Source organism: Paenibacillus castaneae, assembly GCF_002884445.1.
Lineage (GTDB): Bacteria > Bacillota > Bacilli > Paenibacillales > Paenibacillaceae > Pristimantibacillus > Pristimantibacillus castaneae.
The window spans coordinates 4,479,194-4,536,864 of record NZ_KZ614144.1 but is presented as its reverse complement, the minus strand read 5'-3'; the positions used below and the strand labels follow the sequence as shown (position 1 = coordinate 4,536,864).

Genomic DNA, 57,671 nt, shown 5'->3' with positions numbered 1-57,671 from the left:
TCTTGAAGAGGGACATGCTCAAGGAAAAGTCATAATAACTTGTTAACATAAGTTCAAAGTCTAACCATATTTTCGTAAAAAGACACTCAATCTTCAATACATTTCTTTCAGAGCGCATCACTGGTAGCGATGAGGCCATGTTTGTTTTTTACATCGGGTTGTGTCCACAACGACAAAAAATTTGATAATACAGGCGAGGATCTCGAGGACTTAATTAGTATTGGGACAATCGGCCTGATCAAGGCGATTGAGAGCTTTCAAACTGGTAAAGGCACGAAGCTCGCGACATTTGCAGCACGTTGTATTGAGAACGAAATACTTATGCACCTGCGGTCTTTGAAGAAGACGCGCAAGGACGTTTCGCTGCATGATCCGATCGGCACGGACAAGGAAGGCAATGAAATTACGTTGATCGATATCCTCGGAACTGAAGCGGATGATATTGTAGATCGGGTACAGCTTAAGATTGAAAAGAGCAAGATTTATAAAAATCTTGATATATTGGATGACCGCGAGAAGGAAGTCGTGATCGGCCGCTTCGGGCTGGAGCATGGCGGGGATGAGCGGACACAGCGGGAGATTGCGAAGGAGCTTGGGATTAGTCGGAGCTATGTGTCGAGGATAGAGAAGCGGGCTTTGATGAAGCTTTATCATGAGTTTTATAAAGTGAAGCGTTGAAGGGTAATTATTAGTATTGTTAGAATAAGTCCATTCGAAGACTCAATGGCCACGTTTTCGTTATGTGGCTTTTCTTTATGTGATTTTTACAAATCTGTTGGTTGAAAGAAATAGCAAATCATAACAAAGGTTTGATATGTTTATATGGCTCATAGGCAACGATGATTTGAAATGATCGGAGCTGGAAAAGCTCGAAAACGATGTGTTTATCAAAATCATCGTCGGTGAGCAGCCAGTGGAAGCATTAAATAACAAGGGAAGTTGCTGCGATCGTAGCGGGAAGATAGCTAGGTTATGATTCCAAAATAACAATCGCTAACCGTAGCAACCGGGTATGTCATTTCAAGAAAAGACAGAAGGAGCAGTAGCAATAAGCAGTTGTCTACCAAAACTTCAGCCTCACTATAGAGGGGCTGAAGTTTTTTGTTATTTAACTAGCCAGCAGAGAATATTGAAACTTGAATACAGAGAAAATTATAAGTATTTCTGCCTCCGAATCTGTTATTCTAAAATGATGAAGCGTCGCAGCTAATCTTCATGGGCAAAGGGGAGTTATCCGTGCAAAGGAAAAATCATGCCATTTTTTTTATTATCACGCTTGGAATGATGCTTTTAACGGGTTGTTTGAAGGATGAAGGGAGCTCTTCAAACCGAAACGGACAGCCAGATAAAGCTGTAAACCAAAAAATGGTAACGCTTAATTTTTGGAGAAATTCTGGAAACAAAGCAGAAAATGCCGCTTATGACCAACTGCTGGAAGCCTTCATGTCCAAGCATCCATCGATCAAAATCGTCATGATGCCGTTCCCGTACAGCGATTATGATACGAAGCTTAGGACAGCGGTTGCGGCTGGTAATCCGCCTGATGTTATGGCTATCGATGCTCCGAATCTCGCTTCCTACGCGGAGGCAGGTGCGCTCAGCCCCTTGACCGATGCCTTTCAGAAAGAAGGGCATATCGAGGATATCCCGCAAACGACGATCGACGGCTATACGTATCGGCAGCATATCTATTTGGCGCCTATGACGGAATCATCCATCGCGATGTTTTATAATAAAAAAATGTTCGAATCTGCCGGAATTCCGCTACCCTCACGCGATCCCAATCAGGCGTGGACGTGGGAGCAGGTGCTTGATGCTGCGAAGAAAATTAACGATCCTGCGCACGGCATCTACGGGATCGATCCTGCCCAAGGGTTCCAAAATGCAGGAGCAACTGCTTATTTCAAGTATCCGGTTATATGGCAATTCGGCGGTGATGTTATGAATCCGGAAGGCACCTCGGCGAAGGGCTATTTGGATTCTCCAGAAACGAAGCGGGCTTTGACGTTCTATACGGAGCTGTTCACGAAACACAAGGTAGCGTCCTTTGAGTACCCGGTAGATGCCTTTCCGAACCGCAAGCTTGGCATTACCATCGACGGAACCTGGTCTCTCTCCCACATAGCGGAAAATTTCCCTGACTTTAAGCTGGGCGTTGATTTCGACGTTGCCCCGCTGCCTAAAGAGGCAAGACAAGCCGTTGCCAATGGCAGCTGGGGACTAGGTATCTCGGTGAAGAGCAAGTACCAAGAAGAAGCATGGCTGTTTGTGAACTGGATGACAAGCTATGAGGGCTTGAAGCTGTACACGAGCATTACTAGGGATATTCCGGCGAGATATTCGGTTGCGAAGGAGTTTACGGAGCTGAATGAATACCCGAAAAACATATTCGTCATACAAAATCAGAAATACGGTAGGCCTCGCCCGATTACACCTGTTTTTCCTCAGGTTTCGGAGGCCATTAAAAATTTGTTCGAGGAAGTTGCGCTCGAGAAGCGTAATTTGGATGAGGCCATCCAAGCTGCGATCAACACGATAGACAAGGCATACACCGATTCCGTGGCCATATCAAAATAACCAAGCTTGTAGACAAAGTGGGGGCTGCCCGATGTTTTTCTCACTAAGAAGCCGACTGATGGCGGCTTTCTCTTTATTGCTCATTGTACCCTTTATCACGCTTGTGTTCGTTCTTAGCGAAGAGTCGGCCAAGCTGATTAGACAATCCATAGAAACCTCGACATCGCAGACCATTGAGCAATTCGGGTCTCATGTCAACACCTCGATGACGCAAGTCGAGGAAATCGGCAATCAAGTTATGAGCAACCGCGTAACGCAGCAGTGGATTACGGCTCAAATGAGTCCGGACAGCACGGCAGAGGAGCGTCTTCTTGCCAAGCAGGAGCTTATGGGTTATGTATCCTCCTATTCGATCAACAACTCGAGCGGTATATCGATAGGGGTTTTTTCTGATTTCACGGGCGGGGTATGGACACAGGACCGGACGTATTTGGAACGGGATTGGTACAATCGGTTTCTAGATGGGGATAAACGGTGGACGGAGGCGCATTCCGACCCCGATCAGGCTGACACGATTATGAAAGCCAGATTGGTGAACAGCTTTTTGCTTCCTTTGGTTCAGCTTCAATCGTTTACAAAGTCGGGTTTCGTTAAAATCAATTATCCAACCTCGGTGCTTCGGGATGCGATAGAGAAAATACGCTTCGGCAAGACGGGCCAAGCTTTTTTGCTGACTTCGGATGGAAGCAGCGTGCTCGACCAGAAGCTGCCGGAGAATAGCCTCATGATACTATCAACGGGACTAACAGAAATTAAGGCAGCAAAAACGTATGAAACAAGCGGAGTATTTCCCATTCAAAGAGATGCGGAGACGTATCTACTGTTCTACCGCTATTTCGAGGAGCAGGACTGGTACGTGATCGGGGAGGTGCCAGAGAAGGAGCTGTTCGTCAAAATCGAGCAAATACGGCGTACTATGCTATTTATTAGCTTGATTCTGCTGTTGCTTATTATTCTTATCGCCTATTGGCTCTCATCCGGCATTACAAAGCCGCTTACATCGATGGCCAGGGCAATGAAGCATGTGGAGCGCGGGGAGTTTGCCCAAGCGTTTAGCATCATGCCAAAGGTACGGACCGGACATAGCGAGGTGGGCTATGTGACGAGAGTGTTCGAGAATATGACGACTCGCTTGCGATTTTTAATCGAGACGGAGTTCGAAACGAACCTCAGGCGCAAAAATGCGGAATATAAGGCGCTGCTGCTTCAGATCAATCCTCATTTTTTCAACAATACGTTGGAAATTATTGGAGGTCTCGCTGCCGTGAAAAAAAATGACGTGTTAATGGATGCGACGGAAGCGCTTGGCCAAATGATGCGCTACTCGCTTAATTTAAACAGCGATCTGGTAAAAGTGAAGGAGGAAATGAACTATATCCGCGATTATTTATTCATTCTGCAGCTGAGATACGAGGATCGGCTCCAAGTGGATATAGAAGAGGATTTGGCGGTGAGCTCGCTATTGATTGCCAAATTTATATTACAGCCGATTGTGGAGAATGCTGTTAAATACAGCTTTGAGGAAAGCGGCGTCGCTAGAATCTCGCTTCGTGTCAAACGCGAGCAGGACAGGCTCTGCATGTCCGTGGCCGATAATGGTATCGGCATGGACGCGGATCTCGTTGAGCACCTAATGAAGGAACTGAGCGCTGCCGATTCCATCGATATTTTGAACAGTGGAGGCGACAGCATCGGACTAAGAAACGTACTTTCACGCTGCCGTCTGTACTACGGGGAACAGCTGGAGGTCAGCATAGATTCAACTCGCGGAGAAGGTACGGAAATCCGAATCAGCATTCCCGCAGTTAAGGGGTGAGAGAAGTGTACAGCATAATGATCGTCGATGATGAAGCGGGAGTAAGAAACAGCATAAAAGCAAAAATAGACTGGCAGGCATTCGGATTTCAAATAGTGGCGGAAGCATCGAACGGCGAGGAGGCGCTGGCCTTCCTGAAGCAAAATAGGCTTCCCGAAGTTCTCCTCACGGATATTCGGATGCCGCAGATGGACGGCATCGAACTCATAAATGCGTGCAAGCAATTGTATCCGTTACTCAAGATCGTCGTATTATCCGGATATTCGGATTATACCTATATGCAAGCAGCGATACAGGCCGGAGTAAGGGATTATTTGCTTAAACCGGTTGGACGGCGAGAGCTGGCTGCTCTGCTTGAGAAGCTCGCGGCAGAAGTTGCGGCTCAGCGGACGGATAAGCAGCTACAGCATGCCGAGATGCGGCAAAGAAAGGAGCAACTGCTTGCCTTGCAGGAGCAGATGCTGCTTCGGATGGTGAAAGAGGATTTCTACAGCCTGCTGGTCATAAAGGAACGGTTAGAGCAACTGCAGCTGTCAGCTTTAGTCGATGAGCAGCTTCTGGTCCGTTTCATAACGGTGGAAATGCGCGTGCCTACTGGAAGGCTTGGTGACGAAAGAGGCCATCTGGACTTGCTGCATATGGCATTCCAGATGTTATGCCGGGAAACGGCGAGCACCTTTCCCGGGATATTTCCGTTCTATGATGCTAGCCACCCGTCCATGATGCACTTTCTGGTGCAAGTCCATTCAAATGGAGTGGAAGGCATCGATGCAATGGAGCGTCTGGTTCGCCAAATGAAAACGAACATATACAAGTATTTGAAGCTCGACTCTGTTATCGGTGTAGGAGAAGCGGTTAACGGTATCCGTCAATATAAAAATGGCTATTCTTCGAGCATGCTCTCCTGGAGCCGAAGCACCATCCATGGGACGAACGGAGAGGGCAGCCTGCAGGTGCAGAATTTGATTGCGGCCTTCTCGCCGGAGCTCGAGAGGCAGCTGGTCATATCCGTTGAGAATGGTGATCATAAAGCCTATTCGTCTCTAATCGAGCGGATTATTCCGAGCAGCGTTGAGTTCCCCATGTACTCGTTTACCTTTATCGCATCACGCATCCTGCTTCTTTTTCATTCCATTGCCAAAAAATATGAAGCAGGCGAAGCCGTCCTGCAGAAACGGCTATGGGATTGCCAGATGACAATTGGGGATTTCCATTCCAGGGAACAAATCTTGGATCAGCTGGAGGAGCTTGCGCGCCTCGTGATGATCGAAGCCCTCAAGACACGTACCTCCAGCGGCCAGTCTATCGTCAAAGCCATTCAGAAATACGTAGACGATAACTTCTCCTACGAACTTGCGCTGGCTTCGCTTGCGTCAATGTTTCACCTGAATGAAACGTACCTTTCAGGGCTTTTCAAGCAGCATGTAGGCGTGACGTTCAGTGAATATTTGACGGGGCTCCGGATGAAGAAAGCGGGTGAGCTGCTCGCGCAAAGCGACCTCAAGCTGACGGATATTGCGATGCTTGTCGGGATATCGAGCTCAAGCTACTTTAGCACTTCCTTTAAAAAGTATTACGGCCTCAGCCCTAAGGAATATCGGGAGCAGAACCACTCTAAAGCATAAATAACGGCAACGGTTTGAGGATTCGTAATCTCGGAAAGAATAGCACGTTCTTTTGCCGTTATAGTGTTTTTTGTCTGGCTGCCCCCATGCTGGCGCATCAAGGCTTATTTGCCGATTACGAGCTGAAGATTTTTTTTTGGATTCGGATCGACAGCCTGGATTTGAGTAAAAGGATGTAATACTGAGGATTTAGCTCATTTGATGGCTAAGCTGTTTGAATAACATGAGGAATTCCATTTAATGATAAAGTTCGACAGAGGAATGGCGATGTACAGGGAGAAATTCCAGCTATATCGATACAGACCCGCATTTCGTTTTGCGACACTGGATGCCAATTTTAGAAAGATGACCCGAAATGCCATGGAGGGCACTGAAAAAGTCCATATTTCTTAGTAACAGAATACCTTTCCTCGATTTTTACGAGGAAAGGTATTCTGTTTTGCTGTATAACGGCTGTAATAATTCTAGGTGCTGTCTTGGATGATTTCAAACCAACAAACTCTTAACCTCAGCCCGTATATGGGAATTTACGATATAGTCGTACTAAAGATAATATGCTCCGTCAAATTTATGTGGCATCTTCCTCGGGTCTAATTGGTATGCAATTACAAGGTGCTATGGCGATATTTTCTGTTAATCTCAAACGAATCATTACCCTCATGAAAGAATCAAAGTAAAAGAACACAGAAAAAGGCGACATTCCGTTCTAATTTGAACGAAATGTCGCCTTTTTGATTTGAAACATGTCTTCAACTAATTAACAACGCTAGTTCTTCAGTGGCCTCAATGCTATGCCGGGTCATCTTTTTTTTGTGTCGTTTGCCCGGAGGCCCCCCACGTACGGATTGATGAGGAGGGGCTGAAATAAAAGCTCAGCCCTTACACTAGCGTTGCCATTCTGTAGGTACCGCGCCATCCGGCACAACCAAAAACTTTGAAAGTATGATCCTGAGCATTGTGAAATAAGTGCGGATTTGTTTTTGATATATTGTTCATACAGCAGTAATTCAAATTGCATTCACCCTCGCTACAGGCAATGCGGGAGCGGGAAATACGAATTCGGGGGTTGGCCGTGAGAAAAGATTGGATCTTTTATACCGTGATGTTTTCGCTTCTTATAGCAGCAATAGGCGCGGCAGCAGTGTTCTCTTATTCCGAGGAAGAAACTGCTGATGCGGTCGTATACAAGCTTGCAGATGCAGAACCGCCGTCAGGCGGGGTTCTTCTTGGCGCAGGAAGTATGAATACCGGAAGTGCGCTTGCGACCATTCTTCCTGAATGGAAGGGGCGGGAGCAAATCGCCGATTGGCAGGAAGGCAAGACGCTGGAATGGACCGTAGAGGTCGCGGAGGAGGCGGATTACGAGTTGTCGCTCGGCTATTATCCGCACAAAGGAAACGGGCAGCCGATTGAATTTATGCTTTATGTTGATGGTGAAGCGTTATCCGATCCTTATGCACCGTTCGAGCTAAACCGATTGTTCTATGATGAGCCGGGTGCACTGAAGCGGAGCGGCGGCAATGAGCTGCGTCCAAAACAGCTTGAAGGCGAGGTTTGGCTGCATACAAAGGTGGCGGTTGCGGGCGAGCTAGAGGATGGTCCTCTGAAGCTCTTTCTAACGAGCGGCAAGCATGTCATCAAGCTAGAAAATGTGAGAGAAAGCGCAGCAGTCGATTACATCAGGCTGGAGAAAGCGGCCCATGTGAAAGGCTATACGGACTATAAAGCCTCGCAAGCCGCGATTGAAACGAAAGGAAACGGTGAAGCCTTCATCACGTTTCAAGCGGAGCACGCTTATGCGAAATCCGCATCGGGCTTGTTCCCGACGACGGATCGGACCTCGCCGTTTACGACGCCCTACAGTCCGACTTTGCTTCGGATTAATACGATCGGTGGCAGCAATTGGGATGTGCCAGGGCAGTGGATCAGCTATAAATTCGAGGTGCCGGAGGATGGATGGTACAAAATCGGAGCAAGGTACCATCAGAATGAGGTCAAAGGCTCCTTCGTCTCAAGAAAGCTTGAGCTGGATGGAGAGGTGCCGTTTAAGGAAATGAACGCGGTTCGATTCCCATATGCCTTGAAATGGGATATTACGGAGCTTGGAGAAGAGACGGGCAAACCATATCTTTTCTACCTCACGAAAGGCGAGCATGAGCTGAAGCTTGAGGTTACACTAGGCGACATTGCGCCGTCGGTGCAAAGCGTACAGCAGATGGTTTACGATCTCAATCAAATTTACCGGAAAATCGTCATGATCACCGGCGTTAATCCTGACATCTACCGTGATTATGAAATTGAGAAAAGCGTACCGGGCTTGCTGGAGCAATTTCAAAAGTTGTCCGGGCAAATGAAGGACGAAGCGAGTCGATTGGATCAGCTGTCGGGACAAGCGAACGCAGGCTCCCGCACCTTGAAGCTGCTTGCGCTTCAGCTTAACGGGTTTATCGACCGTCCTGACCAAATTCCGAAGCGCCTGGAAAATTATAAAACAAACATTACGGCGGTGGCTGATTGGATGCTCAGCGCCATGAAGCAGCCGCTAGAGCTCGATTATTTGTATGTAGCTTCGGACGGTTATGAACGGCCGAAGGCGGAAGCTGGCGTTATTGCGCAAATCGTGCATGAAATCCGCGCCTTTGCCGGTTCGTTTCTGCAAAATTACGATTCGATGGAGGGCAGCGAGGAAGCGAAGCGTTCCATCGACGTATGGACTGGCCTTGGTCGTGACCAGGCCTACGTGCTCAAGCGCCTGATCGACGAATCATTTATTCCCGAAAGCGGGATTAGCGTGAATCTGAATTTAGTAGGAACCTCCCTTGTGACAGCCGTTATGGCGGGGGAAGGTCCGGACGTCAACCTGTTTACGAGCCGCGGTGATACGATGAACCTAGCGGTACGCGGTGCGCTTACTCCGCTCAATCAGTATGCGGAGTTCGAAGGGATGAAGAGTGAGTACATGGATACGGCGTTCATTCCTTACCAGTACAAAGGCAACACCTTCGCAGTTCCCGATGATCAGGAATTCTTCATGCTCTTCTACCGGAAGGATGTCCTGCAGGAACTTGGCATAGAACCGCCGCAAACATGGGAAGAGCTTCTCAAGGTGGCTCCTGTGCTGCAAAACAATAATATGCAAATCGGCTTGCCTTACGAGAATCTCGATGCTTTCCAGCTGCTGACGAAAGGCATCGGGGCGCTTAATTTGTTCCCGACGCTGCTGATGCAAAACGGAATAGGCATCTACAATGCGAAGGAAGACGGCACACGCTTCGGCGAGCCGCAGGCGTACACTGCCTTCAAGCAATGGACGGATTTCTACAACTTATATGATTACCCGCTGTACAAGGATGATTTCAACCGTTTCCGAACGGGCGAGATGCCAATCGTCATTTCCACCTATAAGCTGTATACCCGCTTGGCGGCGGCAGCGCCGGAAATTACAGGTACGTGGGAGATGATCCCAATTCCCGGCATGAAGCGTCAGGATGGCACGATCGATCGCTCCACAGGTGCAACGGGAACAGCGTCGATTATTCTAAAGGACGCGGTTAACAAAGAAGATGCCTGGACATTCATCAAGTGGTTCAACCGTCCAGAAATTCAAAGCCAGTTCGTCAGCGAGCTGGAGAATGAAATGGGCGTGCTGGGCAGAAGGGTGCCAGCCAATCTAATCTCGTTCGAGTCGACGAATTGGAGCAGGGCGGAACAAGAAATGCTGACGGAGCAGTGGAAGCAGGTTCAAGAAATTCCAGAGCTGCCAGGCGGCTATTACACGTCAAGAAACGTGGATAACGCTTTCCGCGAGGTTGTATTCCAAATGGGCAACGCAAGAGAGAGTCTCTTCTATTGGAACAAGGACATCAATGAAGAAATTAAACGAAAAAGGTATGAATTCGGGGTGGAGCAATGAAAAAATCAATAGCCCAAACGATCGGCGTGCATAAGGAAAGCTATCTGCTGATGACGCCGTACATGATTTTCTTTCTGCTCTTTACGATTCTTCCCGTCGTGCTGTCCATCGTGCTTGGTTTTACTTACTACAATATGATCGAGCCGCCGCGCTTCGTCGGTTGGTACAACTACATTCGATTGTTCCTTGACGATGACATCTTTATTATAGCGGTCAAAAATACGTTGTTCTTCGCGTTCGTTACGGGGCCTGTGAGTTACTTGCTCAGCTTCCTCGTCGCTTGGATGATCAACGATTTATCCAAGACATTGCGCTCAATCGCGACTACGGTGTTCTATATCCCGACGATCATCGGCGTATCCGTATTCCCGATGTGGAGACTCATATTCAGCCCAGATGCTTACGGGTATTTGAACGGCATGCTGATGGGCCTCGGAATCATCAGCGAGCCAGTCGCCTGGCTGCTCGATAAAGAGTATATTCTGCTCATTCTGATCGTCGTTCAGCTGTGGATGAGCCTTGGCATTAGTTTTCTGGCTTTTGTTGCCGGACTGCAGACCGTCGATCGCAGCCTTTATGAAGCGGGCGTAATGGACGGCATTAAAAACAGATTTCAAGAGCTGTGGTACATTACGCTGCCATCGATGATCCCGCAGTTGATCTTCGGGGCGGTGATGCAGATTGTCATTTCATTCAGCGTCGCGGATGTTTCCATTCAGCTTGCCGGGTTTCCGAGTACGGAGTACGCGGGCGAAACGATGGTTACCCACATCATGGACTACGGCAGCATCCGATATGAGATGGGCTATGCCTCCGCTATGGCGGTTGTACTGTTCTTCATGATGGTGTTCACGAATCGACTCGTGACGAAAATATTGCAGAAGGTCGGAATTTGATCGGAGGAGGACATCCATGTTCACGATAGCCCAAAAAAAATCCGGCGCGAAAGCGAGACGCTCGCTTGCCGGAAACATCGCGATATTCGGATTCGTGGCGATTCTCGGCCTATTCTCCGCTTTTCCGTTTATCTTCGCGATCATTACGTCGCTGAAGCCGCTTGATGAGCTGCTTCAGTTCCCGCCTCGCTTGATCGTCATGAGGCCGACGCTTAACAATTTTACGGATTTGTTCCAGCTCGCCTCGAATATGTGGGTGCCGCTGTCCCGGTATATTTTCAACACAGCGTTTATCTCGGTTGTAGGCACGGTGCTGCACGTACTGTTCGCGGCAATGGCTGCTTATCCGCTTGCGAAGCATAAGTTTCCAGGCAAAAATCTGATTTTCTCAGTCATCGTTATGGCGCTTATGTTCGTGCCTCAGGTCACCTTCATTCCGCAGTTCGTGCTCATGTCCCAAATGAACATCGTGAATACCTACGGGGCGTTGATCCTGCCATGGATCGGCGCCTCACTCGGATTATTCTTAATGAAGCAATTCATCGAGCAATTGCCCGATGCGATTCTGGAAGCGGCGCGTATCGATGGGGCGAGCGAATTCAAAACGTTCTTCTCCATCATATGGCCGAATTCGACGCCAGCCATTATGACGGTTGTCATCTTCCAATTTATTAACCTTTGGAACTACGCGCCGAAGGAACTCATATTCGGCGAATCGCTCAAAGTATTTCGAATGGCGCTCGAGCAGATCGTAGCGGGGGACCCGATTGCAAGAATGGGGGCCGGATCGGCGGCAGCGGTTATTCTCATGATCCCGCCAATTATCGTTTTTGTACTGCTGCAGCGCAAGGTTGTCGAAACGATGACCTTTGCGGGGATTAAATGATGGAGGCTAGAGGTGGAATCATGATGATGAAAAGGATGCTAGCTGCGGTGCTGCTTCTCCCCTTATTAATAGCTGCGCCGTCAACGGTCATGGCGGAGGCGCCTTACCAGTCCTACGTATACAACGAATGGGATCAATCAAAGGCGGCACCAGCCAGCTATTTGCCGGAGCGTACCTATTCCGGCATAGAGCTTGGAGCTGGGACATTCAGTGAACCGCAGGATATGTTCGTGGACAACCATAATGCCATTTATATTGCGGATACAGGCAATAAACGAATCGTCAAGCTGAATGAACGGTTCGAAGCGGAAGCGATCATCGACAAGCTCGACGATAATGGCAAAGAAATGACGCTTGCGTCACCAATAGGTATATTCGTCACGGACGATGGCGCGATCTATATCGCAGATAAGGATAGCGGCCGGATTATTCGGGCAAGCGCAGACGGCAAGGTGGAACTTGTCATTGAGAAGCCGACCGATCCGCTTATTCCAAGCAGCTTTCAGTTCAAGCCGACAAAGGTAGCGGTTGATAACGCTGGACGTATTTATGTGTTGTCGGAGGGACAATTCTACGGACTGATGCAGTTCAACAGCAAAGGTGAATTTACCGGCTACTTCGGAAGCAACCGGGTGGAGGTGACGCCTGCGGTTGTGGTGGAGACGTTCTGGAAGAACCTGCTGTCGAAGGAGCAGCGCTCTGCGATGATGAAGCTGCTTCCGATCGAATATTCGAACCTGGATATCGGAGCGGACAATTTCGTATATACGACGACGATTATTTCCAAAAACTCACGCGAGGAAATTAAAAAGCTGAACCCGCTCGGCAACAATGTACTGATGGGCCAGCAGGGAAGGGCGGACTTTGGCGATAAGGAGTTTACCTTCAAGCAGGGCGTAAAGCAGGATACCTCCTTCGTTGATCTGAGCACTGACGCGGACGGTTTTATCGCAGGGCTTGATCGAACAAGAGGTCGGGTATTCGAATACGATTCGGAGGGCAATCCAATAGCGGTATTCGGGTCGCTCGGCAATCAGAAGGGAACCTTTCTCCAGCCAGCGGCAATCGCATATTGGAAGGGCGAGCTGCTCGTACTGGATGCGGCGAAACGGAATGTGACTAGGTTTGCGCTATCGGAATACGGCGACCTCGTTCGGCAAGCAACTGTACTTTACAACCAAGGCCTATACGAGGAGGCTGCGGTCATCTGGCAATCGGTTGCCAAGCGGAATGCGAATAACAGCATCGCTTATGTCGGCATTGCAAAGGCGCTGGAAAAGGAAGGGAGCTTCGACGAGGCGCTTGTCTATTACCGGCAAGGGACGGATCGATCCGGCTATTCCGACACCTTTGGTCAAATCCGCATGCAGACCGTACGGAACAACCTGCCTATTATAATGACCGTGTTTATTCTCGCTTTAGCCGGATATTACGGCTATAAAGCTATTCGGGCAACGAGGAACAAGAGACGAAGGGAGGTTTCCAGGTGAGCGCATCCTCTGTACCAAACACCTCGAAGCGGCTAAATCCTTTTAGCTCCCTGCTGCATCCGTTTGACAGCTTTTATGCTGTTAAGGAGGAAGGCAAAGGCTCGCTTCTTGCATCGGCGCTTATTGTTCTTGTGTTTTTTTTCGCAACGATCTTCAAGCGTCAAAGCACAGGCTACACCTTTAATCTGGCTGATCTCAGCGCTCTCAACATCTGGCTGATTGCGGCGAAGACGATCGTGCTATATGCGCTTTGGGTCGCCGGGAACTGGGCGGTAGCTACATGGATGGATGGCGAGGGAAAGGCGAAGCAGATTGCCATTGTTAGCGCATATGCAAGCATACCCTATGTGGCTGCGGTAATCCTTACGACGCTGTTCAGCAGAGTGCTTGTGCAGGAGGAAGGCATGTTTCTTGGCTATATCACAACGATTGCAATGGTTTGGAGTGCGCTGCTTATGTTTATCGGCTTGCAAACCATTCATGACTACGGTGCAGTCAAGACACTTCAGTCTGCGCTGCTAACATTTGCGGCAATGGCCATTGTTGTTTTCTTGGTGATGCTGTTCTACACACTGTTCCAACAGATGTACGTGTTTGTTTATACCATTTATAACGAAATGCTTTTCCGCTTATGAGGCAAAGCATGGATCGGAAAGGGGAGGGCAGCTTGAAATTACGAATAATGATAGCCTTCATGATGGCAATGCTGCTCATTATCGCCTCATCGAGAGGGCTAGTGACGAGCTTCGCAGCAGGCACGGCGGCAGCTCCAAGCGGCGGCTTCCAGCGTATGGCGGACAGCGGCAGACTAACGCTTGACTATAATCCGGCTACCGCCGAGCTGATCGTAACGGATACGACATCAGGAGCCATATGGCGAAGCAACCCCGTCGACCTGGTAGACGACAAGCTTGCCAAGGGCGCCAAAAAGATGGATTTGTCATCACAGCTTTTGCTGGATTATGTGGATGACCAGAACAAGCCGTTCCAGCTTAACAGCTTCACGGGAAGCGTGAAGGAGAAACAGCCGGAATGGAGCAAGGTTGATGGCGGAGTAGAGGTTACCTATGTGTTCCCGAAGGCCGGCTTTACCGTACCTGTCCGCTATACGATCAGCGGGGATGCTTTGTCGGCGGTGATTGTGTCCGATGGCATCAAGCAGCAGGATAAATTCAAGCTGGTCAATATCAGCCTGCTGCCTTTCTTCGGAGCGGCAGGCAGCGCAGACGAAGGGTATTTGTTCGTCCCGGACGGCAGCGGTGCATTGATTAACTTCAACAATATGAAAAGCAGCTATAAGAGCTTTAACGAGCGGGTATACGGAGGCGACGAGGCGCTCGATTATTCCAGCAAAGTCGACCAGAAGGAAACGGTTCGGCTCCCGGTGTATGGCATGAAGCAAAATGCATCGGCATTTGTCGCCGTCATCCATAAAGGCGCTTATCAGGCAGGCATCACGGCCGAAGTAAGCGGCAAAAATAATTCGTACAACAATATATTCAGCTACTTGAATCTGGTTGAGTTTGAAACCAACGTCCTTCTGGAAGGCACGTTAAACGAGAAGCAGGTGACGCGAGGATCGACATCTATGACAGGCGGCATGGATTACGAAGTGAAATATTTTTTCCTTCATGAAGCGGACGCCGATTACAACGGAATGGCACAGAGGTACCGCACTTACCTGCAAGAGGAGCTGGGCATGAGGCCTGGAACCGACAACTCTGCGGAGGAAGGTAAGCCGATTCCGCTGCTCGTTGACTTTGTTGGAGGCGTGAATAAAAAAGCTACCTTCTTCGGCATTCCTTACAATACGGTAGAGGTGCTTACTTCCTTCAAGGATGCGGAGCAAGCTGCAAGCCGAATGCAGGAAGACAACATGACGAACTTGTCGCTGCGGCTTGAGGGGTGGGCATCGGGCGGAGCGAAGGGAGAAGTGCCTGTATCGCTTGACGCGGAAGGAAGGCTTGGCGGCGACAAAGGCTTTAAGAAGCTGGCGAAGGAGCTGGCAGCGAAGGGCGTAGCCTTCTACCCCGTCGTTGATCCCGTGAAATTGTACGAGGGCGGGAACGGCTTCAGCAAGTTTGCGGATACAGCCAAAGGCATCAGCCGCGCGCCGGTATTAAAGTATGACTACAGATTAAGCGATCAAATGAAAAATAAGGCTTTAAAGCGTTGGTATTTGCTGAAGCCAAGCTCGGTAAATGAAGCAATCAACCGTTTCACTGCAGCCGCGGCAAAGGGCGGTCTTGAGCATGTCTCCTTGCAAACGGTAGGTACCATGCTTTATTCAGACTTTAAGCGCGGCAGCCAGCCGAAAAACGTGACGGGCACGACTTGGGAGAGCGGATTGAAGCAAGGGCAAAGCAATCTAGGCGGTCTTATGTTCGATAAGCCGAACGCATATACGTTTCCTTATGCGGACAGCCTGTCGGACGTTCCATTGTTCGCAAGCGGCTTCGATGTGGAGGATGAGGAAGTGCCGTTCTACAGCATCGCGCTTAGCGGGCTGCTGCCTGCATACAGCGAGCCGATTAATCTCTCGAGCATGCCGAAGCGATACTTGCTGAAATTGATTGAAACCGGGACGTTCCCGGCGTACAAGTTCATTGCAAGAGATTCCGCACTACTTAGCCATACCGAATACGACTTTCTATACAGCGCAGATTTCGATCTGCTCTACGATGATATGAAAGAGCAATACGAGTATCTGAACGAAGCGTTGGGTGAGGTTGCAGGCGTTGCGATTACGAATCACATGAAACTGCAGGACGGCGTATACCGCACAACGTTCGAGAACGGCAAGTCAGCCGTCGTCAATTACAACAATGAGATGGCTGCTGTTGGCGCTGAGAGCATTCCGGCGCTGGGCTACCTCATCCGTTAGGGGGTGAACGCATGATTAGAAAATTAAGGGCTTTTCCTTACACGAAGAAAAAAGAGCTTTACGGATTCTTGTTCGTACTGCCATGGATACTCGGGTTTATCTTGTTTTTCGGGAAGCCGCTGCTCACTTCGCTCGTTTTCTCGTTTCAGAACATGGAGATGACGCCCGAAGGGCTGCGCGGCGTATTTATCGGCTGGGACAATTTTGAATACGCATTGTTCAAAGATCCAGCCTTCATTAGGGAAGCAACCAATTCCTTCGTGAACATGCTCTACGGCGTTCCGCTTATTCTGGTGTACAGTCTGTTCGTGGCCGTGCTCCTCAAAAACAAGTTCCGTGGCAGAGGCTTCATGCGCGCAGTGTCGTTCCTCCCAGTCATTATCGCTTCGGGTGTGCTGATGCAGATTCTGAAGGAGGATGTATTCTCGCAAGGGATGCGCGGAGGAGCGGAGAGCGTCTACCTGTTCACTGGGGCCGGCATCAACGGCATCCTGCAGGAGCTTGGCCTAGGCGCGCAGCTTATTGAAATATTCAATAATGTGATCTCGCGCATTTTCGATTTAACATGGCGTTCGGGCGTGCAGGTGCTGCTGTTCTTGGCGGGCCTTCATTCGATACCCAGTTATTTGTATGAGGCATCCTCGATCGAAGGGGCGAGGCCTTGGGAGCAGTTTTGGAAAATAACGCTGCCGATGCTCACGCCGATGATGATGCTTAATATCGTCTACACGATTATCGATACGTTCACGGATTACGGCAACAGCGTTATTCTGATGATTTACAATACGGCATTCTCGCAGGTCAGATTCGGGTACAGCAGCGCGCTGGCGTGGTTATATTGCATATTGATTGCCGTGTTCCTCGGCGCTGTCTACATGCTGCTGAAGAAACGCATCGTCTACATGCAGGATTAAACAGAAAGCGGGGAACCCCATTTGAATGCAATCCTTCCGAAAAAGCAACTGAACCGGGTAAGGAAAACCTTGACCTCCATCATTCGTTTCTCTCTTCTTGCGGCGCTGGCGTACCAGTTACTCTATCCGCTCTTGTACATGCTGAGCATGGCGCTGCGCCGACCGGAGGAGGCGATGGACCCGAGCGTCATCTGGGTACCTAAGACCCTCACGCTGAGCAACTTCACTGATGCGCTTCGTGTTATGGATTTCTGGGACGCGCTGCAGAACAGCTTAATCATAGGGATTGGCTGTGGAATTCTGGATGTATTGTCCTGCGCCTTCGTAGCCTATGGCTTCGCGAGATTTAAGCTTCGCTTCTCGGGCATGCTGTTCACGCTCGTCATCCTGACGCTGGTCGTACCTGTGCAGACGATCATCCTGCCTTTGTATGCGGATATGAAATACTTTGATGCGTTTGGCATTATGAAGCTAACCTCGCTCGTCACGGGCGGGCCCGATTCCATCAGTCTCGTCGGCAGCTTCTGGGCGTTCTTCCTCCCGTCTATGTTTGGGATGGGGCTGCGCTCGGGCTTGTACATTTTTATATTTAGACAGTTTTTCAAAGGCATGCCGAATGAACTGGAGGACGCGGCTTATATGGACGGCTGCGGGCCGTTCAAAACCTTCTTTACGGTCATGCTTCCAAATGCTAAAAACGCAATCATTACCGTGTTTCTATTCTCCTTTGTCTGGCATTGGAACGAATTCTATATGTCGAATCTGCTGCTCGGCAACTTGAAGAAAAATTTCGCAATCGCATTATCTTCCCTGCGGGTAGACCTTCAATCCGTTGTCAATGTACAGACGATCAGCGACCCGCTCGTCGTTGTGACAAGGATACAGGCAGGGGCTTTGCTCACGATTCTGCCGCTGTTCATTCTATATTTGGTGACGCAGCGTTATTTCACAGACAGCATCGAGCATGGCGCGATTAAGTAGCCTATGCGTCGCCAATCGACTGATGAAAGGAGGCGAGGCCCCGAACCATTGGCGTCAAGCAGTACAATCCATGAATAATCAAGGGTGTCAGGCATGTCCACAAATGAACGTAAATTAGGGGAGGCAATTCAATATGGTCCAAAACAAGAAATCATTCTCGATAATGCTGGCTGCTGTTGTTATGCTCGTTAGCGTCATGGCCGGTTGTTCAGGCAGCAACAACGGCGACAATAATACGACTAAAGGCAGCACGAACAGCAATGGAAACAAACCTGCAGTAACGGAAGAGGCAGCGTCAGATGCTCCAAAGCTTGAAGATGGCAATATCACGATTCTTTATCATACCTCGAAAGAACAGTATGACCAGAATAAAGCGGCAAATCCGGCAGCTTTTGATGCCGTCTGGGAAACAGTCGGTCAGTTCGAACAAGCTTATGGCGGTAAGGTTAATGTCATCGCCGTGCCATGGGGCGATCAAAAACCAATGCTGATCTCGATGGTCAATGCAGGCGACCGAGTTGACGTCGCACAGGCAAATGACCAAAACTTCCCGGTTTATCCGCTGAAAAAGATCGTTCAGCCGCTTGACCAGTACATGGATTTGTCTGATCCGTTCTGGAACTCCTCTGTATCGAAAGCGTTTACGTTCGGCGGTAAACATTATGCAGCTGGCGTTGGAGCAGCTCCAATCGTCATCTACTACAACAAAACGCTGTTCGACAACAATGGCGTAAAAACGCCTGGCGAGCTATATAGCGAAGGCAATTGGACATGGGATACGTTCCGTTCGACGGCTCTTGAGCTTACACAGGATACCGATGGTGATGGCAAGAGCGACCAGTTTGGCTTCGGCTGGTGGGATGCGGGTTATCCGTTAATGGTAGCTTCAAATGGCGTTACTAACCTGTCGTATAACGAAGATGGCTCGATTACGACCAATTACGAGTCGGATAACATGAAGGAAGCGATGCAATTCACGCAGGATGCTCTTCTGAAGGATAAATACATCGATAAAGACAAAGAAGGCGACTATTTCAACGCGGAATTCAAGAACGGCAAGCTGGCAATGACGGCAGAATACGGCTTCGGTGGCTTCACCGTATTCAAGAGTGATTACGAGCTAGACTTCGTACCGGTACCTACAGGTCCTAAAGGAACGAAAGACGTCGGTCCTGGCGGCATGTCCGGCTGGTCGATCCCGACGGTGTCGAAAAACCCGCAGGGCGCAGCCATTTTCATCAAAATGATGTCGGAGAACGAGCTTAAAGTGGCTACAGACAACAATGTGAAGCAGTTCGGCCAAGAGAAGGTGGACCAAATGAATGATTTGGGCACTAAAATCCTATTTGCTCCGATCGGCGTCGAGAAGTATTGGGATGCCAATACAGCTGCACTGACAGGTATTAAGGACGGCACGCCGGTAGGTACGTTCGCGGCTACCGCGAAAGCGCTGCTAGAGGAAGGCATCAAGATTACGTTGACGCAATAAATAGCTGGTCATCTGTCCGCCGTCATGCATGCATGGCGGCGTGTATAGTTATAAACACCTGAAGCGGAGGAGAGAACGAACGATGAATAAGAAGCTATCGAGAACGGTTGGGATGGCAGCGATTGCTCTTGCCACCGCAGCGCTGGCGAGTGCTTGCAGCAAAGAGAACACGCAGAACCCCGCGGTGACGGCGGTTCCAAGCGCATCCGCGACGGCAGAGCTTGCTGCAACAGCAGAGCCGGTTAAGCAGGCGGAGGATCGGCTGTTCTGGAAGCCACCAGAAGGCTGGGTAGGCGATGTGATGCCGTTTAGCGACAACGGACAAATTCATTTGTTCTATCTGCAGGATTGGCGAGACGGCGCACCTGGCTTTCACCCCTGGCATCAGGCATCGACAGCTAATCTAATCGAATATGCATATGAAGGGGAGTCCATCCCCTTTGGTCAAGAGGCTGATCAAGACCTGGCGCTTGGGACGGGCAGCGTCATTAAAGCCGGCGATACGTATCATGCCTTCTATACCGGACACAATTGGAAATTCCCGCAGGAGGGAAAGCCAAAGGAAGCAGTTATGCATGCGCTCAGCAAGGATTTGAAAAGCTGGACGAAGGTGCCTGCTGATACGTTCTATGCACCTGAAGGCTACGAGAAGGATGATTTCCGCGATCCGTTCCTGCTGTATAACGAGGAGAAAGGCGAATACTGGCTTCTGCTCAGCGCGCGTAAGGATGGCGCTGGCGTGATTGCCTTGTTTGCTTCCAAGGATCTGAGCAAGTGGGAGGTGCGAGAGCCTCTAACCGTTGAGGAATCGGCTTCGTTCTTCATGCTGGAATGTCCGGACATTTTCCGTATGAATGGAAAGTGGGTACTTGTGTTCTCGGAGTTCAGCAATCAGAAATCAACGCACTACCGCGTGAGCGACTCGCTTGACGGTCCTTGGATGAAGCCGAAGAAGGATGTTTTCGACGGCAGAGCCTTCTATGCGGCCAAGACGGGAAGCCTTGGGGACCGCAGATTTTTGTTTGGCTGGGTGCCGACGCGCCAACTGGAGAAGGATTATATGAAGTGGGACTGGGCAGGCAATATGGTTGCCCACGAAATGACCGTAGGCAAGGACGGCTCCCTCGGCGTGAAGGTTCCGGATGAGGTCGACCGATTGTTTGCGACGCATGCGGCGCTTGGCGAAGCCCGCAAGCTGGGGACTGTAGCAGGCGACGACGGAGCGCGTGTGCTGGACGGTTCATCAGGCGTCAGCGGCATTATTTTCGATCAGATGCCCCAAACAGCAAAGATTACCGGCAGCGTAAGCTTTGATGAGAAAGTAACGTATAGCGGTCTTGTGACGGGCGTCGGCGAGGAGCCGGAAAAGGCGTACGGCATCCAGCTGGAGCCCGGGAAGGATCGAATCCGATACGATGCGGCTAGCGGTGACAATCTGTCCTCGCTGGAGCCTGATGTACAGGTGCCAATTGCATTCGAGCCGAATGTGGAATATCCGTTCACCATTATTATCGAGAATGCCGTAGCCGTCTTCTATATTGGCGATTCTGCGTTGACGACTCGTATCTATAAAATGCCTGGCGGGGCTTGGGGCTGGTATTCAAGAGCCGGGAAGACGACACTCTCAAATCTTGCCGTTGCCGTTAGAGCGGACTAGAGAGGGATGATTAGGAGGAATAAAGATGAGTGAGCTGTATAAGGAGCGGTTCCGGCCGCAGTATCATCTGACGCCTCCGAGTGGACCGATGAGTGATCCGAACGGAATGGTCTATTTTGAAGGGGTATACCACCAGTTTTACCAGTTCACCGGACGATGGGGGCATGCGAGAAGCCGTGATCTTATTCACTGGGACCATCTGCCGCTTGCGCTTGTGTCCGATGAACTTGGCGACATCTGGTCGGGCTGCTGTGTCGTGGACAAAGTAGACACGAGCGGATTGTTCGGCGGCAAAGCGGGGCTGGTTGCTTTATTTACTCATTATAAAGAAGGCTTGCAGTCGCAAAGCTTGGCTTACAGCGCGGACGGCGGGGCAAGCTGGACGAAGTATGCCGGCAATCCCGTTATTCCGAATCCTGGCATTCGCGACTTCCGTGATCCGAAGGTGCTGTGGCATGAACCGAGCGGCAAATGGATTATGGTGGTGTCCGTGGACAAAAGCGTTCATTTCTATTCGTCGGACAATCTGAGAGCATGGCAATATGAGAGTGAATTCGGCAAGGCTCAGGGATCACAGGCAGCGGTATGGGAATGCCCAGACCTCTTCTGTCTGCCGATTGAAGGCAATGTGACGCGCCAGAAGTGGGTGTTGCATGTCAGCATTGGCGACAACCGGGAAACGGACGGCTCGACCGCGCAATATTTTATCGGCGAATTCGACGGTCGCCGCTTCACGAACGACGACGTTACGGGGAAGCAGATCCTTTGGACCGATTATGGCCAGGATTTTTACGCGGCGGTTACGTATTCCGATCTTCCGCAGGAGGACGGACGCAGCATTTGGCTGGGGTGGACCTCCAATTGGAAATACCCGTTCGCAGGACCGACTGCGCCGTGGAAGGGCGGCATGTCGATTCCCCGAACGCTTACGCTTCAGGAGGATAGTGAAGGTCTGATCACACTTTGCCAGAGACCGATTGACGAGCTGAAGCGGCTGCGGACGGATGCCTTTCGGTTTACCAACGTTGCATTGGAAGATGGATCCGTTAAGCTGGACTATAAAGGAGCCTCTTATGAGCTGATTGCGGATATCGAGTGGAAGGATGCCGATTCATTCGGCTTGCGCGTCCTCTGTTCGGCAGATGGTTCCGAGGCAGCGCATATCGGGTATGACGCAGTAACCGGGACGGTTTTTGTGGACCGAACGTTTGCCAGTCAGAATGAGTTTATCAATCGGGAGGGAGCTCCCTTTCATTTCGGCAAACGGTTTACCGCACCCTGCAAGGGGGTGCAAAATCGAATAATGTTCCATGCCTTCATAGACGAATCAGTCATTGAGCTGTTCTTAGGCAATGGGGAGAAAGTTTTTACGGTTTTGGTCTATCCGCAAGCGGACAGCCAAGGTGTTGAGCTGTTTGCCCACGGCGGTGCTGCTCTTTTTAATAGCGTTGAAGTATATAGGCTGAAGTCCATTTGGAACAAATAGTATAGAAAGCAAGGATAGGTGAGTGGGATGAATAATAACGTAAGCAGTCAGGAACAACATCAAGCTTTTATCTCTCAAGCTGAAGAAGCATGGAGAAATAACAGCAGCAAGCTGAACCCTCAGTATCGCCTCCAGTACCATATGATGCCCCCAGCGGGCTGGATGAACGATCCGAATGGGATGATCTATTTTGAAGGGCATTACCATCTGTTCTATCAGCATGATCCGTTTCAGGCAAAGCAAGGACCGATGCATTGGGGGCATGCGAAAAGCAAGGATCTTGTCCACTGGGAGCATCTGCCGGTAGCGCTTGCGCCTTCTGAGGATTATGACAAGGGCGGAGACGGGGGACAGGGCTGCTGGTCAGGCAGCGCCGTCGACAACAATGGCGAGCTTACACTTATTTATACGGGGCATGTAGACGGGAAGACACCGGAAGAGGTGCAATGTCTGGCAACAAGTAAGGACGGCGTGACCTTCCACAAGCATGCTGCTAATCCGGTAATCGGAGATTCGCCAGATGTCGAGCGCTTCGGGTTCCGCGATCCGAAAGTATGGAAGAACGGCGACAGCTGGTACATGGTCGTCGGTTATGGTAAGGACGGCCGCGGCAAAGCCATTATGTATGTCTCTAAGGATCTGTACAGCTGGGAATATAAAGGTGCTGCGTTAGAGAGCGAGGGCACGATGGGGGATATGTGGGAGTGTCCCGACCTATTCCCATTAGGTGCGGGGGATCAGCATGTCCTGATTATTTCACCGATGAACATTGCTCCGATCAAAAATTTATATGTGGCAGGCAGCTTTGATTATGCGAGCTGTCGCTTCGAGCAGCAGCATGCTGCGCAAATCGACTACGGCTTCGATTTCTATGCGCCGCAGACCTTGCTCGATGACCGGGGCAGAAGAATTATGATCGCATGGATGAACATATGGGGAGCGACGATGCCGGAAGCCGCGCATGGCTGGCTTGGCGGCATGACGCTGCCGCGTGAGCTGACAATGGCAGAAGACGGCACGCTTCTTAGTCAACCGGTACCGGAGCTTGCCACACTTCGAGGATCCCATGTTACGGCTTCAGACGTTACTATAGCTGATCAATCATACGTAGCCATAGACGGCGTTCAAGGCGAATCGCTCGAGATGGACATCGTTTTTGATCTGTCGAACCCTGTAGCATCGGAGGTCGGCGTTCGCGTGCGATGCTCGGAGGATGGAGCTTCTTTCACCGAAATCAGGTACTCTGTTCGCGGTCAGAAACTGTATACGGACCGTCAATGGAGCGGAGCGGGCGATGGCGGAATCAGCGAGGCGCCGCTGCAGCTGGTTGCTGATGGCCGCTTGCATTTGAGGCTGTTTCTTGACCGATCCTCTGTCGAGCTGTTTGCAGGAGAAGGACGCATTGCAATGACGAATCGCATTTATCCGAAGCTGCAGGATACTGGGATTTCTTTCTTCGCGCGAGGCGGCGACGCAAGAATCGAAAGTTTGGATGCTTGGGAGCTGAGCTCGATATGGTAGCGGAAGATCAAGCTCACAATGAATGCACACGGGATGTTGTAGCGCTTGGCGAGCTGCTTATTGATTTTACGCCCCATGGCGTATCCGATCAGGGACAGCTGCTCTTTGAACGCAACCCAGGCGGCGCGCCGGCGAATGTGCTGGCTGCCTTGGCTAAGCTGCAGTGTCGGACATCCTTTATTGGCGCGGTTGGCGAGGATTCGTTCGGCTATTATTTGAAGGACGTATTGACACTGAGCAAGATCGGTACCGAGGGGCTGGTCTTTACGAAAGAGGCGGGAACAACGCTTGCTTTTGTCCATTTAGCTGCGGATGGCGACCGTTCCTTTTCTTTCTACCGACAGCCGGGTGCCGACTATATGCTTCGTGAAGAAGACGTAAACCTCGAGTTAATCCGCTCGGCGAGCATTTTCCACTATGGCTCAATTTCGATGACGCATGAGCCGTCACGTACAGCAACATTAAGCGCTGCTGCTTATGCTAAAAGCCGAGGGCTGCTGATCTCGTACGATCCGAATCTGCGCTTATCGCTGTGGGAAAATGAACAGACGGCGAAGGATCGCATGACTGAGGGACTTGAGTATGCGGACGTAGTGAAGCTTTCCGAGGAGGAGCTGTTATTCCTGACTGGAACGAGCGAGCTTGAACTGGGAACGAAGCAGCTGACCGAGCAATATCCGTCGATAGGCTTGCTGCTTGTTACGCTAGGTCCAGGCGGAAGTTATTGCCGGGCAGGCAATATAACCGCTTCGCATGGAGGATTCTGCGTCGAGGTTCAGGATACGACAGGTGCAGGCGACGCTTTTTTTGCAGGCATTCTTTTTACTTTGCTGGGTAAGCTTGGACATGCTCAGAAGGAGTGGACGATGCAGGAGCTAAGGTCGATGCTGGCCTTCGCCAATGCTATGGGCGCGCTTGCCACGACAGGCAAAGGGGCGATTCCTTCCATGCCGACGATTCAGGAGGTCAGAACTCTAGCAGGTGCTGACATAGCTGATTAGGTGAGCATGCTGGATAGCAAGATGAGCGGCAATAAGCGCATAGACGTGCTTATTGCTCTTCATCATGCTTTAGCGTGCCCCTAATATAGTGAAATGCTGTTTCATTTAGAAAGCGCTTACTGTTTAGTTGAAAATTTTTGATTTAAGACTCGTTAAGTAGCAGCTTTTGATTTAAGGAATAGGATAAGTAGACAGTATAGAACTCGTATCCAGAGTTTTGTACTGCCTTTCTTTTTGTAACCTTCAAAAATAGTGAACCAATGATCTAAGGTCACATTAATATTCTGCAGTAGCCACAGCATCAAAAACATAGAAGTATAGATTTAATTTCCTTGCCGCTGAATGATAAATCGCATTTCAGCCATTGAGGGGTAACTTACCTTAAAGAACTGATTCCGACTCCAGTCAATAAGAAGGATTAGGTCAAATGGAGTTCTTGTTGTTGTTAGAGAAAAGCTACATTAGCTACTCAGATTTAATGTGTTCAAATCAAGCTAATTCCGAACCACTTCTATCGGAGAAGTATAATGCCCTTTGGAGGATTGCATTATTCATGTATGAGGATTTCGTAAAGCAGTTGTCAGCACAGCATCAGTAATGTGTTTAAGGCTATTTCTCAAATAATCGAAACCACAAAGTAGCTAGCCAGGCTTAATGTCCCAGGAAGTAGCTTCAGAAAGACTCTCATTGATATCGATGCAAGGATGATCGCTTTCGTTGGGGACAGAACAATCGAGAATATTAATCGGGCAAAGACATTACGTGGTATCCAAAGTGCGACGGGCCACTTTACTAGATCAAAAAACACACAACTTACACATGTGGAGGCTAAAACATATACATTATTTTATGGGGACGAATTGGGGGCGAAAACCATCACAAACTACATAAAAGAACCAACTAGATAACACAGCGGCCGGAACAAACCCATATTTAATAAGGATTTATCCTACAGCAACATATTTAATCCTAACCCATTCCTATCGCTGGCAGCGATGAGGTCGTAGTGAATTAATTACATCTGGTTGTGTCCACAACGTCAAAAAGTTTGATAATACAGGCGAGGATCTCGAGGACTTAATTAGTATTGGGACAATCGGCTTGATCAAGGCGATTGAGAGCTTCCAGACGGGAAAGGGCACGAAGCTGGCGACTTTCGCAGCTCGCTGTATTGAGAACGAAATACTTATGCACCTGCGTTCTTTGAAGAAAACACGTAAAGACGTATCGCTGCATGATCCGATCGGCACGGACAAGGAAGGTAATGAAATTACGTTGATCGATATCCTCGGAACTGAAGCGGATGATATTGTAGATCGGGTGCAGCTTAAGATTGAAAAGAGCAAGATTTATAAAAATCTTGATATATTGGATGATCGCGAGAAGGATGTTGTGATCGGCCGCTTCGGGCTGGAGCATGGCGGGGATGAGCGGACGCAGCGGGAGATTGCGAAGGAGCTTGGGATTAGTCGGAGCTATGTTTCCAGGATAGAGAAAAGGGCGTTGATGAAGCTTTATCATGAGTTTTATAAGGCGAAGAGATGAGAATGACCGGAACTATTATATAACATCTGATCATATCGTATATAGTGGAAAATGTGATGTTATATCAATAAATAAAACCAAATGGCAGAGATTCCGTTTGGTTTTTTTACTGTATACACACTTGACACATGTTGAATGTTGCTCACTGTTGGTCAGGAAAGACTAATAGTTGAGGTGTATTGGCGTATACAGCAACGGAGCGGGAAAAGTCCCGCTTCTTTTTTTTTTTTTTTGACCAAAAGTTCAGTTAGGGGCGGCTATTGATAGTCGTCCTTTGTTGTACCCCCACCAGTGCCTAGCGTAAAGGCAATTGCTTCTGAGCCGAAGTTAAGGCTTGTTATACCCGCCTGAAAATTTTACAAATATCCTTTTGTACGCACAAAGAAGCCCCTACCAAATCGGCGGGGGCGAAAATAGGGAGCGTGTGCTTCTATTATTAACATGAAGATAGCTAATATACCTGTCTTCCTATCTAGATAAAATGCTTTAGAAAGTACCCCTAATCTTAAATATCTCCCTCAGCCTAATGACTGAGTTTTCCTAGATACCAACATTACAGACCTCAATTACCTTAGCTTGCTTATGCCCCACTTTTCTTCATGAGAACGGAATATTTCGATTCTCATTAAAGACTTATTACACGTCTCTATTTCTCTCTACGCTCTGTGTGTTCCGTAACTGCCCCAATTACAAATATTGTAGGTGACAATATTTGAAAGGAGTTGGAAGCATTGGAGCAGATGCTGACAATGCAGGAAGCTAAAGACCTGCTACGGGTTTCCTATCGAACGATTCATAGGCTTGTCTCGAACAACACTATTCCATCTGTGAAGGTTGGGCGGGTCATCAGAATCCCACAATCGGGGTTAAAGAAGTTTATTCTTAACGAAACGTCATGAGGTAGTGGCAATGATTATCAACAGTAAGACGGTCTCACTCACCGAAGCCGCTACTAGGTTAGGTATGACCGAACAGAAGGTTTTACAGCTTAGCCATCATGGGTACTTGGAGCAAGCTAAGCCTGAGAATGGTAAGACAAGAATAATTGTGGGGAGTCTTGAGAAGTTTGCTAGCCGAAGCGGGATAGCCCGTCAGGAAGCCCCTAAGCCTGTTGTAGTACGTTCAGAGAACTTTACCATCGGTGAGACAATGACCAAGCTAGGACTGCACACTGAAAGTTATGGAATGAGTTGGGGCGCAAGGTCAAAGAGCGTTTACGAGACTTGCAACATCAGGTTTCTAAGAGTCTTGACCCGCACCCTGCCGAAGTATTTGAACAATACAAGGAAGAAATGCAAGCGCAATTACAAGAGTTATTCGCACCTGCATATCAAAATTCCCCGTTCTATCAAGCCCTTTAGTCAGGTGCAGAAAGTCCTTTCAATAATTGACGGGGGTGTATCAAAATTTGACCCACCCTAAACCGTGCCAAAAAGAAAAAGCCGCCCCCTGTTGACGCAGAAGACGGCTCGTTGCCCCTGCTGACACAGGAAGCGACCACTAACCAATCGTGGTAGGGACGAAAGCCATTGGGCTTCCTGACCTCCACAGTTTCATTATACAAAATAGTCTGCATTTCGTAAGAGTATTGTAACTCCCCCATGACAAGTATTGCGTGGCGGGGTATATCAAAATTTGACCCACCCCATCAAATTTTACTTCTTCTTGGCAGGTCTCCATTTGTAGCCGCAGTTCATACAGCCGTTGACAATTTCACTTCTCCCAACGAACCCGACTAATATACTTACAGGTAAGGACAAACTAATTGATATCCAACAAATAATGCCGATGAAAGTTATTATGCCATCAATACCTTCACCACCTATGCCACTTCCACCACTACCGATTTTCACATTCATCATAAAAAGATAAGCCCCAACCGTACCGACTAACACTAAAATGAGAGGAAGTAATCCCATCCACCCAAGTGTTTTGAACATGTTTGCAAAGCTGTAGCCCCTTTTATTGGCTACAATTTGCTGTGACTTACATTTTCGGCAAGTAACGACATTTACATTATTTGCATTGTTCGATTGACTTCCCGCTCCCCCTGCTTGGCTGACAGTAGCCCTGTTTACTTGAGGACTAGCCGCTCTGCTAGCTGTCCTGTTAGCTTGGGCGGGAATTGTCCTGTTAGGCTGATTGACTGTTGGTCTAGTAGTACGTTGCACTTCTTTTGACTCCCTCCTGATGGTCTCTTGTAGGTATGTAGAACTATTCGGCAAAACTTTCCAAAACCCTCTTTACAGCCTTTCTATTGTTGTTCGCACCTTTTCAAATACATGGAGCGACCATTGATAGCAAGGGAGATGATAATAATGAAAGTCGAAAGAACTTTTAATGGGAACGAGTCATTTATTAGTCTGCTATTGCCGTTGATTGAGATTGATAGAATTATGGAACAGCAGGACGGCTTAATGTATAATGATGGCAGCGCCAATACTTCTCATAGTGAAGAGGTGGCGTAACTATGAGATGTGCAGTATATATTCGTGTTTCGACAAACAAAGAAGAACAAAAATCGTCTTTAGAGAATCAGAGAAGTCTTTTCTACCAATACCTAGAGGATAAGGGTTGGGATGTATTTGACTTCTATGTAGATTAGGTAAGAAAAATGCGGGGCTGTACTGGCAAGGTACGTCCGTAAAGAAAATTTTAACCAATCCACATTATGTTGGTGACTTAGTTCAAGGGCGGCAGACAACAGTAAACGTTACATCTACGTGAAGAAGTTCCAAGGGAAAAGCAAATTGTTACTGAAGACGCTCACCATGCTATCATCTCTAGGGAAGATTTTTAAGCTGTATAACAGTACATGCAAGGACGAAAGCGGCAACAGGCAAAGCCGAAGGCTAAGAAGCACCTATTTACTAATTATCTCTTCTGTGCCGACTGTGGCAAGGCTCTATGGTATGTCAGGTATGTCCACTATCGAAAAGGTTTTGTATGCGGCAACTATTACAAGCATGGTAAGCACGTTTGCAGTCAGCAGAGCGTTAAGGAAAGGGAACTTAAAAGCGTTATCTTGGATGATATTCGTAACATGGCTGAAACCCTCAGTGAGAAGGAAGTCATGGGGCGGCTTTAGGTAAAGACCTTACAGGCAAGGAAACAGGCAGACAAGCAAATACAGTCTTTACAAAGGCGCATTGAAAAGCTGAAGGAACAGAAGACAGGGTTAATCAGGCTGTTGGCAAGCGGCACTATTACGGAGACCGAATACAAGGAAGCAACGGAGAGCGGCAATGCTGAACTCTGTAGCCTACAAGAGCAGTTAAAGTGCTTTCAGTCCTTACAGGCAAGTAGTAGCACAGGGGAAAGCATCGTTCGATTGAAGAAAGAACTCAAGCAGTTCATGAAACTAGACGAACTGACTTCTGAGATGGTACATCGTTTGGTCGATAAGATTGAAGTTCAAGCGGATGGCTCGGTGAACATTCATTACAAGTTCACTCCCACCGCTTTACTTTCGGCTTAAAATACAGTGACCGACACTCAAGTCATGTGGAGTGCGTAATATAGATGAAGTGGGGGGGCGAGCCAAACTAAAGGCTGCGCCCCTGTTTTAGTGGGTTTTGGAAAAGTTGCAACTGATTTCTATTGAACCGTCCTCATGGACTTCCACGAGGTTAAGACAACACCTTGTCTTTGTACTTTTATACAGTTAAATTATTAAATTAATGTGCTGAATTGAGATGAAGCCTTAATTTTCAAGGATTGTTGACATACTGACTTTTGTAGAAACTTGATTATGTCAACTAATTATGTAACAATTGTATGTAGGGTATTTTTTTAATACATGCTGTTAAAATACACATTCTGTTCCTCCTAGTATAGGAATTCAATCTTAAAAGGGGGGTGTATGAATGTGAAAATCAAACTAAGGAAGGGGCAGAATGTGGAGCATTAAGAAAGGAAGATAGCATGAGTGTAGTCCAAATAACTGCTCCCAAAGAACAAGTAAAAGACGATTATTCATTTGATAAAGTCCCAAAAGAAAAACGGAATATGGGTTGGTTTAGTGTAACCAACATAACATTTGGCATTGCCACCGCTATTTTTTATTTTCAAACAGGCAGCGTTATGGCTCTTCAGTTTGGTGCGATGAACGCTATTATTTCAGCGATTTATGCCATAGTGATTGCCGGAGTGCTAGGTACAGTAATTGCCTATTTATCTGCAAAATCAGGGATGAACGTCAACCTCATGTCCAGGCAAGGCTTTGGATATATTGGTGCCTCGTTAACTTCATTTATATACGCATCGAATTTTATCATGTATTGTGCATTTGAAGGCATGATTCTCGTAACCGCAGTACACGTATATTTCCCCGCTATTCCTTTATGGCTTCTGATTATCGTATTTGGATTGATTGTCATCCCGCTAAATTGGTTCGGTATTAAACAATTAGACAAACTACAAAAATTTTCATTACCTATTTTCGGTATCTTTTTAATAATTACAATCATTGTCGCTTTCAATACAACATCGAAATTTGAGGGGAATTTTTGGACATATTTACCAGATGGTGTGCAGATAGGTGGAACAGCATTACTGTTATGTATAGGAATGCAACACGGTATTATGGGATTAACAGCTCTTATTGCGTCAGACTACGCGCGTTTCCTGAAACCAAAAGATATTAAAATGGGGTCCATTATGATTGGATTTGTTCCTCAAATTTTCTGTTTTGGTGTTATGGGTTTACTTGGTGTATGGTTTGGCGTTCGATTAGGTGAATCTAATCCGGGGATTTACATTGTCACACTTCTTGGACTAGGTGGAGTTGTTTTTACTTTGTTAACTCAGTTACGTATTAACGTCACAAATATTTATAGTGCTTCCCTGTCATTGTCCAATTTTTTCGAAAATATATTTCATTTCAAACCCGATCGCCGTTTTTGGGTTGTTATCTCAGGTGTCGCATCGATTGCGTTAATGCTTGGCGGTATATTGGATTATTTAGGTAGTGCGATGACCTTTCAGGGAGTCCTCTTAATGGCTTGGGCCGCTATTTTAGTCACAGATGCATTAGTCGTGAAAAAATTATTAAAACTTGCGCCGAAAGAATATGAATCGAGACAAGAAAATTTATATAAATGGAATCCGGTTGGGGTTGTGCCATTAGTGATCTCAAGTGTTCTCGGAACGATTGCCGCATTAGGTTATATGGGCCCTTTCTTACAGAATACGGCAACTTTCTTTGCTGCTTTATTAGCTTCATTACTTACAATTATATTTGCCTTCTTTACGAAAGGGAAATATTACAGTAAAAACGTATCAAATGAAACGAGTGTTCAGCTGAAAAAAGAAATAAGAGAGACAAAAGTCAACATCAACAAAGGAATTACCAATCGACCGCTGTAAATCTAGTAGAAATTATTAACCTCACTCCATAAAAAGGCCGAGCGCAGTACACTCACTGCACCGCGTTTGGGAACATCAAATACTACTTATGGCAGAACTTTCATATATCTGCTTACTCAAAATGAGGAAGCGGTGTCGTGGTTTCAATCATTCCAGTGGAGTGGTCAATCCCAACTAGTAGTGATGTAATGTAGTATTTTTTTAGATTAGTTAAATAGCCCATAATGGGAGAGAGAATCGTTCGCATCGATAAGATCATAATGAATTTGATGGATTTGTACTGTGAAAAATGCAGCAGGCGCAATTAAAATAGCACCTGCTGCATTTTTTGTATGGAAAAAGTTCAATTGAAAACAGCCGGCGTGGGTTCCTTCCCACCTTATCCAAAGTCCGCGGCTATCCGAGGACCTATAAGGGTGGTCCTTTTATCTGTTCTACTTCAAATTACTTCCATTCGATTCCGTTTTTCTCGAGTATTGCTGTAAGCGCATGAATAGCTGTCAGCACCCGTTCAGGGTCGCTTGCATTCGGAAGATAGTGATGGAGATGGGGCTCCACGGATAAAAAACCAGCATAGCTGCGTTTCTGCATTTCAATTAATAATATCTCCAGTCCGCCATCACCTGCGCCGGCAGGTACGAACTGCCGAGGGCTGGAAATAGCATCCTTGATGTGAATATATTCGATTTGAGATACAACCTGAGGGAAAGCCTGCTTCATAGGATCGATGCCTTCTATCACATAGTTCCCCGGATCAAAAGCGAATTTGATGAAGGGAGATTGGCAATGCTCCATGATTTCCATGCCGCCCTCATACGTGCTGCCATACATACCGCTGTCATTCTCAAGTATTAAGGTGATTTCACTTTGTGCTGCTATTTCCACGAGCTGCGCCATTCGCTGCAATACTTCCTCCCGGAAGTTCTCCTTTGGTTCATTCTCTGGGAAGAAATACGAGAATATACGGATATATGGCGTTTTTAAGATTTGAGCCGCTTGAATGGCCCGATTAAGTGCCTCCAATTGAGGCTCGTTAGACGACGTAATCGGATACTTACCGATTGGCGAGGCAATGGATGACACAGAAAATCCTCTACTCTCGGTAATATGATGAAGCTGCTGAAGCTCTTCTGTGCTGAGATCAAGCACGTTTTTACCCCAAACATTGCGAATTTCGAGATGGCTGATACCCGCATGCTCAAGCAGATCCAGCTGTTCCTCTAGGACAGAAGAAATTTCGTCAGCAAAACAGGTTAACTTAACAAGTGTCATCGTTGCAGCCTCCTTATGCTTTGCTTCCAAAGGATTTAGACATGTCTTCGTCTTGAGGAACGGGCTTTACTTGTTTTTTGACAAATTTAGAGTTAGCAGCTAAATCCTTGAGCTTAGCCTCGAACATATCGGTGTCGAACGGAACTGTTATGGTTTGCCCAGTGAAGGAGGAGAGCATGATGCCGTTAGCTAATACGAGGGAAGAGGGGCCCTCCCATCCTTCTGCAACTAGTTGGCCAGCTCCGGTCAGAAGACGATTGAAAAACCGGGAGGCCACATAGAGGTGAGCGTTCTGCTCCTGCACAGTCTCCACTTCAATTTCAATGCGTTCAGATTTCATATCACTGAAGCGCTGATCTGTTTCATTGGAATATTTCAGCATGGAAATAGGGTTTTTAGTAAAGACGAGACGTCCTTCCTCCAATACGAGCTTTCCATTTTCCCCGATGATCTCCATCCGATTCGTTCCAGGAAGTTCGGCAGTCGTAACAATTAAGTGTCCGATCATGCCGTTGTCATGCTCAAAATAAGCGGTTACCTCATCTTCGACTTCAATATCATGGTATTTTCCAATATGAGCATGTCCAGAAATGAGATTAGGCAAGCCGAATAACCATTGGTACATGTCGAGCGTATGCGGGCATTGATTCGTCAAGATGCCGCCGCCTTCTCCCGCCCACGTAGCACGCCAATCCCCACTATCATAGTAGGTCTGACTGCGGAACCATTCGGTATGGATCCAGGTTGCTCGCGTTAATCGACCAAGCTCACCGCTCTCGACAATCTCTTTCACCTTGCGATAGTAGGGGAGAGTACGTTCTTGAAACATAAGACCGAACACCAATTCCGGATATTGTAGCTTTGCGCTTTCATATGCAGCCAGCATACGATTGGCATCATTCAAGTGAACAGCTATCGGTTTTTCACATAAAACGTGAATGCCGCGCTTGAACGCTTCAATGGCGATAGCAGGATGATCGAAATGAGGCACGGCTATAATGATGGCATCAAGATCAGCCTGTTCAAGGAAATCCTGATAGTTGTAATAAGCGTCGGTCTTATATTGTTCGGCCATACTGTCAGCCTTTTCTTTTACTAAATCGCACACGCCAGCAAGCTTGACCTGATCAAGGGATTGCAAATATTTTAAATGGGTGCCGCCGCCTATTGCCCCAAGGCCAATGATTCCGACGTTCAAAGTTTTTGTATTCATCCATTATTCCTCCGTATCCTCATATGAAAAAATGACGTATCTTCTTTCTCATTGTAGAATGAATGAATCACAACTTCTTTGTAATTTTTGCTGAAAAAGTTGGAAATATTGCTATTTAGCAATAGGAGGGACATCGTTTGTTAGAGCAGTATTTGGATCGAATAGACCAGAACATTAAATATATGCATGTCACGAAAGCTGTACATAATATTGATTTCCATCTACATGCGGGATGTGAGATTTATTTTCTTATTCATGGTGACGTGCGTTATTTCGTAGAGAAGGCCGTGTATCCACTGCAATATGGGGATCTGATTATTACGAACGAGCATGAAATTCATAAACCCTCGTTTTCTTCTAGTGAAAGGTATGAGAGAATAACAATCGAATTTGATCCAATGATGGTCAAAGCATTTGTGACTGCGGATTATGATCCATTAGCATGCTTCTATAATCGTCCTCAAGGAAAACGGAATAAACTGTCGCTTACTCCAAAAGAAACCTCTCAGCTTATGGAGCTGTTTATGAAATATGAGAGTCTTGACCGGAATCGCGCAGGGGGCGCAGCCGTATTGAAGCTAGGCTGTATGATGGAGCTGCTCATTACGATTAATGATCTTTATCACAAGCAGAAGCATACAAGCAACGAAATGGATCTTCACCACAAATTAACTCCAATACTTGATTATATCGAGCTTCATTTACATGAGGATTTGTCATTAAGTGAGCTGGAACGTCGTTTCTTTATCAATAAATACTATTTGCTGCGGCAATTCAAGCAGTATACCGGCAGTACCGTTCATGAGTATATCGTGTCTAAGCGGGTATCGCTGGCAAAGAAATATTTAGCGGAGGGAGTTGGCGTGCTGGAAGCCTGTATGCGCTGCGGTTTCAACGATTATTCAAGCTTCCTTCGCATGTTTAAGAAAAAGACAGGCGTGCAGCCGAAGGAGTACCAGAAAGGTGTTCGAACGGGAGGTTTAGCTGTAAGTGATAGAAACTTATGAGATAATTGTTAGTGTTCAGAGGCGCCTCCTTCAAAGGCGGTGCCTCTCCATTTGGCATTGTTTACTCCAAGCTAATCGAGACACGTCAAAATAATACTAAAAAAACGCTAATATCCTGTAATGATACAAGATTCAGATCCTGTTGCACTCGGAATGTATCAGTAATAAAACGTAATGCTTCATCCACTGTTAGCGCTATCAAACAAGCTGGTAGCTACCCGAGCCTATTCAGGCATTTGGCGTTTCCAGTAAAAACTATAATAAAGCGCTTTCTTTATCCTTGACTGCTATTTCATCCTATATGATAATTCAGGAATAATTAACTTGATAAGCATGAACATTCGTACGATTCGTTACCTAAATTAGGAGGAGCACGACAATGACAAACCCAAAAAGGCTGAGACGGCAGTTTTTTTTAACTTGTACATTATTAATTGTTCTAATTGCAGGGTGTGGAAGCGCAAGCCAATATCCAGCAAATATTGACGGCTCAGAATCAGTGGAAAAGACGAATGCAGAGGTGAAGTCAGAATCAGAGAAGGAGACAAAGATCGAATCGGAGGATGAGATGAAAGAAAAGATAAAAGCAGAGACGAAGGAAGGATGGAAGCTGACGTTCGCAGATTATTTCGAAGGGGAGCAGCTGGACAATACAAAATGGGCGCATGCGCCTGAATGGGTACGAAAAAATGGGCAGTGGTCAAATCAGGAAGCTTTTTTAGATGGCGAGGGCCATTTGATTATTCAAGTGAGCGAAAGGGACGGCAAATATTATTCCGGAGCCATTCGTTCCAAGGATTTATTTGAACAAGCATACGGTTATTATGAGATTCGTGCAAAAGTGCCTAAAGAAGAAGGGTTTTGGACTGCTTTCTGGCTGATGTCAGACTCGGTGCATCAAGTCGGCAATGACGGAAGAGACGGGACGGAGGTTGATATATTTGAATCGCCGTTCGCAAAGGATGGGGACACGATCCAGCACGCCTTGCACTGGGACGGTTATGAAGGAGATCATAAAAGTGCCGGACTCGCGCCTTATATAAAGGGTATATACGAAGGTTTTCATACGTTTGCATTAGAGTGGAACGAAGAGGAATATATCTTTTATGTCGATGACAAAGAGACTTGGCGAACGTCAGCAGGGGGAGTCTCTCAAGTGCCTGCTTATTTAAAGATTACCGCAGAGGTTGGCGATTGGGCTGGAAATATTAAAAATGCAACTCTCCCCGCTCAATTAGAAGTAGACTATGTGCGAGTTTACGAGAGAGAGACCAAGTAATCCAATAACAGAATGCCCCGACGCTGCCCTATCGCTCCGCCTATGATGATTTTAAATACGCTCAGGATGCTATAGTTACGGAATAAAAGGATATTTATTAAAGCCGGTCATGAAAAATGAGCTTTTGGACGTCATGTACGGCCTCACCATCGTCTGTTCGCACATCATCCGCGGCCGCTCAGCAAATATGATAATACTTCGATGAATGATCATCATTCGGTTCTAGTTTCTTTCCAATAACACGAGCTTGAACATAATTGGAAATCGGGTTTACTAGATTACTGATTTCATTGGGATGGTATGAAGTTATTGGTCGTTTTAAACAAAAACGATTATTTAGGAATGGGAGATGTCGGTCACATGACATACGATAAAGAGAAGCGGCGACAAGAGTTACATAATCTGTTAGGCGATTTGCCTGAAAAAAGTCCAATTACGGTGCGAACCCTATCGGAAGAAAGACGCGAGCACTACATTTTGGAGAAATTGCTATTGGATCTTAATGGCATTGAAAGTGTTCCAGCTTATTTCTGTAAGCCTATTAATGCGAAGGGTCCAACGCCAGCTATTCTGTTTAATCATTCCCATGGCGGTTTTTACCACTTAGGCAAAGATGAATTGATAAACAGCAATGTTTATCTTCAAAGTACCCCGTATGCTGACCACTTGACGCAAATGAGTTATTCAACACTATGTATCGATATGTGGGCTTTTGGAGAAAGGAGAGGGCGAACCGAAAGCGAAATTTTTAAAGAGATGCTATGGAAAGGTCAAGTCATGTGGGGAATGATGGTGTACGATAATTTAAGAGCATTGGATTATCTTGCATCCCGAGAAGATGTGATTTCGGACCGCATAGGGACATTAGGCATGTCGATGGGCAGCACGATGGCTTGGTGGACGGCGGCATTAGATACGCGCATAAAAATGTGCATAGATATTTGCTGCCTTACTGATTTTGACGCATTAATTAATTCACGCGGGCTGGACGGCCATGGCATTTTCTACTTTGTTCCAAAGCTTCTGAAATATTTTACAACGGCTCAAATCAATGCTTTAATTGCACCTCGTAGCCATCTCAGTTTAGCAGGGAATTATGACCGTTTAACGCCGCCTAAAGGGTTAGATCAAATTGATAAAGAGTTGAAAACGGTATACCTTGATGAGGGTGCTCCTCATAACTGGAAATTAATGCGTTATGACATTGGACATATAGAAACCGCGGAAATGCGCTTGGAAATTTTGGATTTTATAAAAAATCGATTGTAAATTCGGACAGCAATACCCACGAATATTAACGCCGCCGTGCCCTCAACTACGGAGTCTGATTAAAATGTGATGTTATATCAATAAATGAAACCAAATGCAGAGATTCCGTTTGGTTTTTTACTGTATACACACTCGACACATGTGGAGTGCTTAATATTGATGGTATTGTAAGAATAGATGTGATGTGACAGAATTGCTCAAATAAGTTCAACGAAAGTGAGTGATACATATTTGTCATGAATACTATGTATTACCCTTTTACTTCTTGTTCTAAAATTGCTCCCGATTATGGAACAAGATAAAACTTATTTCTCGTTTTTCTTTTTTATCATTAGTAGGGGATTTATATAATGGGAAATGATCACGTTATTTTTCTTATTCAAAATAATTGTTTTCTTGTTTAATCTGATCTATTCGTTTTTTCCCCCATTCATACATCATCTCAACGATTGGTAATAACGTCATCCCAAGATCAGTCATGGAATATTCGACTTTCGGAGGAATTTCTGGAATCACTTCTCTATGAACAATTCCATCTTCTAACAGTTCGCGTAATTGGTTTGTTAATATCTTATGTGATATTTTTGGGAAAAGTCTTTGAAGTTCGCTGAATCGATGTGTCCCTTCTACACCTAAATGCCACAAAATAACAACTTTCCATTTTCCACTAATAATCGATAAGGTAAGTTCTTTTTCACAATGATAATCATGATTTAATATTTTCTCTTTAATCTCTTTTCTTAATGTATCTGACATGGGGGTTAACTCCTTTTCTTACAATAGTAACCGTTTGGTAACCTCCGCACAAAAAAGTGCGTTCTTCACAATGTAGAAATTCGTCGGTAGAATGAAGTGAGTCTTAAAGACAAATCTTTTTCTATTTTAGGCGAAAAACATTATGAGTAAAAAAGCTTTATTAATTATTCCACCAGAACGATTTTATCAAACTCACCTTACTTAATTATTAAAATGTTTTAGTTTAATACACTTTTGATTCGTCTAAAATAAGATTACCTCTTCAAAAGGAGCGAAAAACATGCAAACGATCGAAGGAAAAGTGGCGTTAATTACAGGAGCAGGGCGTGGAATTGGACGTGCAACAGCAGTAGCTTTTGCACAAGAAGGTATTCACGTAGGTCTTGTTGGACGTACGCTTGAAAATTTACAACAAGTAGCAGAGGAACTCAAACAGTATGATGTGAAGGTAGCAATCGCTGCGGCAAATGTAGCGGATTTAGACTCTATCACCACAGCGGCTGAATCAATTCGTGGTGAGCTTGGTGCAATCGATATTTTAGTAAACAATGCAGGTATTTCGAAATTCGGCGGCTTCATGGAATTAACGCCAGAAGAATGGACAAATATTATCGATGTAAACGTAAAAGGTGTATACTACACAACACGTGCGGTATTACCGGAAATGATAGAGCGTAACACAGGCGACATTATTAATATCTCATCAACAGCTGGTCAAAGAGGTGCACCAATTACTAGTGCATACTCAGCTTCCAAAGCTGCAGTTATCGGACTAAGTGAGTCATTAATGCTTGAGGTGCGTAAGAAAAATATTCGTGTTACAACGTTAACGCCAAGTACGGTTGCAACAGATATGGCTGTTGAGCTGAACTTAACAGACGGCAATCCAGAAAAAGTGATGCAAGCAGAAGATTTAGCAGACTTGATGGTTGCACAGCTTAAACTTCATCCACGTGTTGTATTGAAACATGCTGGACTTTGGTCGACCAACCCTTAATAAAAATATTCGAAATATCAAGACGCTATCCGATGTATTTTGGATGGCGTCTTCCTGTTAAAGTAAGCTATTTTTCTCTTCAACTAACGAGGTGCTATAGTTCAATTTGGCAGAAGTAAATATTGCTTTGCAGCAGCCATAGTTCATTATAAATCGTGAAAATGCTATTCAAGTAGTCGGAATTATGTTAGCTGCCTAACAAGTAATGTGATAAAATATAGAAAGATATCGAATTAAAAGCTGAAAATGGGAGGTCGAAATGAACGCAGACAGATCGGTTGCGCTAGAACTTAGGACGCTAAGAAATATGCTGCATAGACAGGTTAGCGGGTTTATGAGTCAAAAATTTGGCGATCAAATGACTGGCATGCATGGATGGGTGCTGAGGTACTTTGTCGATAACCAGCACAAGGAGATTTTCCAACGTGATTTCGAGAGCCAGTTCACGATTCGACGTTCGACCGCGAGTAAGATTTTGCAATTGATGGAGAAAAATAATCTCATAACGAGACAATCTGTCCCTTATGATGCAAGATTAAAGAAGATTATTCTTACGCCAAAAGCCATTGAATACCATGAAGCGATTATTTTAAAATACGTTGAATTGGAGTGTGAATTAAAGAAGGGTCTATCGCAAGAGGAGATGGATACTTTTTTTGGTGTGCTCGATAAACTCAAAAAGAATCTGGAGTAGTCGTCGCAGTTGTTAGAGCGGCTTTTATTATTGTAATATAGTTAGTAGACTTACAGTTCTATGGCTAACAACATAGAGAAGGAGCGTTTGATAAATGCTTAAGATTTTGAAATATTTCAATCCCAAAAATGTTTGGTTTATCGTAATCAGTACTGCATTTATCGTGTTCCAGGTATGGCTCGATCTCAAGCTTCCCGATTATTTGGCACAAATCACAAAACTGGTGCAGACGGAAGGCAGCTCCTTAAGCGAGGTATGGGAGCCAGGCGCCTATATGATGCTATGTGCCATTGGAAGCTTAATTGCATCCTTCATCGTTGTTTTTTTGGTTGCGAAGAGCGCTGCATCGCTCGCTAAGAGGCTTAGAAGCCTGCTCTTCGACAAGGTTGAATCATTCTCAATGGCCGAGATGAATCAATTCTCAACAGCAAGTCTCATTACGCGTTCCACGAACGATATTACGCAAGTACAAACGATCGTGGCGATGGGTCTGCAGGTCATGATTAAAGCGCCTATTCTGGCAGGCTGGGCGATTGTGAAAATCTCAAGCAAGAGCTGGCAATGGACGCTCTCGTCTGGCATTTCAGTTGCACTGCTTCTTCTTATGATTGCGATCGTTATTTTGTTCGCCATGCCGAAGTTCAGAAAGATTCAAGGTCTAACGGATCAATTGAACCGAGTAACGAGAGAAGGGCTTCAAGGTCTGCGAGTCATTCGTGCTTATAATGCCGGACCGAGCCAAGAAGCGAAGTTCGATTACGCCAATCGGGAGTTAACAGATGCGAATCTGTTCACAAGCCGATTGATGGCATTAATGATGCCGGTCATGAGTCTGATCATGAGCGGATTAAGCTTGGCGATTTATTGGATAGGCGCTTATCTGATCAATGGAGCTGATACAGTTGCTAGACTAGGCTTGTTCAGCGACATGGTCATTTTCTCTTCCTATGCGATGCAGATCGTCATGGCCTTTATGATGCTGTCGATGGTTTTCTTCATGCTGCCGCGTGCGTCGGTTGCTGCCAAGCGTGTCATGGAAGTATTGAATACAGAACCAAGCATCAAGGATGGCAGTTCGAAATCGACTAATGCCGCGAAAGCAGGAGAGATTGAATTTCGGAATGTCAGCTTCAAGTATGCGGATTCGGACGAGTATGTGCTTAGGGATATCAGCTTCGTTGCACGCAGAGGCGAGACGGTTGCATTTATCGGCTCCACGGGCAGCGGCAAGAGTACAATGATGAACTTAATTCCGAGGTTTTACGATGTGACGGACGGAGAGGTGCTCGTTGCGGGGATGAACGTGAAGGATTACTCGCTGAAAGATCTGCATAACAAGCTTGGCTATGTTCCTCAGAAAGCCGTATTGTTCAGCGGAACGGTAACGTCCAACGTCGCCTATGGCGATAATGGGCAAGTGGCAGGGTCGGCGGACGATGTGAAGAAAGCGGTAGCGATCGCCAAGGGCCAAGAGTTTGTCGAGAAGCTGGAAGGCGGGTATGAGGGAAGTATCTCGCAAGGCGGCTCGAATTTGTCCGGCGGACAGAAGCAGCGGTTATCCATCGCCAGGGCTATCTACCGTAAGCCTGACATTTACATTTTTGACGACTCCTTCTCTGCGCTTGATTACAAGACCGACCGCCAGCTGCGTTCCATGTTGAAGCAAGAAACAGCTGGAGCTACTAACCTAATTGTGGGGCAGCGAATCGGGACGATCAAGGAAGCCGATCTCATACTCGTTCTCGACGAAGGCAAGATAGTAGGAAGAGGCACGCATCAAGAGCTGCTTCAGACCTGCGAGGTATATCGTCAGATCGCGAACTCTCAGTTATCGAAGGAGGAGCTTGAAATTGGCTAAACAACAGGTCGCAACTAAGCAAAACATCGATTTCAAAGGCACAATGGGCAAGCTCGTCGCGTATTGCAAGCCGTACATTCCTCTTATTGTCGTGGCTCTGCTGCTGTCCGTTGTGGGTACGATATTTACGATTGTCGGACCAAGCAAGCTGAAAGATATGACGGATCATATTACCAAAGGGTTAATGGGCGAAATTGACATGGATGCGATTAGCAGCATTGGTATACTGCTTGCCGTTCTATACGGATTAAGCGTCATCTTCTCGTTCTTCCAGGGCTTTATAATGGCTACGGTAACCCAGAAGGTATCGAAAAGCTTGCGTACGCGCATTTCCAAGAAGATCAATAAGCTTCCGCTCAAATATTTTGATTCCACGAGCAACGGCGACGTGCTGAGCCGCGTCACGAACGACATCGACACGATCGGGCAAACGATGAATCAGAGCGTCGGGATGCTGGTTACTTCCGTTACGATGCTGGTTGGCTCCTTGATTATGATGTTCTATACCAACGTATGGATGACGTTGACGGCTATCATTTCGACATTTCTAGGATTTGCCTTTATGACCGTCATGATCAAAAAATCACAAAAGCATTTCGTTCACCAGCAGGCGAACCTTGGTGCGATGAATGGCCATGTAGAAGAAATATACTCGGGCTACGATGTGGTTAAGGTCTATAATGGAGAGCGGAAGGCAAAGGAAACTTTTAATGAAATAAACGATAAATTATATGAAAGCTCATGGAAGTCGCAATTTTTATCCGGCTTGACGATGCCGCTCATGATGTTTGTCGGGAACTTTGGTTATGTGTCGGTCTGTATTGTCGGCGGAGCATTAGCGATGAATGGTCATATTTCGTTTGGTGTCATCGTCGCTTTCATGCTTTATGTTCGTTTGTTCACGCAGCCCTTGGGACAAATTGCACAGGCCGCGACAAGTCTGCAATCGACTGCAGCCGCAGCCGCGCGCGTTTTTGAATTTTTAGAAGAGAAAGAGCTCGAGGACGAGAACCATAAATCGAAGGTGCTTAAGGATGTTAAGGGGCAGGTCGAGTTCCGGAACGTTTCCTTCGGATATGATCCGAATAAGCTCATTATTCACGATTTCTCGGCCCGTGCTTTGCCTGGTCAGAAGATCGCCATCGTTGGGCCAACGGGTGCAGGGAAGACGACGATCGTCAATTTGCTGATGCGATTCTATGAGCTGAACGGCGGGGAAATCGCTATTGATGGCGTTCCAATTCATGAGCTTCCTCGGGAAAATGTTCATGAACAGTTCTGCATGGTGCTTCAGGATACATGGCTGTTCGAGGGGACGATCAAAGAAAATATCGTCTTTAACAAGCAAGGGGTTACCGATGCCGATGTGAAGGCCGTCTGTAAGGCTGTGGGCATTGACCATTTTATCCGAACCTTAACGAATGGCTACGACACGGTATTGAACGAGCAAGTGAACCTTTCCGCAGGTCAGAAACAGCTCATCACGATTGCAAGAGCGCTTATTGCGAACGCCCCGCTGCTCATTCTCGACGAGGCAACAAGTTCCGTCGATACGAGAACGGAGCTTCTCATTCAGGAAGCGATGGACCGGTTGATGGCAGGACGAACTTCTTTCGTTATTGCGCACAGGTTGTCCACGATCAAGAATGCCGATATTATCCTCGTCATGAAGGACGGCGATATTATCGAAAGCGGCAATCATCACGAGCTGCTTGCGGCAAACGGCTTCTATGCTGAATTGTACAATAGTCAGTTCGAGACTACGGAAGCGGCTATTTAAGGAAAGCATGTACGCGAGAATAACATTATAAAGATTAAGAAGCTGAATCGACTATTTATCGGTCCAGCTTCTTTTTTTTGCGATCAAATAGTCGTAAAAACGTTAGTCAAAAAGTCGGCAAACACTTAGTCGAGCTATTCAAATTTCAATAAACTAATAATAAGCCTGTATTTATGAAAGAGAAAGCATGAAAAAGAGGGCTTCGATGAAATTTGAAAATCCTGTTATACCTGGTTTCCACCCTGACCCGAGCGTAAACCCTCCACTCAAGGTATCCAACACTCTATACAATGCCGAGTAAGGATATATAGGCAACCGCCCAACCCAAAGGATTCATTCCAACATACATTATGTTAGCCCGATTTTAAAGGAGTGAATTGTTCATGGGATTTATGCCACCACCTGGCCCGCCTGGTCCATCTGGACCGTTTATGCCTACACCCCAAGGGCAAATGGGACAGCAAATGCCAACTTCTCCGCCCCCAGCATTTGAACCACAAGTGATGCCATTTGCAGTTGATCCGCGAGCGATATCTGGATGTTTGTTTCGAAATACTTTCGTATGGCTAAACAACGGAGACCGCTTTTGGTTTTTTCCAACCTTTGTCGGCCGTAATTCGGTTTCAGGCTTTAGGTTTTTCGGTGGAACATGGAGATTTTTTGGGATTGACTTAAGACAAATTAGTTCATTTACATGTTAGTAAGATTAATTTGAATTTCTTGGTGCATGAAATTAAAAAATGGAACGCCATTTATTCTAATGCCACTTTCAAAAGGGTGGCTTTTTATTTTCTAAAATGTTTATTACACTGGGACCTATTTGTGAGGGCAAGTGGTCAGTAAGTGCACTAATGCGATCAATGTTATTTTTATGGACATGAAATTTCGAATCTCCTTATGATCAGTTTGGAGAAGCTGCTGCAGCAGGAGCTGGGCACGAAGCCCGATTCCCGAATGAAAGAGTATGTCAGGAATATGACGCGCTGGCGCCGGACAGAGGAGAGCCGAGGGGTCCATGGGATTCCGAGGTTTTTCTTATGAGAAAAAATAAACATGCGTGGGTCTGCGAGAGGCGGATTCGCGCTTGTTTATTTTTTGTTTATAGCGGTGTTGTAGAATTTTGTCATACTTTGTCTTCATGTAAGATATTTCGAGATAGAGAGAGGAGATAACGTGACACCACACAGCTTCAGAGGCAAATCAGGGGAGGCGTTGATTTGAGAAAAGCGAGAACGATGCTGTTCAGAGTCTGCATGCTTCTAACGTTGGCGGCGGTTATTGCCGCAACGGGAAGACCGATTACTGGCACCGAAGCCTCGGCATTGCCTGAATTGACCGCGGAACAAATCTATCAAGCGGATGCGGATTCTGTGTTTTATTTGAAGGTTTATAAGGAAGACGGGACGCTGAAGACGGTGGGAACTGGATTCTTGATTCGGGGAGGCAAGGCGCTGACCGCTTATCATGTCATTGCGGACGGTGCTTCGTATGAAGCTGTGTTCGATGATGGCAAGACCGTTCGAGGCATAACGGTGACGGCGGGCGATCAGGACCTTGACGTTGCCGTGTTGTCCATTCAGTCCGGCGGAAGAAAAGGTCTGGAAATGGCGTCTGACGAAGCTCGCCACGGACAGCGCACGTTCGCGATGGGCTATCCGCTCAAAGGAACCAAGATCATTACCGAAGGCATAGTGAACGCCCCCGCTGCCAAGGTGAACGGCGTGAACAGGCTGCTCACTTCAGCCCAAGTGGCGAGCGGGATGTCGGGAGGGCCGCTGCTCGATCAATACGGCAAAGTAGCCGGACTGATCTCCGGCTCCTTCCGGACGATGGACAATATTCATCTATGCGTATCGGCTTCAGACATTCGCAGAAATCTGCTGAAGGAGGAAGGCAAGTGAACAGAAAAATCATTGCGGCAATTACGGTTTGCGCGATGCTGCTTCAGCTTACCGGATGGATATCGACACCGGTCGTCCGTGCGGCAGCGACTTATTACACAGATGTGTACGTGCCTCGAGGCGGGAAAATTGTCAACCGCGGGGATATGACGAGCTGGAACAACAACTTTTCCAAATCCGAAGCCAACAATTTTGGCATGTTCAAAAGTCGCGCAGCCGGAACGACGGTTGATGCCACGGATGTTGAATATACACTTGACAGCATGAGGTTCAAATTGTTTGGCAAAAACCTGTTTACCGGAACAATCAATATCAGTCAAAACCCAGAGCTCAAAAGACTTGCACAAGGCGGAACGGCAAGGCTTATGCTGAAGACCGGAAAATTAGATGGAGGAATTTCTTCCATCGATATTTCCTTAAGCGGAACATCGAAGTATAACGCCGTGATTGGCTCCGGGGACTCAGCCAACTCGGGCTGGATCGGATTCGGAGCGACGGATACGATTACAATCAAGATCGATCACGCCATATTCCCCGGCGATTTGGGTAACATTCAACTCTACTTTGCGGATATCGACGCTCCCGTCTATCAAGGCAACACGTTCACGTCGGACGGAGCTGTCCGCTTCAATGATGAGCCTGCGGTCATGAAAAACGAGCTGTTCCTGAAGCAGGGCAATATGATGAACATGGCGCTGAACTTCAATGAACCGGTATTTCCTTCGACAGCTATCGATGCGTCCGATCGGATCGACGGGAAGTACAGCTTCATGAGGACGGAATTGTTCACCAACCCCGGCGGGGACGGCTACGATCCGTCTACCTATTATTTGGTTAGCGCCGATGCCGAGTTTTACGGTTTTGCTTTGGGATCGTTGAATCTGACGAGCCATTCCCGTTCGACATTTAATTTGAAATTTACGACGTCCACTAACGACACCACGGGCAACGTGCCGCTCGATCCGCTGCGTCTGACGGCGCCCTCCGACCCGGATCGCCCGACGCTGCTGCAGCGCATCAATGATGCGGGGTTTATTGACGGTGCGGGGAATCCCTTGCAGATCGCCGGCAGCATCGGAACGTCGCCTTTCGCGGACAACAGCAGCCCCACGGGTACTTACCGGACGTTTATCGACGCGCGTCCGCCGAAATATTCCGCGGTGAAGAATGGCGTACAGCCGAATATTTTGACCGGACTCGTCTTGAGCAAAGGCAATACGGTCACCTTCAACGTCAATGTGAGCAAGAAGCTGATCAGTTCCAAATCACCGACCGAGGATACTCGGTTGACCTTCAGCAACGGAATGACAGCGTCTTATGTGAGCGGTTCCAATACGGACACTTGGACCTTTCAAGCGACCGTGCCGGGAGGTACAGGGGTCGAGACCGCTTTGCTGAATACATCGGCGCTGGAGCACGCAAGCGATCCGGGTGACGGCAAGGCGCTATGGGATTACGCGCACAATTATTTGACCGAGGCGGTCAAGTCCATCGCCTGGGCAGGCTTGTCTATCGACAACACGGCGCCTGAAGTCAATTACGTATATAAGAACGAGCGCGGAGTCGAGGTTCCAGCAGGCCAGCATGTGAAGAACGGTACCATTGCGATTAACGCATATGATCCGGATCTGAACGGGCAGCCGAGCAAAGGGCTGTTCCGGCCTGGCGCGGGCTCCGGTCTGGTCTATTATTGGTTCAGCAAATCTCCTGAAGATCCTTTCTCCGGCAAGAACGACAATTACGCAGCCGTCAAGCGGTATTCACTGACGCAGAAACAGCCGTCGGAGGATCTGTACGCTTCCGGCTTTGAGGATGTCGTACTGGGCGTAGCCGAGAACGGCGCCACGATTGCTCTTCCGCCGGAAGCAGCAGGGAAGAGCGAGACCTGGTACCTGCACACCTGGACGGCCGACATGACCTGGGACTCGGCCAGACAGCTCATGCAGTATGAGAAGGGCAGCGCTCAGAGGGCCGACTATCTGACGCAGCACCCGGACGCAACGCCGGTGGAGATCGAGACGAATTTCAGGCAAAATATTATGCCTGGTCTGGGCGAATACGATAAGCTGCAGCAATGGCCGCTGACCGACTTCAGCAAGGATGATTCCAATTGGTCGTATCATCAGGCCGTGCTTAAGCTCGACAATGACGCGCCTGTCCTCGCGGCAGGAGACGTCGTCGACAATATGACCGACAACGTCAAGATAACGATCACAGCCTACGATCCGACTTCGTCCATTAAGGACGGGAAAATCCAATATCAATTCGTCAAGAAGGGCGAGCAGCCGAACGCGGCTGCATGGCTCGAAATCCCGCTTGACGAGCAAGGCAAAGCCAGCGTGTCCACGGTGAACAATCCAGTATTCGACAAGGGCGGCAAATACGAGCTGTATGCCAAGGCGACGGACATCGCCGGCAACGCAACGAACGCCAAGCTGATCGAGGTGGATGTCATCGTCATTTTCACTAAGTTCCAAAGCTATCCCGGGGACGGTTACGCGATCAATAAGGGGCCCGAATTTACGATTGCCGGTGTTCCGATCGATAAGATCGAATTCCAATATACGGATTCCTCGGCGAGGCCGGAGGAAGGCTGGGCTCCGTTCGAGCAAGTGCCAGAACAAACGAAATTGAACGGTGAAGAAGCTCTTCGGTATAAGCTATCGGCCGATCAGACGAGGAGCGGAACGGTCTATGCGCATATCAAAGTAAAGCAGAAAAATATGAACCGTTACTACTATTACTATAAGGAATACAAATTCGATCATCTGCCGCCGACGGTCACCTTCAGCAGCCAGGGATATTTGTACCCGATGGTCGTGCAGAGCGTCATGATCGCCGTGGAGGATTCGCTCGTCGATTTTGTCGGAGTGGCCAAAGAGAACATTCAATATCAGTGGACCAAAGTAACGGAAGGACAAGCCGAACAAGCTCCGGATGAGGACTCCGAAGGCTGGCGGCAAGCACCCGCGAGTGGCGAGATCACGCTTTCCGTTAAAAACAAGGACGAGAACGGCAATTACCGTCTGTACGTCTATGCCAAGGACAGCCTTGGAAATGGAAAAGTATACAAGACAAACAGCCTGTTCGCGACGTTCCTGCTCAGTCAGGACCCGCCTGTCGGCAGCGCCGATCTGATCCATACATCAGGCAATGCAGCTGACGGTTATACCGCCATTCTGAAGCTGGAGGTCGACGTGCCGTCCCAGGAAGGCTACTACTACTCGGTATCCTCGAACGGAGGCGACAATTGGAGCACATGGCGTCCATACACCAACTATGTGGGAGTGCCGGTCGATACCAATGACGCAGACAAACTGAAGGATACCATCCAGGTGAAATTCAAGGGGTACTACAACAACATCAGCGAGATTTATTCGCCGAGCGTGGTGATTCAGCATGCGCCGGCATACGCGCTTGCGTCGCTCAATCAGATCGAACCGGTCAGAGGCGGCGCGAGAATGGCGGATGGCGGTCAGAACAGTGGGCTGGACATCTTGTTCGATCAGTCTGACGGCAAGACGATCACGGCTACCAATGCCAACCCCGAGATGCCGGAGACGGTGGAGAACGGCAAGCGGTACCGGGTGTACCGGAACGGCAGCTACTCCTTTACCGTTCAAGACGGCGGCCAATCAGCTAACGTATTTATCGTCGTATCCAACTTTGACGACAAGGAGCCTATCGTTTCCGTCAAGTATTCTACGATCGCGAAAACTTCGGGAACCGTCGTCGCCAGCCTGCAATCGAGCAAGCCAATCCGCATTACTAATCTATCGAAATCTTCCAAGACCTTTACAGAGAATGGAGATTTTACCTTCGAGTACGAGGATGCGGTCGGTTTTACCGGCACGATTGATGCCCATGTGGAGAATATCGTCAATACGCCGCCGGACGCCGATGTGGTGCTCCGCTATAATCATAGCGATATGAGCGCGCTGATACGGTTCGAAGGGCATTTGGTCGTCGTGAACAGCTCCGGGGACGGCTATGATGCGCAAGGCGAGCTGAAACATTATGCCGTGCCGACGTCGGACAATGTGGTCGCGTCCAACCTTGTCGTGGCTGAAGTGAGACCGAAAACCGGAACGTCTCAGAATTATTGGGTTTCCGGCAACACCGCAGGCGGAACACAGTCTTCCATCATTATGAGAAACAACGGCAAAGCCTTCTTCACGATTGTGGACGCCGCGGGCAACAGCACGAAGGTGGAGTCCAATCCGATTACAACGCTTGCAGGCAATCTGCCGAAAGTGAAGCGTATTGTGATGAAACGCATAGATTCGGCGGGCAACACCCTGTCGAACGACAGTCTTGTCACGATTGGCGGCAAAGTATATTCGAAAGGCAAAATGAGGGTCAACTTCGAGCTGGAGCCTTCGGCCATTCCTGAGAATACCGTAACGATCGGCGGCAAGCCGGCTGGCTCTTTCAAGGGCGATTACGACGCCAATGTGCGGGCTTCCCTGGTGTTGATGGACAGGCTTGGCAACCGTTCCACCCAATCCTTTGTCATTGACGGTCTGGATAACACGCCTCCTGAGATTAAGCTCAATAAGGCGGCGGTATCGGTCCTGCAGAACAAGGCGAACTTTAATTTTGCAGCCGACCTGGGCGGTTACCAGGTGTCGGACAATTTGTCCGCAGCAGAGGACATTACCGTGAGAATCGTGGAGCAGGTGCTGGAGAACGGCCGCTATACGGATCGTCAACTCGATTTAACGCGCGAAGGCAAACATACCGTGAAGTATATCGCCAGCGACCAGGTCGGGAACGAAAGCTTCGCGACACAGCTCGTCTATATTACGCCTGCAGACGGAATGTTCATTACAGCCAACGGCGTTCCGCTCTCCGAAGCGGCGTCGGAGACGGCGATCGTGAATAGCACGACGGTTACCTTCAACGTCCAAAACTACAAGCTGATGAATGTGGGCAACGGCACAAGCAAGGCGGAGAACGAGGAAGGCACATTCGACCTGCTTTATTACCCTGGACTTGTTCGAGAAGGCGAGATGAAATATATCGCCACGAAGCTGACGTACGAGCAGCTGATGGCGGGCAGCTTCACCGTAACGCTGCCGAAGGCCGGCTGGTATACGATTATCGTCAGAAATCAGGAACGGGAACGAATTTATACGACGCTGCTCGTAAGCAGATCCAATTAATACGCTGCGTTTGATGGTCCGAAGCCCGCAATTCCTTCGGGGAACGAAAGACTGCAGCTAAAGGAGCAATTACATGAACAGAACGGCTTTAAGAGGAATCGCGGCTTTTCTGGTTGCCATTCTGCTGCTGACAAGCATGCCTTTGCATTCAATTGCCAGCATCGTGGGCGCGCCGAAAACGACCTCGATCCAAAACGAATATATAAAGGTTACAGTCGATAATGCAAGCGGCAGATTCGGCATTCGTACGGTAGACGGCCAGCCGATTCGGAAAAAGGACGGCAACGTCGATCTGATTTTCGAAGGCGACAATCCGGAAAGCTCCTTTACGACATTCAGAATCGATGGAACCGACTTTATTTTCGGCAATCCGTACAAGCTGGCGCCCGACTGGTTCTCGGAAGTGTCGCAGCCGGCAGTCGTCCGGAACAATAACGGGACGGAAAGCTTAATTACCGTATGGACGATTAAGGGAATAAGGATCAGCCAGATCATCATGCTGCTTCCGAATGAAGATCTGGAGAACGCAGGCAATGCACGCATTGCGTACCAGGTCGACAATAAGACGAAATCGACAGTCGAGGTCGGCGCAAGAGTACTGCTCGACACTTCTGTCGGCGGCAACGACGGTCCGGCTTTTCAGATCGGCCAGAACTATTTGCAGCCGCTCACGGTAGAAAGGCGGCTCGTTCACGAGCCGGAGACGCTGGGATACGACAAAGCGACGGACGAGCAAGCATATAACCTGCATAAGCTGCCGGCTTACTGGGTCATGAGGGACAGACTGGATCCCAGCAATCCGCTGGCGACAAATGTGATGGCATACGGCTTTAATAATATGTTTGAAGGCGGCATCAACATTGTCGACGAAATGATCGTCGGCCATTGGAGCGGACTGGCCAGTACAAAGTGGAATTACGAGCCGAACGAAAATCTGGACTTTACGCAAAACACGAATGCGTACGGGACAGCCGATTCGGCGGTCGCCTACTATTGGAATCCGGATTCGATCGCGGCTGGGGCAAGCAATACTTATGAAGTTGTATACGGCTTGGGCGAGATCGTGGAGCCGGACAAAGTGTTCGACGTCCGGTTCCTGGATCCGGTGCTGAAGCTGGAGACGAACAAAGAGGAAACCGGCTATGTGAATAACGGAATTTTCGAGATCAACGCGGAGATCGAAAATATGGCTATGTACGATATGGAGCATAGCAAAATTAAGGCTACGCTAAGTTTGGAGAACGGGCTGAGGTTTGTGGATGAGTCGGGACATGAAACGGGCTCCACGCAAACGCTGGACTTCCGCAAGGATATCCCGCCCGAGAAAGCGGCGCAAGGCGTAGAGGTCATTCCGTACACGCCTGGAGAGATCATCTCGGCGAAGTGGAGGGTGAAGGCTGATGGGAAGCCTTGGCCGACGACCAAACAATATTTGTTGACGGTAAGCAGCCCCGAGACCGAAAAGAAGCTGGAGAGCAAGCTTCAAGAGGCCGGCCAGGAGCAAGAGTCCGAAATCCGGGCGATCTATGAATCTTCGAAAGCGAATTTCGTATTTCTTCCTCCTGTAGGAGAGCTGCGGCCGACGCTTCTGTACAGCATGACTCCGGACGAAACATACGATAAGGATGACAAATATATTTCGCTGAACGTATCGAATATATCGGCGTATGAACCGGGCAGCAAGGAGACGGGAGCCGCCGCCAACTTCGATCTTTATTTGAAGAACGTGGCAAGCGGAGAACGCTACAAAGTGCCCGTGTCGGAGTCGGTGACGACGCGGCCGCTCGGCAACGGCTTCTCGGGCGATATGCGCATCGTATTCCGCGGCGGCGACAAAGTAGACAAGAACGGCCGGACGATCGAGACCGTGGACGGCAAAGGATTGCCGCTCGGGGAGTATGCCGTAGCCGTAGACTTCAAAGACAAGTCGAACCCGGACATCGCGGAAGCGCTAAGCTTCGAGACGAAAGAGACGTTCCATGTGACGCAGAACGTGGAAGCCAGCGTTCGCAAGGCGAGCGTATTGGCAGTGTACAAGTCGGTGCTCGATCTGACGCAGAGCGGCAGCAGCGACAGGGAGAAGTTCGCGGAAGCGCTGCCGGGGACATATAGCGGATTAAGCGATGCGGATTTCACCGCCCGCAAAGCTCAAGACAAGGCGATCCTGAGCGACGCCGGGAAGGCGATCGCGAAAGCGGCCAAAGCCGTGACTCCGGAGCTGCGCTTGGATCGGGCGATTGATGCTGCGGCCGTGCCGGTTTACGGCGTGCGGGCATTTCAATCGGAAGCGGAGTTCGAAGCATTCGCGAGTAAGCTGAAGATGCAGGACGAGCGCCAGGAGATCGTGCTTGAAGTACGCGGCAATATCGTGCAATCCGGTACAGGCGCCAATGCCCAGTATACGGTGAGAACCGATCCGGAGCCTGCCGTCATCAACCGCAGCGTCGCTTACAGAGGCAAAGAGTTGAGCTTTCCCGTCGGCGAGTTTCCGCTTGCTTCCCGGATTAGCGCGAATACGAAAACGCCTTTCCTTAACACGTTGTTCGCGTCCGGAGAAGGAACGCTTAGCGTCGCCAACAGCGGCTTCGTTTTCTACAAGGGAGAATGGACGGTTGATTTCTACAACGGCTTCGAGAAAACCCTCGGAACCGGGTCTAAGCTGTCGGCGGAACAGCAGGAATGGGAAAAAGCAAGAAATCCGGAGGACAACACGCTGAACGGCAGCCTAGGCTGGGCGAACGGATTGATCGGAGATTCGCTGAATCCTTATCGCGACCTGCTGGTGTCCTATGTCTACTTCAATCAGCACTCGCTGTTTGCTACCCCGAGCTTTTCCATTCAAGGCTTTGGGCTGCAGCTGAATGATTTTGTGCTGAGACAAGACGGCGTATCCTTCGGAGGATTCGTGAAGATGGTCATTGTCGACGGCGAAGTGAAGAATGTCATGTTCAACGAAGAGGGCTTCGTCGGCATTGATGCTTCGCTCAAGTTCGAGCTGGGCAAAGCGCTGGGACTGCTCAAGAAGGACAATAAGGACGATATCGGCGGCGAAATCAACATTACGCAATATAAAGATCCGAAGAAGTACGATGTTCAGAACTATTACGGAATCAAATTTAACGCAAAAATCGAGCATGTCATGGCAATCCAGGCGGAGCTTGCCTTCAAGCAGGTTGCGGACGGCCGCATCCTGCCCGACGTCATCGCTTTCGGAAGCGATTTGCCCGATCCGGGCGTCGCTGTGGGGCCTGGCGCTTTTATTACGAGCCTGAGGGGCGCGATACGCGAGTTGGCCGATACGATTGCCGGAGGAGACGGCAGAATTCCGCTTACGCTGGAAGCGGGCATCGACATGAAGTTTGGAGTCAAGCCCGCCGTGTTAAGCGGCGCGGTCGATCTTACGCTTAAGATGACCGGTATTAAAGTGGTCGGAGCGTTGTCGTTGGGCGAGGATGACGAAGCCATCAAGCTGCTTACGGAAGCGCTGATTCAAATGCAATGGGTCAGCCCGATGTTCTTGTCGGCCAGAGCGACCATCGATATCGGAGGCTGGGGCATTATCGTCGGTAAAGCGAGCTTGTTCATCGGAGAAAACCTGGAGAAGCATCGCACGGACTTCGAGGGAATGATCAGCGGACGGATTCAGGTGCCGAGCAGCGTGCCGATTGTCGGCGGAATCGGGTTCGGCGTTCATGCCGGGGCTAATAATGACAAGGTGTGGGCGGGCATTTCCGTGCTGTTCGTAACAGTAGGCGTTACCTATTATTGGGGCGGAGGCATTGAGTTCGGTACCGATGGCAATACAGAGGGCAAAGATGCGCTGATGTACTTGCTCGTTCAGGATCCGGAGCTGGGACCTCGAGTAATGGCGATTGGCAGCGGCATCGAAGTGCTGGCCACTTCGTGGGAGAACGAGGAGACGGAGAAGCAAGAGATCACCTATCGGTCGATCGGCGACGGCGTTGCGTTAATCGATGACGGGTCGCAAAATTTGGGCATCGGAGGCATTATTACATCGGGCGGCGCCAAGGTTCATGCCATTCCGATGAATAAGGTGACGGGAGACGCATTGATCGAAGTGGAATACTACGATACGAAGCGCCCGAAGCTGACCTTGACCAGAGCGGATGGCAGTGCCTACGATATCGTAATCGGGGATATTACGAATAAGAATGCGAAAGCATTCGAACAGATTATCAAGGCGGCCAAGGAAGGCGATCTGAAAAGCGACGGCACGAAGGTCACCAAGCAGGAAGCGCTTGCGTCTACCGATGTGCGTAGAATTTATATCGCCGTGCCGGAGAGCGAAGCGAAAACCGGCAGCTGGACGTTGACTTCGGATCAGCAGATCCGCACCAAGCTGATGAATCTGCCGGTTCAACCTGCTCTGACCGGAGCTTTCATCGAACAAGGCTCGGATAAGGACAAGTTCACGGCGAAGTGGACGGTCAAGAATGCAACGCCGGGAGATACCGTCAGCCTTTATCTATCGAAGGATAAAGTATCGGATGTGCCGAATCCCGATCAGGAGATCGATCCCGGTCTACTAATCGCTAAGGACATCGCGATCAAGGCGGAGAACATCGCGTCGGACGGCACCGCTTCGGGCGAGCTGGCTATCGACGCGGCGCAGGTAAGCGGCCTGGGCGGGGCAGACATCCGTGGGCTGCTGCCGCAAGGAGACTATTACTTGCGGGCGGAGCTGAAGACGGAGACGGCCTTTTCCGTCAAGTCGTCCGCTGGGACGTTCAGAATTATCGATCCGCTCGCGCCTTCGGAAGTGAGCGCCGTCTCGCTAAAAGCGGCAGGCAACGGACAGTTCGAGGTTGCTTTCCCGCCAGTGGCACATAAGAGCGGTCAGGAGAACGCGCAGTATGGCTACCTGATTACGGCCAAGGATGACAAAGGCAATCTCTATGAGCCGTTCGGAGAAGTGATGTATACCGAGGAGCAATTGGATAGCGTCTTGAAGGATGGAGAGTACAGATTGAACATTGGCGGCTGGAACCTCGTCGGCAAGCCGAAGATGGACGACAATGGCAATATTGTGCGCGATGAGCGGGGCAGCATCGTAATGGAGAAGGTACAGGATCGCTATACGGGGCTTGAGACCGGCAAAAAGTACAGCGTCGGCATCGCAACTGTTAGAATTCCGACCGAGGAAGACGGGGCGAGCCCGAACATGCGGTTTGCGGAAACCGTTTATTCCGAGAGCAAGCTGCTCCCTGTACCGTCCAAGCCCGTCCTCTCCATTAACGGCAACGCGATTCATAACAACCGTTACGATCTGACGGTCAAGGAGACGACGCAGCAAATCGAGGTGGCTGCGAACCAGCAGGGTGTTGTCGTCGAAGCTATAGTGGATGACGCCGTGCTTGGCAGCGTTAATCTCTCTGGCAGTGGCAACAGCGGCAAGCTTGTCTTGAGAAACTTCAACACCGACGGCACTTATGCGGTGGAACTGCGGGCGCGCAACGTGAATACGGGTGACTACTCCGTATCCATGCTTTATTTGACGGTCGATACGACTGCGCCGATGATTTATTTGGACGCGCCGGACGACGGTTTTAGAATCAATGGGGGCAAGATTGCGTTCAAGGGGACGACCAATACCGATGCGACCGTTACGGTGACGAACGCCAATACGGGCGCGAAGCTGGCTTCCATCAAGCCGGATGCGAAAGGTCATTTCGAGCAGAATGTTCCGGTTTCCTCTGCGGACAAAGTGATGAAAATCCGTATTGAGGCGATCGATGACGCAGGCAATGCCAACAGCGCAGTGACGGAAGCAATCAACGAAGATCTGAAGCTGCCGAAGAAACTGACGCTTGTCGTTCCGAACGAGATCGTAACCGGCGGCGCTCCCGTCGCGCTTAAAGCGAGAGTGCAGTATACGGACGGCAGCGAAGAGCCGGTAGACAGTTCGAAGCTCGTATTCAGTGTAGAACAAGGCGATTCCAACGTAAGACTGACGGATGACGGAATGCTGACGGGACGCAGGGAAGGAAGCGCGCTCATCCGGGTCGATTACAAGGCTTGGGAAGGGCTGCAGTTGAGCAGCTATGACGTGGTCGGAATCACGCCTTCGCAGGGACAACTCGTCCCGACCTCGATGGGGGTAATTAAAGCGATCACGGCTGGCACAGGCAAAATGGGAGAAACGCGCGTAATTATACAGTCGTCCGGGCATGACGGCAATATGGCCGGTAGCGAGCTGGCTTACAAAGTCTACGTCGATGGGCAGAAGGCTTCGATCCCGCTATTCGATCAAGATATTACATCGTGGAAAAGCTTGCCGAGCAACGGAATCATCCCTGCCAAAGATGGTAATCTGATCGTTGTAGCCAAGCGAACGAAGGATGAGCCGAAGCTGACCGTGGCAGCTTCGTCGTCGATCAGAGCGTATGAGTATACGGAAGCGCCGAAGGGAAC

The 57,671-nt window shown here is 48.3% G+C and carries 42 protein-coding genes (2 of these 42 running past the window's edge); 37 read left to right on the top strand and 5 right to left on the bottom strand.

What is annotated here, in order from left to right:
• The 21 genes from CEF13_RS20375 to CEF13_RS20275 form a co-directional block, all read left to right on the top strand.
• Nucleotides 1-46, top strand: partial view of an NAD(P)-dependent alcohol dehydrogenase gene (locus CEF13_RS20375; RefSeq protein ID WP_102713451.1) — the final stretch only. Its footprint begins 923 nt before the window's first position; the window shows 46 of its 969 coding nt (coding positions 924-969); its start codon lies beyond the left edge, outside the window; its stop codon occupies nt 44-46.
• An 83-nt stretch (nt 47-129) separates the two neighbouring features.
• Nucleotides 130-678 (top strand): RNA polymerase sporulation sigma factor SigK, encoded by a 549-nt coding sequence (gene sigK / locus CEF13_RS20370; protein ID WP_102713449.1) that lies wholly within the window; start codon nt 130-132, stop codon nt 676-678.
• 558 nt (nt 679-1,236) lie between these two features.
• Nucleotides 1,237-2,577, top strand: a complete 1,341-nt coding sequence (locus CEF13_RS20365; protein ID WP_244917107.1) for an ABC transporter substrate-binding protein — start codon at nt 1,237-1,239, stop codon at nt 2,575-2,577.
• A 31-nt stretch (nt 2,578-2,608) separates the two neighbouring features.
• The gene (locus CEF13_RS20360) at nt 2,609-4,393 is read left to right on the top strand and encodes a cache domain-containing sensor histidine kinase (protein WP_102713447.1); all 1,785 of its coding nucleotides are present in this window, start codon (nt 2,609-2,611) and stop codon (nt 4,391-4,393) included.
• Nucleotides 4,394-4,398: 5 nt separating this feature from the next.
• Entirely contained in the window at nt 4,399-6,018 is a 1,620-nt protein-coding gene (locus tag CEF13_RS20355) for a response regulator transcription factor (RefSeq protein WP_102713445.1), read from the top strand.
• A 1,072-nt stretch (nt 6,019-7,090) separates the two neighbouring features.
• Entirely contained in the window at nt 7,091-9,931 is a 2,841-nt protein-coding gene (locus CEF13_RS20350; RefSeq protein ID WP_166742672.1) for an extracellular solute-binding protein, read from the top strand.
• A complete protein-coding gene (locus CEF13_RS20345) occupies nt 9,928-10,827 on the top strand; it encodes a carbohydrate ABC transporter permease (RefSeq protein WP_102713441.1) in 900 nt (299 codons plus the stop codon). The genes CEF13_RS20350 and CEF13_RS20345 overlap by 4 nt, the downstream gene beginning before the upstream one ends.
• Nucleotides 10,828-10,843: 16 nt before the next feature.
• Nucleotides 10,844-11,713 (top strand): carbohydrate ABC transporter permease, encoded by an 870-nt coding sequence (locus tag CEF13_RS20340; protein ID WP_102713439.1) that lies wholly within the window; start codon nt 10,844-10,846, stop codon nt 11,711-11,713.
• Nucleotides 11,714-11,736: 23 nt separating this feature from the next.
• The gene (locus tag CEF13_RS20335; protein WP_102713437.1) at nt 11,737-13,203 is read left to right on the top strand and encodes an NHL repeat-containing protein; all 1,467 of its coding nucleotides are present in this window, start codon (nt 11,737-11,739) and stop codon (nt 13,201-13,203) included.
• Nucleotides 13,200-13,838, top strand: coding sequence for a Yip1 family protein (locus CEF13_RS20330; RefSeq protein ID WP_102713435.1), 639 nt, complete (start codon nt 13,200-13,202; stop codon nt 13,836-13,838). The genes CEF13_RS20335 and CEF13_RS20330 overlap by 4 nt, the downstream gene beginning before the upstream one ends.
• A 32-nt stretch (nt 13,839-13,870) precedes the next feature.
• Entirely contained in the window at nt 13,871-16,087 is a 2,217-nt protein-coding gene (locus CEF13_RS20325) for a DUF5696 domain-containing protein (protein WP_146022741.1), read from the top strand.
• Nucleotides 16,088-16,098: 11 nt separating this feature from the next.
• Nucleotides 16,099-17,001, top strand: coding sequence for a carbohydrate ABC transporter permease (locus tag CEF13_RS20320; RefSeq protein WP_102713431.1), 903 nt, complete (start codon nt 16,099-16,101; stop codon nt 16,999-17,001).
• A 21-nt stretch (nt 17,002-17,022) separates the two neighbouring features.
• Nucleotides 17,023-17,982 (top strand): carbohydrate ABC transporter permease, encoded by a 960-nt coding sequence (locus CEF13_RS20315; protein WP_102713429.1) that lies wholly within the window; start codon nt 17,023-17,025, stop codon nt 17,980-17,982.
• Nucleotides 17,983-18,115: 133 nt separating this feature from the next.
• The gene (locus CEF13_RS20310; RefSeq protein ID WP_102713427.1) at nt 18,116-19,471 is read left to right on the top strand and encodes an ABC transporter substrate-binding protein; all 1,356 of its coding nucleotides are present in this window, start codon (nt 18,116-18,118) and stop codon (nt 19,469-19,471) included.
• 82 nt (nt 19,472-19,553) lie between these two features.
• A complete protein-coding gene (locus tag CEF13_RS20305; protein ID WP_166742673.1) occupies nt 19,554-21,128 on the top strand; it encodes a glycoside hydrolase family 32 protein in 1,575 nt (524 codons plus the stop codon).
• Nucleotides 21,129-21,153: 25 nt separating this feature from the next.
• A complete protein-coding gene (locus tag CEF13_RS20300; protein ID WP_102713423.1) occupies nt 21,154-22,614 on the top strand; it encodes a glycoside hydrolase family 32 protein in 1,461 nt (486 codons plus the stop codon).
• A 27-nt stretch (nt 22,615-22,641) separates the two neighbouring features.
• The gene (locus tag CEF13_RS20295) at nt 22,642-24,135 is read left to right on the top strand and encodes a glycoside hydrolase family 32 protein (protein WP_102713421.1); all 1,494 of its coding nucleotides are present in this window, start codon (nt 22,642-22,644) and stop codon (nt 24,133-24,135) included.
• Nucleotides 24,129-25,136, top strand: a complete 1,008-nt coding sequence (locus tag CEF13_RS20290) for a PfkB family carbohydrate kinase (protein WP_102713419.1) — start codon at nt 24,129-24,131, stop codon at nt 25,134-25,136. The genes CEF13_RS20295 and CEF13_RS20290 overlap by 7 nt, the downstream gene beginning before the upstream one ends.
• A gap of 1,014 nt (nt 25,137-26,150) precedes the next feature.
• Nucleotides 26,151-26,681: an RNA polymerase sporulation sigma factor SigK gene (gene sigK / locus CEF13_RS20285; RefSeq protein WP_102713417.1), complete on the top strand. Its 531-nt coding sequence runs from the start codon at nt 26,151-26,153 to the stop codon at nt 26,679-26,681.
• A gap of 740 nt (nt 26,682-27,421) precedes the next feature.
• Nucleotides 27,422-27,580, top strand: a complete 159-nt coding sequence (locus CEF13_RS29745; protein WP_425320558.1) for a helix-turn-helix domain-containing protein — start codon at nt 27,422-27,424, stop codon at nt 27,578-27,580.
• A gap of 10 nt (nt 27,581-27,590) precedes the next feature.
• Nucleotides 27,591-28,103 carry a hypothetical protein gene (locus tag CEF13_RS20275; protein ID WP_102713413.1) on the top strand — a complete coding sequence of 171 codons (513 nt, stop codon included), beginning with the start codon at nt 27,591-27,593 and terminating at the stop codon, nt 28,101-28,103.
• Nucleotides 28,104-28,336: 233 nt separating this feature from the next.
• Here CEF13_RS20275 and CEF13_RS29345 read toward each other — a convergent pair whose 3' ends face one another.
• Nucleotides 28,337-28,852 carry a hypothetical protein gene (locus CEF13_RS29345; protein WP_244917106.1) on the bottom strand — a complete coding sequence of 172 codons (516 nt, stop codon included), beginning with the start codon at nt 28,850-28,852 and terminating at the stop codon, nt 28,337-28,339.
• A 147-nt stretch (nt 28,853-28,999) separates the two neighbouring features.
• On the opposite strand from CEF13_RS29345, the gene CEF13_RS28895 reads away from it, so the two are divergent.
• The 6 genes from CEF13_RS28895 to CEF13_RS20245 all read left to right on the top strand — a co-directional run bounded on the left by CEF13_RS28895 (nt 29,000) and on the right by CEF13_RS20245 (nt 32,048).
• Nucleotides 29,000-29,149: a hypothetical protein gene (locus tag CEF13_RS28895; protein ID WP_166742674.1), complete on the top strand. Its 150-nt coding sequence runs from the start codon at nt 29,000-29,002 to the stop codon at nt 29,147-29,149.
• Nucleotides 29,150-29,151: 2 nt separating this feature from the next.
• Nucleotides 29,152-29,286, top strand: a complete 135-nt coding sequence (locus CEF13_RS29740) for a recombinase family protein (protein ID WP_102713411.1) — start codon at nt 29,152-29,154, stop codon at nt 29,284-29,286.
• Between the two features lie 17 nt (nt 29,287-29,303).
• A complete protein-coding gene (locus CEF13_RS29735; protein WP_102716468.1) occupies nt 29,304-29,408 on the top strand; it encodes a recombinase family protein in 105 nt (34 codons plus the stop codon).
• Nucleotides 29,409-29,496: 88 nt separating this feature from the next.
• Complete coding sequence (locus CEF13_RS29730; RefSeq protein ID WP_102713409.1) at nt 29,497-29,769, top strand: recombinase zinc ribbon domain-containing protein; 273 nt, start codon at nt 29,497-29,499, stop codon at nt 29,767-29,769.
• Nucleotides 29,770-29,871: 102 nt separating this feature from the next.
• Nucleotides 29,872-30,159: a DUF4368 domain-containing protein gene (locus tag CEF13_RS20250; RefSeq protein ID WP_166742675.1), complete on the top strand. Its 288-nt coding sequence runs from the start codon at nt 29,872-29,874 to the stop codon at nt 30,157-30,159.
• A 446-nt stretch (nt 30,160-30,605) separates the two neighbouring features.
• Nucleotides 30,606-32,048 (top strand): purine-cytosine permease family protein, encoded by a 1,443-nt coding sequence (locus CEF13_RS20245; RefSeq protein ID WP_102716467.1) that lies wholly within the window; start codon nt 30,606-30,608, stop codon nt 32,046-32,048.
• Nucleotides 32,049-32,492: 444 nt separating this feature from the next.
• Here the strand turns inward: CEF13_RS20245 and CEF13_RS20240 are convergent, their stop codons facing one another.
• Nucleotides 32,493-33,320, bottom strand: a complete 828-nt coding sequence (locus tag CEF13_RS20240; protein ID WP_102713405.1) for a sugar phosphate isomerase/epimerase family protein — start codon at nt 33,318-33,320, stop codon at nt 32,493-32,495.
• A gap of 13 nt (nt 33,321-33,333) precedes the next feature.
• Nucleotides 33,334-34,533, bottom strand: coding sequence for a Gfo/Idh/MocA family protein (locus CEF13_RS20235; protein WP_102713403.1), 1,200 nt, complete (start codon nt 34,531-34,533; stop codon nt 33,334-33,336).
• 137 nt (nt 34,534-34,670) lie between these two features.
• On the opposite strand from CEF13_RS20235, the gene CEF13_RS20230 reads away from it, so the two are divergent.
• From CEF13_RS20230 to CEF13_RS20220, 3 genes are all read left to right on the top strand, one after another.
• On the top strand, nt 34,671-35,540 hold the full coding sequence (locus tag CEF13_RS20230) for an AraC family transcriptional regulator (protein ID WP_102713401.1): 870 nt from the start codon (nt 34,671-34,673) through the stop codon (nt 35,538-35,540).
• 379 nt (nt 35,541-35,919) lie between these two features.
• Nucleotides 35,920-36,819: a glycoside hydrolase family 16 protein gene (locus CEF13_RS20225; RefSeq protein ID WP_102713399.1), complete on the top strand. Its 900-nt coding sequence runs from the start codon at nt 35,920-35,922 to the stop codon at nt 36,817-36,819.
• Between the two features lie 360 nt (nt 36,820-37,179).
• Nucleotides 37,180-38,088, top strand: coding sequence for a dienelactone hydrolase family protein (locus CEF13_RS20220; protein WP_102713397.1), 909 nt, complete (start codon nt 37,180-37,182; stop codon nt 38,086-38,088).
• Between the two features lie 375 nt (nt 38,089-38,463).
• Here CEF13_RS20220 and CEF13_RS20215 read toward each other — a convergent pair whose 3' ends face one another.
• Nucleotides 38,464-38,844 carry a winged helix-turn-helix transcriptional regulator gene (locus tag CEF13_RS20215; RefSeq protein WP_102713395.1) on the bottom strand — a complete coding sequence of 127 codons (381 nt, stop codon included), beginning with the start codon at nt 38,842-38,844 and terminating at the stop codon, nt 38,464-38,466.
• 280 nt (nt 38,845-39,124) lie between these two features.
• On the opposite strand from CEF13_RS20215, the gene CEF13_RS20210 reads away from it, so the two are divergent.
• The 4 genes from CEF13_RS20210 (at nt 39,125) to CEF13_RS20195 (ending at nt 44,173) form a co-directional block, all read left to right on the top strand.
• Entirely contained in the window at nt 39,125-39,841 is a 717-nt protein-coding gene (locus CEF13_RS20210) for a 3-ketoacyl-ACP reductase (RefSeq protein WP_102713393.1), read from the top strand.
• 259 nt (nt 39,842-40,100) lie between these two features.
• Entirely contained in the window at nt 40,101-40,535 is a 435-nt protein-coding gene (locus tag CEF13_RS20205; protein WP_102713391.1) for a MarR family winged helix-turn-helix transcriptional regulator, read from the top strand.
• 94 nt (nt 40,536-40,629) lie between these two features.
• On the top strand, nt 40,630-42,393 hold the full coding sequence (locus CEF13_RS20200; RefSeq protein WP_102713389.1) for an ABC transporter ATP-binding protein: 1,764 nt from the start codon (nt 40,630-40,632) through the stop codon (nt 42,391-42,393).
• A 43-nt stretch (nt 42,394-42,436) separates the two neighbouring features.
• The gene (locus CEF13_RS20195; RefSeq protein ID WP_102716466.1) at nt 42,437-44,173 is read left to right on the top strand and encodes an ABC transporter ATP-binding protein; all 1,737 of its coding nucleotides are present in this window, start codon (nt 42,437-42,439) and stop codon (nt 44,171-44,173) included.
• A 364-nt stretch (nt 44,174-44,537) separates the two neighbouring features.
• Here the strand turns inward: CEF13_RS20195 and CEF13_RS29725 are convergent, their stop codons facing one another.
• A complete protein-coding gene (locus CEF13_RS29725; RefSeq protein WP_208414275.1) occupies nt 44,538-44,747 on the bottom strand; it encodes a hypothetical protein in 210 nt (69 codons plus the stop codon).
• Between the two features lie 643 nt (nt 44,748-45,390).
• Here CEF13_RS29725 and CEF13_RS20185 point away from each other — a divergent pair.
• The 3 genes from CEF13_RS20185 to CEF13_RS20175 all read left to right on the top strand — a co-directional run.
• A complete protein-coding gene (locus CEF13_RS20185) occupies nt 45,391-46,074 on the top strand; it encodes a S1 family peptidase (protein WP_102713385.1) in 684 nt (227 codons plus the stop codon).
• On the top strand, nt 46,071-51,239 hold the full coding sequence (locus CEF13_RS20180) for a hypothetical protein (protein WP_102713383.1): 5,169 nt from the start codon (nt 46,071-46,073) through the stop codon (nt 51,237-51,239). The genes CEF13_RS20185 and CEF13_RS20180 overlap by 4 nt, the downstream gene beginning before the upstream one ends.
• A gap of 73 nt (nt 51,240-51,312) precedes the next feature.
• A protein-coding gene (locus tag CEF13_RS20175; RefSeq protein ID WP_102713381.1) for an S-layer homology domain-containing protein crosses the window boundary here: on the top strand, nt 51,313-57,671 show its 5' portion. Its footprint extends 1,294 nt past the window's final position; the window shows 6,359 of its 7,653 coding nt (coding positions 1-6,359); the start codon lies at nt 51,313-51,315; its stop codon lies beyond the right edge, outside the window.

What these genes read in the sequence shown, in the direction of transcription:
- sigK (WP_102713449.1), top strand. Translation starts at nt 130, where the DNA reads ATGAGGCCATGTTTGTTTTTTACATCGGGTTGTGTCCACAACGACAAA.
- CEF13_RS20360 (WP_102713447.1), top strand. Translation starts at nt 2,609, where the DNA reads ATGTTTTTCTCACTAAGAAGCCGACTGATGGCGGCTTTCTCTTTATTG.
- CEF13_RS20345 (WP_102713441.1), top strand. Translation starts at nt 9,928, where the DNA reads ATGAAAAAATCAATAGCCCAAACGATCGGCGTGCATAAGGAAAGCTAT.
- CEF13_RS20340 (WP_102713439.1), top strand. Translation starts at nt 10,844, where the DNA reads ATGTTCACGATAGCCCAAAAAAAATCCGGCGCGAAAGCGAGACGCTCG.
- CEF13_RS20335 (WP_102713437.1), top strand. Translation starts at nt 11,737, where the DNA reads ATGATGAAAAGGATGCTAGCTGCGGTGCTGCTTCTCCCCTTATTAATA.
- CEF13_RS20320 (WP_102713431.1), top strand. Translation starts at nt 16,099, where the DNA reads ATGATTAGAAAATTAAGGGCTTTTCCTTACACGAAGAAAAAAGAGCTT.
- CEF13_RS20310 (WP_102713427.1), top strand. Translation starts at nt 18,116, where the DNA reads ATGGTCCAAAACAAGAAATCATTCTCGATAATGCTGGCTGCTGTTGTT.
- CEF13_RS20305 (WP_166742673.1), top strand. Translation starts at nt 19,554, where the DNA reads ATGAATAAGAAGCTATCGAGAACGGTTGGGATGGCAGCGATTGCTCTT.
- CEF13_RS20300 (WP_102713423.1), top strand. Translation starts at nt 21,154, where the DNA reads ATGAGTGAGCTGTATAAGGAGCGGTTCCGGCCGCAGTATCATCTGACG.
- CEF13_RS20295 (WP_102713421.1), top strand. Translation starts at nt 22,642, where the DNA reads ATGAATAATAACGTAAGCAGTCAGGAACAACATCAAGCTTTTATCTCT.
- CEF13_RS20290 (WP_102713419.1), top strand. Translation starts at nt 24,129, where the DNA reads ATGGTAGCGGAAGATCAAGCTCACAATGAATGCACACGGGATGTTGTA.
- CEF13_RS29745 (WP_425320558.1), top strand. Translation starts at nt 27,422, where the DNA reads ATGCTGACAATGCAGGAAGCTAAAGACCTGCTACGGGTTTCCTATCGA.
- CEF13_RS20275 (WP_102713413.1), top strand. Translation starts at nt 27,591, where the DNA reads ATGATTATCAACAGTAAGACGGTCTCACTCACCGAAGCCGCTACTAGG.
- CEF13_RS28895 (WP_166742674.1), top strand. Translation starts at nt 29,000, where the DNA reads ATGAAAGTCGAAAGAACTTTTAATGGGAACGAGTCATTTATTAGTCTG.
- CEF13_RS29740 (WP_102713411.1), top strand. Translation starts at nt 29,152, where the DNA reads ATGAGATGTGCAGTATATATTCGTGTTTCGACAAACAAAGAAGAACAA.
- CEF13_RS29730 (WP_102713409.1), top strand. Translation starts at nt 29,497, where the DNA reads ATGCAAGGACGAAAGCGGCAACAGGCAAAGCCGAAGGCTAAGAAGCAC.
- CEF13_RS20245 (WP_102716467.1), top strand. Translation starts at nt 30,606, where the DNA reads ATGAGTGTAGTCCAAATAACTGCTCCCAAAGAACAAGTAAAAGACGAT.
- CEF13_RS20240 (WP_102713405.1), bottom strand. Translation starts at nt 33,320, where the DNA reads ATGACACTTGTTAAGTTAACCTGTTTTGCTGACGAAATTTCTTCTGTC.
- CEF13_RS20235 (WP_102713403.1), bottom strand. Translation starts at nt 34,533, where the DNA reads ATGAATACAAAAACTTTGAACGTCGGAATCATTGGCCTTGGGGCAATA.
- CEF13_RS20225 (WP_102713399.1), top strand. Translation starts at nt 35,920, where the DNA reads ATGACAAACCCAAAAAGGCTGAGACGGCAGTTTTTTTTAACTTGTACA.
- CEF13_RS20220 (WP_102713397.1), top strand. Translation starts at nt 37,180, where the DNA reads ATGACATACGATAAAGAGAAGCGGCGACAAGAGTTACATAATCTGTTA.
- CEF13_RS20215 (WP_102713395.1), bottom strand. Translation starts at nt 38,844, where the DNA reads ATGTCAGATACATTAAGAAAAGAGATTAAAGAGAAAATATTAAATCAT.
- CEF13_RS20210 (WP_102713393.1), top strand. Translation starts at nt 39,125, where the DNA reads ATGCAAACGATCGAAGGAAAAGTGGCGTTAATTACAGGAGCAGGGCGT.
- CEF13_RS20205 (WP_102713391.1), top strand. Translation starts at nt 40,101, where the DNA reads ATGAACGCAGACAGATCGGTTGCGCTAGAACTTAGGACGCTAAGAAAT.
- CEF13_RS20200 (WP_102713389.1), top strand. Translation starts at nt 40,630, where the DNA reads ATGCTTAAGATTTTGAAATATTTCAATCCCAAAAATGTTTGGTTTATC.
- CEF13_RS20195 (WP_102716466.1), top strand. Translation starts at nt 42,437, where the DNA reads ATGGGCAAGCTCGTCGCGTATTGCAAGCCGTACATTCCTCTTATTGTC.